The following is a 53666-nucleotide window of genomic DNA, read 5'->3' on the forward strand; positions in this document are numbered from 1 at the left end:
GGGTTGCTCGGTCGAGTGCCGATGTTGCGCGCCTCCCGCCGGGAGGACCGGAAGCGAGTCCCACAGTACTCGTCGTCCCTGATCAGGGGCGGACGTACGGGAATCTTCCGGGAAGCGTCAGCGGGGTGCAGACCAGGCACCCGGTGGGCTTTCGCCCCTGGCCTGCGGTTCCGGAAGGGCCCGCGCTCCCCCAGCAGGGAAGTCCTGAAGAAGGACATCTGTGTCAGCGGGAGTGCGACACGCCCGACCGCGTGGGTCGGAGGAGAGGGGCTGGAACACCGGGTTCCAGAGCGTTTACGAGAGACAGGACTACGAAGTAGCCATGGCGGGACAGAAGATCCGCATCCGGCTCAAGGCCTACGACCACGAGGTCATCGACTCCTCGGCGAAGAAGATCGTCGAGACGGTGACCCGCACTGGTGCGTCGGTCGCGGGCCCGGTGCCGCTGCCCACTGAGAAGAACGTGTACTGCGTCATCAAGTCGCCGCACAAGTACAAGGACTCGCGCGAGCACTTCGAGATGCGCACGCACAAGCGCCTGATCGACATCCTCGACCCGACCCCCAAGACCGTTGACTCTCTGATGCGACTCGACCTCCCGGCCGGCGTCGACATCGAGATCAAGCTCTGAGGCCGGTGATCTGAGAGATGGCTAAGCAGATCAAGGGCATCCTGGGCGAGAAGCTCGGCATGACGCAGGTGTGGGACGAGAACAACCGTGTTGTTCCGGTCACCGTCGTCAAGGCCGGCCCGAACGTCGTCACCCAGGTCCGTACGAACGACACCGACGGCTACGAGTCGGTCCAGATCGCCTTCGGCGAGATCGACCCGCGCAAGGTGAACAAGCCCCTCAAGGGCCACTTCGCCAAGGCCGACGTCACCCCTCGTCGTCACCTCGTCGAGATCCGCACCGCGGACGCCTCCGAGTACACGCTCGGCCAGGAGATCACCGCTGAGGTGTTCGAGGCCGGCGTCAAGGTCGACGTGACCGGCAAGAGCAAGGGCAAGGGCTTCGCCGGTGTCATGAAGCGCCACAACTTCGGTGGCCTCGGCGCCGGGCACGGCACCCAGCGCAAGCACCGCTCGCCCGGTTCCATCGGCGGCTGCGCCACCCCGGGCCGTGTGTTCAAGGGCCTCCGCATGGCGGGTCGTATGGGCAACGAGCGGGTCACCACCCAGAACCTGACCGTCCACGCCGTTGACGCGGAGAAGGGTCTGCTGCTCATCAAGGGCGCGGTTCCCGGTCCGAACGGCGGCCTCGTCCTGGTCCGCACCGCGGCCAAGGGGGCCTGAGGTAACCGATGAGCACTGTTGACATCCTTTCGCCGGCGGGCGACAAGGCCGGTTCCGTCGAGCTCCCCGCGGAGATCTTCGGCGTTGAGAAGGTCAGCATCCCGCTGATCCACCAGGTCGTCGTCGCGCAGCTGGCTGCCGCCCGTCAGGGCACGCACAAGACCAAGACCCGTGGCGAGGTCCGCGGCGGTGGCAAGAAGCCGTACCGCCAGAAGGGCACCGGTCGCGCCCGTCAGGGCTCGACCCGCGCGCCGCAGTTCGCCGGTGGTGGCGTCGTGCACGGTCCCGTGCCGCGCGACTACTCGCAGCGGACCCCGAAGAAGATGAAGGCCGCGGCCCTGCGCCACGCCCTCACCGACCGGGCCCGCCACAACCGCATCCACGTCGTCTCCGGCGTCGTCGAGGGCGAGACGCCGTCGACGAAGGCCGCCAAGACGCTGTTCGGCAAGATCTCGGAGCGCAAGAACCTGCTCCTGGTCGTCGACCGCGCCGACGAGGCCGCGTGGCTGTCCGCCCGCAACCTGCCCCAGGTCCACATCCTGGAGCCGGGCCAGCTGAACACGTACGACGTTCTCGTCTCGGACGACGTGGTCTTCACCAAGGCCGCTTTCGAGTCCTTCGTGTCGGGCCCGAAGGCCAATGACACCGAAGGGAGCGAGGCCTGATGGCTATCCGTCACCCCGCCATTGCCTCGAAGGCCGCCAAGGCCGCCAAGGCCGCTCGCGTCGCCAAGGCGCGTCGCCACGCCGCCGAGGGCAAGAACACCGTCGAGACGCCGCTGAGCAAGTCGTACACGGACCCCCGTGACGTCCTGATCAAGCCGGTTGTCTCCGAGAAGAGCTACGCGCTGCTCGACGAGAACAAGTACACGTTCGTCGTCGACCCGCGGGCCAACAAGACCCAGATCAAGGAGGCCGTCCAGTCGGTCTTCTCGGTCAAGGTCACCGGGGTCAACACGATCAACCGCCAGGGCAAGCGCAAGCGGACCCGCACCGGCTTCGGCCAGCGTGCCGCCACCAAGCGCGCGATCGTGACCCTCGCCGAGGGCGACCGTATCGACATCTTCGGCGGTCCGACCTCCTGACGGAGGTCCGGATCGTCCGATATCGGACGAGGACTGAGAAATGGGTATCCGCAAGTACAAGCCGACGACTCCTGGCCGTCGTGGCGCCAGCGTCGCCGACTTCGTCGAGGTCACGCGGTCCACGCCGGAGAAGTCGCTGGTCCGTCCCCTGCACAGCAAGGGCGGCCGTAACAATTCCGGTCGTGTGACCGTTCGCCACCAGGGTGGCGGACACAAGCGCGCCTTCCGCGTGATCGACTTCCGTCGTCACGACAAGGACGGCGTGCCGGCGAAGGTCGCGCACATCGAGTACGACCCCAACCGCACCGCGCGTATCGCGCTGCTGCACTACGCCGACGGCGAGAAGCGCTACATCCTCGCGCCGCGCGGCCTCACGCAGGGCGACCGCATCGAGAACGGTCCCGGGGCCGACATCAAGCCGGGCAACAACCTGGCCCTCCGCAACATCCCGGTCGGTACCACGATCCACGCGATCGAGCTCCGTCCCGGTGGCGGTGCCAAGTTCGCCCGCTCCGCCGGTGCCTCCGTGCAGCTGCTCGCGAAGGAGGGCTCCATGGCCCACCTCCGCATGCCGTCCGGAGAGATCCGCCTGGTCGACGTGCGCTGCCGCGCCACCGTCGGCGAGGTCGGCAACGCCGAGCAGTCGAACATCAACTGGGGCAAGGCGGGCCGCAAGCGCTGGCTGGGCGTTCGCCCGACCGTGCGTGGTGTGGTCATGAACCCGGTCGACCACCCGCACGGTGGTGGTGAGGGCCGTACCTCCGGTGGCCGCCACCCGGTCTCCCCGTGGGGCAAGAAGGAAGGCCGTACTCGTTCTCCCAAGAAGGCGAGCAACAAGTACATCGTCCGCCGCCGCAAGACGAACAAGAAGCGCTAAGGACGGGTTGAGATGCCTCGTAGCTTGAAGAAGGGACCCTTCGTCGACGACCACCTGATGAAGAAGGTGGACGCTCAGAACGAAGCCGGTACCAAGAACGTCATCAAGACCTGGTCCCGTCGCTCCATGATCGTGCCGGCCATGCTCGGCCACACGCTCGCGGTGCACAACGGCAAGACCCACATCCCGGTGTTCGTCACCGAGTCGATGGTCGGCCACAAGCTCGGCGAGTTCTCGCCGACCCGCACCTTCCGGGGCCACGTCAAGGAAGACCGGAAGTCGAAGCGCCGCTAGTAGCGGATCGCATTCAGACACGTAAGTAACTGAAGGGACAACCATGGAAGCCAGGGCCCAGGCGCGGTACATCCGCGTCACGCCCATGAAGGCCCGCCGCGTGGTGGACCTCATCCGTGGCATGGACGCCACGGAGGCCCAGGCGGTCCTGCGATTCGCTCCGCAGGCCGCTTCCGTGCCGGTCGGCAAGGTGCTCGACAGCGCCATCGCCAACGCCGCGCACAACTACGACCACACCGACGCCGACAGCCTCTACGTTTCCGAGGCGTACGTCGACGAGGGCCCGACCCTGAAGCGGTTCCGTCCGCGCGCCCAGGGCCGTGCCTACCGGATCCGCAAGCGGACCAGCCACATCACTGTGGTCGTCAGCAGCAAGGAAGGAACCCGGTAATGGGCCAGAAGGTAAACCCGCACGGGTTCCGGCTCGGTGTCACCACCGACTTCAAGTCGCGTTGGTACGCCGACAAGCTGTACAAGGACTACGTCAAGGAAGACGTCGCCATCCGTCGGATGATGACGTCCGGCATGGAGCGCGCCGGCATCTCCAAGGTGGAGATCGAGCGCACCCGTGACCGCGTCCGCGTCGACATCCACACCGCGCGTCCGGGCATCGTCATCGGCCGCCGCGGCGCCGAGGCCGACCGCATCCGCGGTGACCTGGAGAAGCTGACCGGCAAGCAGGTCCAGCTGAACATCCTCGAGGTCAAGAACCCGGAGACGGACGCTCAGCTGGTGGCCCAGGCCGTCGCCGAGCAGCTGTCCTCCCGCGTCTCCTTCCGCCGCGCCATGCGCAAGAGCATGCAGTCGGCGATGAAGGCGGGCGCCAAGGGCATCAAGATCCAGTGCGGTGGCCGCCTCGGCGGCGCCGAGATGTCCCGCTCGGAGTTCTACCGCGAGGGCCGTGTGCCCCTGCACACGCTCCGCGCGAACGTGGACTATGGCTTCTTCGAGGCCAAGACGACCTTCGGCCGCATCGGTGTGAAGGTCTGGATCTACAAGGGCGACGTCAAGAACATCGCCGAGGTCCGCGCCGAGAACGCTGCCGCCCGTGCGGGTAACCGCCCGGCCCGCGGTGGCGCCGACCGCCCGGCCCGTGGTGGCCGCGGTGGCGAGCGGCGCGGTCGCAAGCCGCAGCAGGCTGCCGGCGCCGAGGCCCCCAAGGCCGAGGCCCCTGCCGCTCCGGCTGAGAGCACCGGAACGGAGGCCTGACCGACATGCTGATCCCCCGTAGGGTCAAGCACCGCAAGCAGCACCACCCGAAGCGCAGTGGTATGTCCAAGGGTGGAACGCAGGTTGCGTTCGGCGAGTACGGCATCCAGGCGCTGACCCCGGCGTACGTGACGAACCGCCAGATCGAGGCCGCTCGTATCGCCATGACCCGTCACATCAAGCGTGGCGGCAAGGTCTGGATCAACATCTACCCGGACCGCCCGCTCACCAAGAAGCCGGCCGAGACCCGCATGGGTTCCGGTAAGGGTTCTCCCGAGTGGTGGGTGGCCAACGTCAAGCCCGGACGCGTGATGTTCGAGCTGTCGTACCCCAACGAGAAGATCGCCCGTGAGGCGCTGACCCGTGCGGCCCACAAGCTGCCGATGAAGTGCCGGATCGTCAAGCGCGAGGCAGGTGAAGCGTGATGTCGGCCGGTACCAAGGCGTCCGAGCTGCGCGAGCTGGGCAACGAGGAGCTTCTGGCGAAGCTTCGCGAGGCCAAGGAAGAGCTGTTCAACCTCCGCTTCCAGGCGGCGACCGGTCAGCTCGAGAACCACGGCCGTCTGAAGGCGGTCCGTAAGGACATCGCCCGGATCTACACCCTGATGCGTGAGCGCGAGCTCGGCATCGAGACGGTGGAGAGCGCCTGATGAGCGAGAGCAACGTGACTGAGAACAACACCGAGGCGCGCGGATTCCGCAAGACCCGTGAGGGCCTTGTCGTCAGCGACAAGATGGACAAGACCGTCGTCGTCGCCGTCGAGGACCGCGTCAAGCACGCGCTGTACGGCAAGGTCATCCGCCGTACCAACAAGCTCAAGGCGCACGACGAGCAGAACGCCGCGGGTGTCGGCGACCGCGTCCTCCTCATGGAGACCCGGCCGCTGTCCGCGACGAAGCGCTGGCGCGTCGTCGAGATCCTCGAGAAGGCCAAGTAATTCCTGCGGGGCAAACCCCGCAGGACAGTTCCGCCAGGCTCCAACCGGGCTGAGCAATCAGCCCGGTTGGGGAACCGGCAGACAAACAGGAGATAGACGTGATCCAGCAGGAGTCGCGACTGCGTGTCGCCGACAACACTGGTGCGAAGGAGATCCTTTGCATCCGTGTGCTCGGTGGCTCCGGTCGCCGCTACGCGGGCATCGGTGACGTCATCGTCGCCACCGTCAAGGACGCGATCCCCGGTGGCAACGTGAAGAAGGGTGACGTCGTCAAGGCGGTCATCGTTCGCACCGTCAAGGAGCGCCGCCGCCAGGACGGCTCGTACATCCGCTTCGACGAGAACGCCGCCGTCATCCTCAAGGGCGACGGTGACCCTCGCGGCACCCGTATCTTCGGCCCGGTCGGCCGTGAGCTGCGCGAGAAGAAGTTCATGAAGATCATCTCGCTCGCGCCGGAGGTGCTGTAAGCATGAAGATCAAGAAGGGCGACCTGGTCCAGGTCATCACCGGCAAGGACAAGGGCAAGCAGGGCAAGGTCATTGCCGCTTACCCGCGCGACGAGCGTGTCCTGGTCGAGGGTGTCAACCGGGTCAAGAAGCACACCAAGGCCGGTCCCACGGCTCGCGGTTCGCAGGCCGGTGGCATCGTCACGACCGAGGCGCCGATCCACGTCTCCAACGTCCAGCTGGTCGTTGAGAAGGACGGCAAGAAGGTCGTGACCCGCGTCGGTTACCGCTTCGACGAAGAGGGCAACAAGATCCGCGTTGCCAAGCGGACGGGTGAGGACATCTGATGGCTACCACCACCACTCCGCGTCTGAAGACGAAGTACCGCGAGGAGATCGCGGGCAAGCTGCGTGAGCAGTTCTCCTACGAGAACGTCATGCAGGTTCCCGGCCTCGTCAAGATCGTGGTCAACATGGGTGTGGGCGACGCCGCCCGCGACTCCAAGCTGATCGAGGGCGCCATCCGCGACCTCACCACGATCACCGGTCAGAAGCCGGCCGTCACCAAGGCCCGCAAGTCCATCGCGCAGTTCAAGCTGCGTGAGGGTCAGCCGATCGGTGCCCATGTCACGCTCCGTGGCGACCGCATGTGGGAGTTCCTGGACCGCACCCTGTCGCTCGCGCTGCCGCGCATCCGCGACTTCCGTGGTCTGTCCCCCAAGCAGTTCGACGGCCGTGGCAACTACACCTTCGGTCTCACGGAGCAGGTCATGTTCCACGAGATCGACCAGGACAAGATCGACCGCGTCCGGGGTATGGACATCACCGTGGTCACCACGGCGACCAACGACGAAGAGGGCCGTGCTCTTCTCCGTCACCTCGGCTTCCCGTTCAAGGAGGCGTGAGCGAGATGGCGAAGAAGGCTCTGATCGCTAAGGCTGCTCGCAAGCCCAAGTTCGGTGTGCGCGCGTACACCCGCTGCCAGCGCTGCGGTCGTCCGCACTCCGTGTACCGCAAGTTCGGCCTCTGCCGCGTGTGCCTTCGTGAGATGGCTCACCGTGGCGAGCTGCCGGGCGTGACCAAGAGCTCCTGGTAATCCCCCACATAAGGGATTCCGGAAGCTCTCGGTAAGTAAAGGGCAGTGTCAGGTGCCCACCTCTCCATGGCTTAGGCTTGGAGGGTTGGGCGCCTGACGCCCATACGACTTACTACGCCGTAGGTCCACCGCGCCGCACCCGTCCCGTCTCGGATCGGGGAGAGGGATGGCGCACCAGGAAACCCCGGCGAGAGAGGCCGAAGGCCAATTCATGACCATGACTGATCCGATCGCAGACATGCTTACGCGTCTGCGGAACGCGAACTCGGCGTACCACGACACCGTGGCGATGCCGCACTCGAAGATCAAGTCGCACATCGCGGAGATCCTCCAGCAGGAGGGCTTCATCACGGGCTGGCGCGTCGAGGACGCCGAGGTCGGCAAGAACCTCGTCCTCGAGCTGAAGTTCGGCCCGAACCGTGAGCGCTCCATCGCGGGCATCAAGCGGATCTCCAAGCCCGGTCTCCGGGTGTACGCGAAGTCCACCAACCTGCCGAAGGTGCTCGGCGGCCTCGGCGTGGCGATCATCTCCACGTCCCACGGGCTCCTCACCGACAAGCAGGCCGGCAAGAAGGGCGTAGGCGGAGAAGTTCTCGCCTACGTCTGGTAACGGAAGGGAACGGAGGAAACAGCTATGTCGCGCATCGGCAAGCTCCCCATCGCGGTTCCCGCCGGCGTGGACGTCACCATCGATGGCCGCACGGTCTCGGTCAAGGGCCCCAAGGGCGAGCTGACCCACACCGTCGCCGCGCCGATCGAGATCGTCAAGGGTGAGGAAGGCGTCCTGAACGTCACCCGCCCCAACGACGAGCGTCAGAACAAGGCCCTGCACGGCCTGTCCCGCACGCTGGTGGCGAACATGATCACCGGCGTGACCCAGGGTTACGTGAAGAAGCTCGAGATCAGCGGTGTCGGTTACCGAGTGACCGCCAAGGGCTCGAACCTGGAGTTCGCGCTCGGCTACAGCCACCCGATCCTGGTCGAGGCCCCCGAGGGCATCACCTTCAAGGTGGAGACCCCGACCCGTTTCTCGGTCGAGGGCATCGACAAGCAGAAGGTCGGCGAGGTTGCGGCCAACATCCGCAAGCTGCGCAAGCCCGACCCGTACAAGGCCAAGGGCGTCAAGTACGAGGGCGAAGTCATCCGCCGCAAGGTCGGAAAGGCGGGTAAGTAAGCCATGGCATACGGACAGAAGATCCTCAAGGGCGACGCCTACAAGCGCGCCGCGATCAAGCGCCGTCACATCCGGATCCGCAAGCGGATCAACGGTACGGCGGAGCGTCCCCGTCTCGTGGTGACCCGCTCGAACCGCCACATCGTGGCCCAGGTGATCGACGACATCCAGGGGCACACCCTGGCGTCGGCGTCCACCCTGGACACCTCGATCCGCGGTGCCGAGGGTGACAAGTCCGCGCAGGCCAAGCAGGTCGGCGCCCTGGTCGCCGAGCGTGCCAAGGCCGCCGGCGTCGAGGCTGTCGTGTTCGACCGTGGTGGCAACCAGTACGCCGGGCGCATCGCCGCTCTGGCGGACGCCGCCCGCGAAGCCGGCCTGAAGTTCTGAGCCGGTTCCGTAGCTAGCGGAAACAGAGAGAGGTAATTCCAATGGCTGGACCCCAGCGCCGCGGTGGCGGTGCCGGTGGCGGCGAGCGGCGGGACCGGAAGGGCCGTGACGGCGGCGCAGCTGCCGCCGAGAAGACCGCGTACGTTGAGCGCGTTGTCGCGATCAACCGCGTCGCCAAGGTTGTGAAGGGTGGTCGTCGCTTCAGCTTCACCGCGCTGGTCGTGGTGGGCGACGGTGACGGCACCGTGGGTGTCGGATACGGCAAGGCCAAGGAGGTGCCGGCCGCCATCGCCAAGGGCGTTGAGGAGGCCAAGAAGCACTTCTTCAAGGTCCCCCGGATCCAGGGCACCATCCCGCACCCCATCCAGGGTGAGAAGGCTGCCGGCGTCGTGCTGCTCAAGCCCGCGTCCCCGGGTACCGGTGTTATCGCCGGTGGTCCGGTGCGTGCCGTGCTCGAGTGCGCCGGTATCCACGACGTGCTGTCGAAGTCGCTCGGCTCCGACAACGCGATCAACATCGTGCACGCGACCGTGGAGGCCCTGAAGGGCCTGCAGCGTCCCGAGGAGATCGCGGCCCGCCGTGGTCTGCCGCTCGAGGACGTCGCTCCCGCGGCCCTGCTGCGTGCGCGTGCCGGGGCGGGTGCGTAATCATGGCGCAGCTCAAGATCACGCAGGTCAAGTCCTACATCGGCAGCAAGCAGAACCACCGTGACACCCTGCGGTCGCTTGGTCTCAAGGGGATCAACACCGTGGTCGTCAAGGAGGACCGCCCCGAGTTCCGCGGCATGGTGCACACCGTCCGCCACCTCGTGACGGTCGAGGAGGTCGACTGATCATGGCGGAGCAGAACCCGCTGAAGATCCACAACCTCCGTCCCGCCCCGGGCGCCAAGACCGCCAAGACCCGTGTCGGTCGTGGTGAGGCGTCGAAGGGTAAGACGGCCGGTCGTGGTACCAAGGGCACCAAGGCCCGCTACCAGGTTCCGGAGCGCTTCGAGGGCGGCCAGATGCCGCTGCACATGCGCCTCCCGAAGCTGAAGGGCTTCAAGAACCCGTTCAAGACCGAGTACCAGGTCGTGAACCTCGACAAGCTGGCCGCGCTGTACCCCGAGGGTGGCGAGGTCACCGTCGAGGGCCTCGTGGCCAAGGGTGCCGTTCGCAAGAACAGCCTCGTCAAGGTCCTCGGCCAGGGCGAGATCTCCGTGGCGCTGCAGGTGACGGTCGACGCCGTCTCCGGCTCCGCCAAGGAGAAGATCACCGCCGCCGGCGGCACCGTCACCGAGCTCGTCTGAGTTCGCTGACTTGAACGATCCCACCGGGGACGCCCTTTGCGGGTGTCCCCGGTGGTGTTTTTCGAGCGATCACTTGGGCTGAGCGATCACCTGGGCCGCGTTGCGGGACCACGCTTTCGCGTTGGAACGCAACGTGGCCAACTCGCTCTTGCGCTGCTTCATGACCTCCAGCTCGTAGCCCGACTGCACAGAGACCATCACACCCAGGTAGTTGACCTGTTGCTTGCATTCCATGTCCGCAACAGCAGTCGTCTTCTCGAGTTGGCTGACCTTGTCGCCGGACCATCGATCGTCGTTCGCTGCGTCCTCGGGAGACCTGTACTGGTGTCCCTTCTTGGACATACAAGAGGACCAGTCGGCAGTCAACCGGGAAATCCTGGGGTCCTCCCGCGTTTTGAAGATGGCCTCCAGCCGCAGCACCTCGACATGCGCCTCGCTGAGGCCGGTCGGGCTGGCGAGCTCACGCCGGTCGAGTACGACGCCCCCTCCCGTGATCTTCTCCGGGATGTTCGTTCCCTCGGTGATCCGGTCGGCTGCCACGCGGGCACAGCCTCCTTCGGGCACCCCCTTACCCTTGTATCGCCGCAGCTTCCCTTCCATGAGCTCCTGCTGCGTTGTGGAGGCGCGGTCATCCCACGTGCCGCCCTTCGGAGTTGCGGACTCCGGAGGGTTGTAGCCATGCTGCTCCGCTTGGCTCAGGGGAAAGACGATGAACTCGGAATGACGGTGCTGCTGCTGAGCCGACTCCGGTTCGGGCATGGGGTTCTTGGTGTAGCCCAAGTCACTCAGGCACTTATTTATCAGCCTCGCTTCCGCCTGGTGAAGAGTCAGGGCATCATGCTGCGAGGGAAGAAAAGAGTCCAGTGGAGTTTTTATCCGGGTCGCGTCCAGATGCTTCGGTGTAGGCGCCGCCATGGTTTCAGGAAGCTCGCCGGACGCGCAGCCGCTCAGTGCGAGCAGGGCGACCGAGGCGAGAAACATCGTCTTGCGCATTTCCTTTTCCCCCTAAAAGCCGAATGGCCGACGCAGAAGGTCGGCCATTCGATCACTTACTTTTGTTTACGGGCAGCCGTACTTCGAGTAGGAGGACATCTCGTCGTTGAACCTCGCGTATGCGCCTGCGATGTTGCCGCCCCAGCCCTTGGGGAGGTTGAACTTCGGTCCGTGGAAGTCCTTGTCCCAGAAGAGGCTGTAGCCGTCACAGGACGTCCCGGTTCCAGCCGTGTACGACGAAATGGCGTCGTTGATGTTGCCGCTGTGGCTGAACCACTTGGGGCCGTTGCTGAAGTCCTTGTCAGGGGACCCCAGGTCGTAGTAGCCGTCGGCCTTGTGGCGATCATAGAGGCGGTAGACGCACAGATCGGTCTTGTGGCACGTGCCGTCACCACCGTCAGCGGCGGCCGGCGTCGCGAAGCCGACTGCGGAAGTTGCGATTGATGCGAATACAGCCGCCGTGACGGCAAGAATTCGACTCTTCTGCATGAAGAATCATCCCCTGTCTGGAACTCGGCAGTTGCCGAGAAATGAAAGGGGGCCGACAGAAAGCCGGGCATGATTGCAAGCTCTTCAATTAGTCGTCCCCCGTGAAAAGGATCGCCCATAAGGTTCCTGGTCAGGGAACCGAGCGACTCGATGAGTTTAAAGTCGCTCACCTGTTCACGTCAACCGCGTTATCTAGTAGGAGTGCGTTTGGGGTGATCTGTCCCTTTAGGTTGAAAAATAATCCACTTGGGAATGAGGCGGCGGAATTCGTTGAGATATGAAACGGGTGGGGGGGGGCCCCCCCCGGGGGGGCCCCCGACTCGTTGCATTGCCGTCTACAACCACGCCAGCGACGCCGCGCGCTCCAGTACGTTCCGTACGGCCGACTCGTCGCCGGCCGCTCCGCGCGGGACCTCCTGCGGCGGGTACCGTCCGCCGACCAGCAGGCAGAAGTCGACCGGATCCAGGGCGAGTTCGGCGCGTACGGGTTCGGCGTCGGAGCCCAGCACCCATTCCGGGCCGCCGGTCACGGAGAAGAGGACGGGCGGTGCGGTGGGCCCGAGGGCCGCGCCGAGGATGCGCACCGCGAGCCGGATCAGGTGCCGCAGGTGTTCCTCGGGCGGCGGCGGGACGGCCAGGCCCAGGGCGCGGCCGATGTCGTCGGTGTGGATCCAGGTCTCGAAGGCGCGCACGAGGAAGTGGTCGGTGACCGGCAGCCGCAGCCCCATCAGTGTCACCGCACGGGCGGCCGGCTGCGCATCGCGGGCCTCGGGTGCGCTGAGCAGGGCGGCCGCCTGCGCGGACCAGGCAGCGACGGTCTCCCCGGGCGGGCGCCCGCGCTCATGGGCGATCACCTCGGCGGTACGCCGGTTCCAGGCGGCGTCCCAGGGCGTGCCCTCCTCGATCCCGGAGGGCGGCCGGCCGGTGTCGACCCCGAGCTCCGTCGCGAGCGGTTCGTCGGCGGCGAGCAGGTGGGCCACGGTCGCGTGCACGTCCCAGTCGTGCACGACCGGCGTACCCCACCGGCCGTCCGCCTCGGACAGCAGCGCCTTCAGTCCGGAGACGGCAGCGGCGTAGGGGGCGGCATGCGGGGCGACGGCGGGGACGGCGGCACGGTGGCGAAGGGCACGGGACAGGACGGCGGAGGAGGGCCCCTCGAGCGGGGCCGATGCCGGGGGCCGCGCCTCGGACGGCGACCCGTCCGACGCAGACGCGGCCGGCGCCGGCCCTTCCAGCATCCGTACCACTGCCCTCAGCCGTTCCGCCTCCCTGGCGCATGTCTCGCAGGTGGCGAGGTGGGGTGGGATCGTCTTCTCGTCGGCCGGTTCCAGGGCGCCGAAGGCCCAGGCGGCCAGGAGTTCCCGTACGACGTCGTGATCGGTGGTCACCGTGTGCCTCCTTCCACTGCTGCCATCATGCGCCCCTTTCGAGGGCCGGGTCCGGCGGGTCGGCCAGGGATTCGGCCAGGGTGCGCAGGGCGGTGCGCAGGCGGGTCTTGGCGGTGCCCTCGGGGATGCCGAGTTCCACGGCCGCCTGCCGGTAGGTGCGGCCGGCGAAGTAGGCCAGGTGCACCACCTCCCGTTGCGGCTGCGGGAGTTCGGCGAGGGCGGAGTGCAGCAGCAAGGAGCGTTCCCGGTCCACGACCGTCTCGTCGGGGCCGGGACCGGGCTCCGGGATGGCGTGCAGCGCGGAGTCGTCGGCGCGGGCGTCCTTGCGGTGCCGGGCCTCGCTGCGCACCCAGTCCACGGCCCGCCGGTGGGCGAGCAGGGACAGCCAGGTGCGCAGTGAGCCGCGGTGCGGGTCGAAGGCGTACGGCCTGCTCCACAGCTGGGCGAAGACCTCCTGCGCCACGTCCTCCGCGGCGGCCGCGCTGCGCGTCACCCGCACGGCGACGCGCCGCACCAGCCCGCCGTACGCCGTGTACACCTCGGCCAGCGCGGACTCGTCGCCGTACACCAGCCGCCGGTGCAGTTCCGCGTCGGTCCCGACGCCCGCCTGCTCCACCGGCACCACCCCCGGTGCCCTTCCTAGCGTCCGCGGCGGGCCCGCGCCAGTGGTTCAGCCGGACAGCACGTCCAGCAGGCGGTCGACGTCGGCGGGCGTGTTGTACAGGTGGAAGGCGGCGCGCAGGTTGCCCGCGCGGTCGGAGACCTCGACGCCGGCGCGGCTCAGCTCGGGCTGGCGCTGTCCGAGGCCGGGCACGGAGACGATCGCCGAGCCGGGCGCCGGGACGGGTTCGTGGCCGAGCGTTGCCAGGCCCGCACGGAAGCGGTCGGCGAGCGACAGGTCATGCGCGTGTACGGCGGCCACGCCGAGTTCCTCGACCAGGGCCAGGGAGTGCCGGGCGCCGGTGTAGGCGAGGAGAGCGGGGCTCTCGTCGAACCGGCGGGCGGAGTGGGCGAGTTCCTTGACCGGGCCGTAGGTGCTGTCCCAGGGGTGTTCGCCGGCCGCCCAGCCCGCGAAGACGGGAGTGAGTCCGCCGAAGTCCTCCGGTACGACGAGGAAGGCCACGCCGCGCGGGCAGACGACCCACTTGTAGGCGACGGAGGAGACGTAGTCGAAGTTGTCCGCGGCGAGCGGCAGCCAGCCGACGGCCTGGGACACGTCGATGAAGGTGCGCGCCCCGTGCGCGCGGGCCGCCTCGCGGATCGCCGGCAGGTCGGCGATCCGGCCGTCCGCCGACTGCACGGCGCTCACGGCGACGAGCGCGGTGTCCGGGCGGACCGATTCGGCGAGCCGCTCCAGGGGCACGCTGCGCACCTTCAGGTCCCGGCGGACGTGGAAGGGGTTCACTAGGGAGCTGAAGTCGGCCTCGGCGGTGAGCACCTCGGCGCCCTCGGGCAGCGCGGCGGCGATCAGCCCGCTGTGCACGGCGACGGAGGCCCCGGCCGCGACCCGGCTCGCCGGCACCCCGACGATCCGGGCGAAGGCGGCCCGGCAGGCCTCCACGTCGGCGAACATGTCCTGCGGCACGCCTTCGGCCAGGGACAGTGCGGCGGCGTGCAGCGCCGCCACCGTGCGGGCCGGCAGCAGGCCGGTGCTCGCGGTGTTGAGGTAGGTGTTCTTCGGGGCGAACTCGGCGCGGACGAGGCTCTCGAAGGTCTCCATGGGGTCCACTCTGCGGTCCCGGGAAGCCCACGTCCATTGCGTATTTCTACGTGGTTTCCCTAAGGACCGCTTATGGACCGGCCCTCACCTGCGGCTTCAGTGCTGCGGCACCGCGCACCCGTCCGGACCGCACGCCTCGGCGCCCGCGTCGTCGATCAGCTTCAGCGGCGACCGCTCGCCCCACGCCTGGGTGAGTGCCTGGCCGAACACCTCGGCGGGCTGCGCGCCGGAGACGCCGTACTTCCGGTCGAGGACGAAGAACGGCACCCCGGTGGCACCGAGCTGCGCGGCCTCCCGCTCGTCGGCCCGGACCTCGTCGGCGTAGGCGCCCGGATCGGCGAGCACCTTGCGGACGCCGGCCTCGTCGAGCCCGGCGGCGACGCCGATCTCCACCAGCCGCTCGTCGTCGTTGAAGACGGACCGCTCCTCGGCGAAGTTCGCCTCGTACATCAGCTGGACGAGCTCGCCCTGCCGGCCGTGCTCCTTGGCGAAGTGGAGCAGCCGGTGCATGTCGAAGGTGCTGCCGTGGTCCCGCCCGCGGGTCCGGTACTCCAGCCCCTCGGCGGCGGCCTGCGCCCCCAGGTTGTCCTCCCCGGCCTGCGCCTGGACCTCGCTCATGCCGTACTTCTTCGTGAGCATCGTCAGCACGGGCTGCACGTCGTCCTTGGCCCGCCCGGGGTCCAGCTCGAACGACCGGTGCACGACCTCGACCTCGTCGCGGTGCGGGAACTCCGCCAGCGCCTTCTCGAAGCGGGCCTTGCCCACGTAGCACCAGGGGCAGGCGATGTCGCTCCAGATCTCGACGCGCATGGGTTCTCGCTCTCTCAGGCTCGTACCGGGTACGGAGACTCCCTCCGCCGGTGCGTGAACGTTCAAGCGACCGGTTTCATTCCCGTACGCCGGCTCAGCTGCCGTCCCGCAGATCCCGCGGCCAGCTCGGCCGGAACTCGATGTGGTCGTACGTCACCACGCATCCCTCCCCCAGCGGCGACTGGGTCATGAAGCCGACCAGGGCCGCTCCCGTCTCCTTCTCGCCGCCCAGCGTGAACAGCCGCACGAAGGTCCAGCGCTCACCGTCGCGGGAGGCGTGGAAGGCGAAGGAGCGACCGGTGCGGCTCACCCGCAGCCACACCGACGTCCCGTCCACCGTGAAGGAGTTGGCGTCGTCGGAGTGGCCCCGGGTCACCACCGTGCAGACGGTCGGCACATCCGGCGAGTACTCCAGACACAACTTGGCCCAGGCCCGCTCCCCGACATGGACGTAGAGCACCCCGGCGTCGAAGGCCGCGTTGAACCCGACGGCGACCCGGGCGATCAGCTGGAAGTCACCCTCCGGCGCCCCGAGCAGCCGCGGCGCGTCGGAGGCGGGGTCGAGCGCCTCACCGGTAGGCGACACGAACCGGTCCTGCCGGGCCCCGGCCCATCCGGTGAGGACGCCGTCCTCGTAGGACCAGTGCCCGTCGGGGCCATAGGTGCGCAGTGCAAACGGGAGTTCGGGGAGTTCGAAGTCCATCCCGCCAGTGTTCCAGCCGGGCCGGGAGCCCTGCCCACCGGGCGGTGGAACGGAGCTTGACGAACCGTCACGCCCGCCTCCCGGCGTCGGCCTCGGCCTCGGCCTGGTGGGGACCGGGTCCAAGCAAGATCGCGAAGTCAGACTGGGTCATTAGGCCATAAATGGACACATCTCACACGGCTCGATACGGTCGAATTACACGCGCTACAGCTGCAGCAGTGATCAGCGAGCAGAGAAGTCGGCGCCAGAGGCCGGAATTCACCGGCCCGAATAGTACCCAGCGCATCGCGCAGCTGTGCAAGTACCGGTCCCGGTCCGCAACCTCACAACTGACGCTCCGACCGGGGCAGGTCACCGTCGGCACGTACCAGTCTCGAAGGAAGAAGACAGCTATGCGCCCGAAGCAAACCATCGCACTGGTGGCGAGCCCCCTCGTCGTGGCCGCGGCCCTGGCGCTCCCGACCACGGCCATGTCGCAGAACTCGGACGCCTCGGTGGCGTCCGCCCCACAGGCCCCGAACCAGCCCACGCCCACTCCCACAGATCGGCGCCCCCCCGGCGAGCAGCCTCCCACTCCTACTCCGAAGCCGACGAGGACACTTACACCGACCCAGGAGGGCAATCGGGACGGACGGGTGGCCGGGAGGATTGACGGCGAAGACTGCAATTACAAACAGTCCTTTGCGCCGAAGAAGAAGAACTCGAGGTACATGGCGGCCTACAACGCAGCTTACGAGCGGAACTACAACGCGACCTGCATCGAGGAGGAGGAGTAGAGCTTGTCGCGGAGCCCCGCGTCGGATGTCCGGGGTCTGCGAAGGCAGGCCCCGCCACGTCGACTGCGGGGCCTGCCGCGCGAGCGAGGCTCTCCCGCGGTGAACTCGCCGTCCACCACTGCTTCTCACCCCACCCGGTGCCGTGCGTACGCCGGTCCGGGCCGGTCGGGTCAGACCTCCGTCCGCCCGTTGAACCGCCGCGGCAGCCCCAGCGGGTTGTCGTCGCGCAACTCCGGCGGGAGCAGCGCCTCGGGCGTGGTCTGGTACGTCACCGGGCGCAGCCAGCGTTCGATGGCGGTGCCGCCCACCGAGGTGGAGGTGGACGTCGTCGCCGGGTAGGGGCCGCCATGGTGCTGGGCGGGGGCGACTGCAACACCCGTCGGCCAGCCGTTGACCAGCACGCGTCCGGCGAGCGGCGTCAGCTCCGCAAGCAGCTCGGGCCCACGCCCCTCCCCCGCGGCCTCCTCCGTCGAGAGGTGAACCGTCGCCGTGAGATTCCCCGGCAGCCGCGAAAGCACGGCCTTGGCCTCGGCCTCGTCCTCGTAGCGGGCGACGACGGTCACCGGCCCGAAGCACTCCTCCAGGAGCAGGTCGTACTCCCCCTCCTGCGCGAGCTTCTCCGCCGGAACCGTGAGGAAGCCCGCGCTCACCGTGTGCTCGCCGCCCGCGCCCGGCGTCACGGGCGACTCCACGTCGGGGAGTTCCGCACGCTCCGCGACACCGGCGACGAAGTTGTCCCGCATACGGTGGTCGAGCAGCACGCCCGCCTCGGTGTCGCTGACCGCCTCCGTCAGCGACTTCACCAGCCGGTCCCCGGCCGCACCCTGCGGCGCCAGCACGAGACCCGGCTTCACGCAGAACTGTCCGACGCCCAGCGTCATGGAACCGGCGAGCCCGCCGCCGATCTGCTCGGCGCGCTCCGCTGCCGCGGCCTCGGTGACGAGCACCGGGTTCAGGGAGCCCAGCTCACCGTGGAACGGGATCGGCACCGGACGCGCGGCGGCCGCGTCGAACAGGGCCCGGCCCCCTCGTACGGAACCGGTGAAGCCCGCCGCGGCGACCAGCGGGTGCTTGATCAGCTCGATGCCCGCCTCGAAGCCGTGGACGAGACCCACGACCCCCTCGGGGATGCCGTGCTCCGCGGCGGACCGGCGCAGCACGGCCGCGACCAGCTCGGACAGCGCGGGGTGGTCGGGGTGGGCCTTGACGACCACCGGGCAGCCCGCGGCGAGCGCGCTCGCGGTGTCGCCGCCGGCGACGGAGAAGGCGAAGGGGAAGTTGGAGGCGGAGTAGACGGCGACGACGCCGAGCGGGACCTTGTAGCGGCGCAGGTCCGGGATGGGCGGGGTGGCGGTGTCGTCGGGGTGGTTGATGACGACGTCGAGGAAGGCGCCCTCGTCGACGATGTCGGCGAAGGCCCGCAGCTGGTAGCAGGTGCGGGCGAGTTCGCCGGTCAGCCGGACCGGGCCGAGCGCGGTCTCGGCGTCGGCGGCCTCGACGAGCTGGTCCTTGGCGTCCTGGAGCCGGTCGGCGGCGGTGCGCAGGAAGGCCGCGCGGACCGCGCGGTCGGCGAGGTCGCCGCGGACGGCATGGGCGGCGCGGACGGCGGCGTCCACCTCCTGGGCTGTGGCCTCCACCGCAACCTGTTCACGCTGCTTCCCGGTTCGGGGGTCGACACTCCAGACTGGTGCTGCTGCCACCGCGGGTCCCTCCACACATGTAATGCCGCAGTTCTTGGTCATCCACCAGGGTCGTTCGATATACTGAACATTGTCTCTGATGGTGAATATGCTGTTGGAGACTATTTCCCGTCGAACGAAGGGGTCAAGGGCGATGTCGGCAGGCGAGACGGGGGGCGGAGCGCAGGTCAAGTCCGCGGTACGGACGGTTGAGCTGCTCGAATACTTCGCCGGACGCCCAGGTATGCACTCGCTCGCGGCGGTCCAGGAGGCCGTGGGCTATCCCAAGTCGAGCCTGTACATGCTGCTGCGCACGCTCGTCGACCTCGGCTGGGTGGAGACCGACGCGACGGGCACGCGGTACGGGATCGGCGTACGGGCGCTGCTGGTGGGGACGTCGTACATCGACGGCGACGAGGTGGTCGCGGTGGCCCGGCCCACGCTGGACCGGCTGTCGGACGACACGACGGAGACGATCCACCTCGCGCGCCTGGACGGGACGAACGTCGTCTACCTGGCCACCCGGCAGTCGCAGCACTACCTGCGCCCCTTCACCCGCGTCGGCCGCCGCCTCCCCGCGCACTCCACCTCCCTCGGCAAGGCGCTGCTGAGCACGTACACGGACGAGCAGGTCCGCAAGATGCTGCCGGAGACCCTCCCCGCCCTCACCGAGAACACCATCACCGACCGGGAGAAGCTGATCGAGGAGCTGCACCAGGTACGGGAGCAGGGGTACGCCGTGGACCGCGAGGAGAACACGCTGGGCCTGCGCTGCTTCGGCGTGGCCATTCCCTACCGCACGCCGGCCCGGGACGCGATCAGCTGCTCGATCCCGGTGGCCCGCCTCACCCCGGCACACGAGCAGATGGTGAAGGACGCCCTGTTCGACGCCCGCGACCGGCTGACGCTCGCCACTCGTAGGCTCTGAGCCTCGCAGGCTCGCCAGTCTGATTAGCGGTCCGTAGCGATTCTGTGGCAGAGTGTCACGTGCACGCTCGGCGCCCAGGCGACGTCGGGCACCCTCCTCGGCCTATAGCTGTGCAGGCTGGTCGAGCAGCGTCCGGAGGGACGTGCCACACGGGCTGACGGCACCGGCCGCTCAGCACCAGGGCACGAAGACGATTGGCTCACACCCTGAGCAGCACTGAGGGTCACTAAGCCAATCAGAGACGCTCTGACTCCATGGATGTGGAGGAGTCTGGCCCCACCGCTCACGCGGCGGGGCCAGAACTGCGTCGCGGACCGCCGTACGCCCGGGCGGCGGCGGACAACGAGGGCTCGCTGCGGGTGTTGCACAAGTGGGGGTTCCGGGTGACCGCGCAGGCGAGGGGCTTCGCCAACGCGCGCGGCGAGGAGATCAACGAGCTGGTCCTGGCGTTGGAGGGCTGAGCGGGCCTCCCCCATGCGGCGGAGACGGATCACCGTCGCGCAGGAGGTGGGCCCCTGCCGTCGCGCGGGAGCGTGGACGCATGACGCAGACACTCGCTTCTGAGCAGGTGACGCCCACCGTCGGGGCCGACCGGTCCCGTCGGTTGCTGCGCGCCGTCGCGATCGTCTCCTGTGTGCCGTATCTCGCGCTCAAGGTCGCCTGGATCGCCGGGAGTCACATCGGGATCCCTCAGGGCAGCCCGCTGCTGGAGCACCGGGGGAGCATGGCCGTCGCCAACGCCATCACCGTCCTCCTGGACGGTGCGGTGATCGTGCTCGCCCTGGTGCTGACCCGGCCGTGGGGGCTGCGGGTCCCGGCGTGGCTGCTGGCCTTCCCGGTGTGGGTGGCCACCGGCCTGCTCGCGCCGATCATGGCGGGCTTCCCGATCCAGCTCCTGGCCGACGTGCTTGCCGGCACCCCGGGAAGCGCCCCGGGCGACAGCGAGCCGTTCCTCGACGCCTGGGTCTTCGGGGTCGTCTACTCGGGGTTCATCGTGCAGGGATTCGCCCTCGGCGCCCTGTTCGTGCCGTACACCCGGGACCGCTGGGGCCGGCTGTGGCAGGGGCGGGTCTGGGAGCTTCCGGCCGGCGTCATCGGGGCGGCCCAGCGGGCGGTCGCGGCCGCGGCCGCCGTACTCGCTCCGCTGCCCTTCGCGGTGCACCTCCTGTGGGCGTGCGGCGGCACCGCCGGGCTGGACGAGGCCCGGGTCGCCGACCGGACGAGTGGCTTCCACGTGATGGAGGCGCTGTCCGCCGCCTTCCTCGCCATGGCTGTCACCGGCGGCTTCCTGCTCGCCTTCCGGCGCGGCCGGGCCCTGCCCGTCAAGCTGCCCCTCGCACTCGCCTGGGTCGGCTCCGCCGCCACGGTCTGCTGGGCCGCCTGGTTGTCGCTGGCGCCTCTCACCGACGTGGCCGACGAGCCGACACCGCTGATGAACCTCGCCTACGCTGGCCAGATGATCGTCGGCATCCTCGTCGCCTGCCTCGGCGTCCACTTCCTCGCGGAGCGGTCCGCGGGCCGGAAACGCCGTACGGCATGAGCCGGTTCATCCGGTTCCTGTTCGGCAGGCGGGCGCGTCGCCGCTGGCTCCATCTGATCATCGGCGGCGCGCTCGCCATGCCGTACGTCTTCGTGGGCCAGCTCGTCGTCGGTCCCGCCACCGACTCCCGGTACGTCTTCAACGACCTGCCCCTGCAACTCCTCTCCTTCGCCGTCGGGTTACCCCTCGCCGCGGTGACCTCCGTGCTGTTCCCGCTGACCCGGCCCCTGGAGGCCGGCGCCGTGCGGTGGCTGTGCGGGATCGACGGGGACCGGCTCGCCGACGGGCCGGCCCGGACGCGGGACGCGAAGGGGCGTACGGCGGCCTGGTTCACGCTGCATCTCGGGCTCGGCGGGATCATCTCCGGGATGTCGCTGGCGGTGCCGCCGTTCGCCGGCTTCCTCGTCGCGCTGCCGCTGATCGTGTGGCTGGACGGTACGGAGTTCGTCGAGTTGCCCGAAGTCCTCGAACAGACCTGGGTGGTGGCGCTCGCGCCGGTCGCGGGCACGGCGACGCTGCTCGCGCTCGCCGGCTGCGCGGCCGTCTGTGGCGCGCTCCTCGCCCGCTGGGCGCCCGCGCTGCTCGGCCCCACGCCCGAGGACCGGCTCGCGGCGGCCGAGGCCCGCGCCGCCGACCTCGCCGTACGCAACCGGCTCGCGCGCGAGTTGCACGATTCGGTCGGCCACGCGCTCAGCGCCGTCACCCTCCAGGCGAGCGCGGCCCGCCGAGTCCTCGACACCGACCCGGAGTTCGTCCGCGAGGCCCTGGCCGCGATCGAGGACACGACCCGGCGCACGGTCGGTGAACTCGACGCCGTGCTCGGCGTGTTGCGGGACGGCGACGCCCCCGGTACGGCCCCGGCGCCCACCCTCGCCGCCGACCTCGACTGCCTCCTGCGCCGCACCCGCGCAAGTGGGCTGCGGGTGACCGCCACGGTCGACGCCGACCCCGCGGCCCTGCCGCCCGTCCTCTCCCGCGAGGCCTACCGCATCGTGCAGGAGGGGCTGAGCAACGCCCTCAAGCACGCCGGTGACGGGGCGGCCGTACGGCTGCGGATCGAAGTGACCGACGGGCACCTGGAGATCACCGTCGAGAATCCCGTCGCCTCCACCCCCGAGCTCCGCCCCGGTGGCGGTCACGGCCTGCGGGGCATCGCCGACCGGGCGCGGCTGCTGGGCGGGACGACGCGGGCCGGCGCCGTGCAGGGGATGTGGCGGCTGTACGTACGACTTCCCACGAAGGGACCCGCATGACGACCCGCCCGCCCATCCGCGTCGTCCTCGCCGACGACGAGCGCATGGTGCGCACTGCCCTGCGCGCCATCCTCTCCGCCGAGCCGGACCTGGAGGTGGTCGGTGAGGCGGCGACCGGGGCCGAGGCCGTGTCCGTCGTGCGGGAGCGGCGGCCCGACGTGGTCCTCATGGACGTGCGCATGCCGGAGATCGACGGCATCCGGGCCACCGAGCAGATCCTGGCCACGCTCGACGAACCGCCGCGTGTTGTCGTCGTGACCACCTTCGAGAACGACTCCTATGTGTACGACGCCCTGCGCGCCGGAGCCGCCGGGTTCCTGCTGAAGCGGGCCGACGCCGACGCGCTCGTCCAGGCCGTACGGCTCGTCTCGCACAGCGACACCCTGCTGTTCCCGTCGGCCGTGCGCACGCTCGCGGCCGAGCACGCGCGCGCGTACCCCGCTCCACCGCCCTGGGTGGCGCGGCTCACCGGCCGCGAGAGCGATGTGCTGCGACTGATGGCGCAGGGCCTGACCAACGCGGAGATCGCGCGGCGCATGGAGGTCGGTCCGGCCACCGTGAAGTCGCATGTGGCTGCGATCCTGGCGAAGACCGGCACCCGGGACCGCACACAGGCGGTCATCGCCGCCTACGAGGCGGGCTTCATGAACGCTCGATGAGAAAACGGGGCGCAAGGGAACGATTACCCCCCTCCTGATCGTCCCTGGGAGTGGGATGAACAAGACGATCAGGCGGGCGTCCGTCTTCGTGCTGCTGCTGGTGTTCGCTCTGCTGGTCAGGGCGACCTGGGTGCAGTTCTACGACGGCCAGGCGCTCGCGGACGACAAGAACAACCGGCGGAACGCGATCGAGCTGTACAGCGAGCCGCTCGGCAACATCGTCGTGGGCGGCGAGGCGGTCACCGGCTCGGTGCCGATGAAGAGCGGCGACCTCGCCTACCGGCGGACGTACACGGACGGCCCGCTGTACGCGGCGGTGACCGGCTACAGCTCGCAGGCGTTCGGGGCCACACAGCTGGAGGGCATCTACCGGGACCTGCTCGACGGAACCGACAACCGTCTCAAGAGCGTGCTGAACACGGTCACCAACAAGCGGTCGGACCCGGGCAACGTGATCACGACGATCGACCCGGATGTGCAGAAGGCGGCGTACGACGCGCTCGGCGACAAGAAGGGCGCGGCCGTCGCGATCGACCCCACGACCGGGAAGATCCTGGCGGTCGTCTCCACTCCGTCGTACGACCCGTCGCGGATCACCACGGGTGACTCGGCCGCCTGGGAGCAGCTGACCAAGGACTCCGAGAAGCCGATGACGAACCGCGCGCTGCGCCAGCCGCTGCCGCCGGGTTCGACGTTCAAGCTGGTCGTGGCGGCGGCCGCGCTGGAGGACGGCCTGTACTCGTCGGTGGACGAGAAGACGGACAGCCCGGACCCGTATCCGCTGCCGCAGTCGAGCGACAGGCTGACGAACGAGAACCCGTCCGCCCCGTGTGAGAACGCCTCGATCCGGGTGGCTCTTCAGTACTCGTGCAACAACGTCTTCGGGAGCATGGCCGTCGACCTGGGCCAGGACAAGGTCCGGGCGATGGCGGAGAAGTTCGGCTTCAACGACGACGAGCAGGATGTGCCGGTGCGCGCGTACGAGAGCGTGTACCCGTCGGACATGGACGACGCGCAGACGGCCCTGTCGGGCATCGGCCAGTTCGATGTCACCGCGACGCCGCTGCAGATGGCGATGGTCTCAGCGGCCATAGCCAACGACGGCAAGCTGGTCTCGCCGCATATGGTGTCGCAGATCACCGACAGCAGCGGTGATGTGCTGCAGGACTACGACGACAACGCCTCGACGGAGGAGATCGTGAGCTCCTCGACCGCCGAGCAGCTCCAGTCGGCGATGCAGACGGTGGTCGAGGAGGGCACGGGGACGAACGCGCAGATACCCGGGGCCACGGTGGGCGGCAAGACCGGCACGGCCCAGCACGGCGAGAACAACAGCAAGACGCCGTACGCCTGGTTCACGTCCTACGGGAAGGCCGACGGCAAGGAGGTCGCCGTCGCGGTCGTGGTGGAGCAGTCGGACGCGGCGCGTTCGGAGGTCAGCGGCAACGGGCTGGCGGCGCCGGTGGCCCAGGCGGTCATGGATGCGGCGTTGAAGTAAGGGGGTGGGGGCAACCCGCGCCAGAAGGTTCCCCCCACCGGTTACTTCACGCCCAGAATCTGTTCGATCGGGTCGATCGCGAAGTACACCAGGAACAGCACCGAGGTCCCCCACAGCAGCCAGTGGACCTCCTTCGCCTTGCCCAGCACCGTCTTGATCAGGACGTAGGCGACGAAGCCCGCGCCGATGCCGTTGGTGATGGAGTACGTGAACGGCATCACCGCGATGGTGAGGAACGCCGGGATGGCGATCTCGTACCTGTCCCAGTCGATCTGCTTGACCTGGGTCATCATCAGGAAGCCGACGGCGACCAGGGCCGGGGCGGCCGCCTGGAGCGGGACGATGGTGAGCAGCGGGGTGAAGAACAGGGCGAGGGCGAACAGGCCGCCGGTGACCAGGTTGGAGAAGCCGGTGCGCGAGCCCTCGCCGACGCCGGCCGCCGACTCGATGTAGGAGGTCGCCGAGGACGACGAGGCGGCGCCGCCCGCGACGGCCGCGGCGCCGTCGATCAGCAGGACGCGGCCGAGATTCGGGACCTTGCCGTCCTTGTCCAGCAGCCCGGCCTCCGTGCTGATGCCGACGACCGTGCCCATGGTGTCGAAGAAGTCGGACAGGATCAGCGTGAAGACCAGCAGGACGACGGTGATGACGCCGACGCCGGGCTCGCCGAACGCGCCGAACAGGCTGAAGTCGCCAATCAGTCCGAAGTCGGGGGCGTCGATGACCTGGTCGGGCAGCTCGGGCGTGGTCAGGCCCCAGGTCTTGATGTCGGCGATCGAGTTGATGACGATCGCGACGACGGTCATGGTGACGATGCTGATGAGGATGGCGCCCTTGACCTTGCGGGCGAGCAGTCCGATGGTCAGCAGCACGCCGAGGCAGAAGACGAGAATCGGCCACCCGGTGAGCGTGCCGGTGCCGCCGAGCTGAACCGGCACCGTGGTGTTCGCGGCGTCCGGGATGCGGCTGACGAAGCCGGCGTCGACAAAGCCGATGAAGGCGATGAACAGGCCGATACCGACGCTGATCGCCTGCTTGAGCGCCTGCGGGATGGCGTGCATGACGGCCTCGCGCAGCCCGGTGACGACAAGTACGCAGATCAGCAGGCCTTCGAGGACGATCAGGCCCATCGCGTCGTCCCAGCTCATCAGCGGGGCGATCTGGAAGGCGACGACCGCGTTGAGGCCGAGTCCGGCGGCCAGGGCGAGGGGCAGATTGCCGCCGATGCCCATGATGACCGTCATGACCGCGGCCACCAGGGCGGTGGCGGTGGTGAGTTGCACCGCGTCGAGCTGCTCGCCGTACTTGTCCCTGGCACTGCCCAGGATGATCGGATTCAGGACAAGGATGTAGGCCATGGTGAAGAACGTGGCGAAGCCGCCGCGTATCTCCCGGCCGAAGGTGGACCCTCGCTCGGAAATCCTGAAGAACCCGTCGATGCTGTTCGCCGCCGGTGGCGGGGCACTTGGCCGGTCGGTCACCTTCTGCGTTTCGGACATGGCGGACACTCCTTGGCGCCTGAATGATCTGTGTGCGGATGCTGGCTGGATTGTTCCCTCGTTGAACCTGTTTCAGGTTTTCTCCGTGTTACGGAATCGGGTTCGGCCTGCCATACCGCGTTCGAAGCCCCGTACGAATCACATGAGTATCGCTGATACAGTTCCGGATCTCATCCCGGCGTACGGCAGTTCGATGCCGGGCCAACGCTTCGAGGAGAGACCGCCCGTGGGGACAGTCGTCGACGACGCCGCCTCCGTGGAGTTCCATGCCTTCTTCGAGCGCCACTACGCCGAACTGGCCCGTCTGGCCCATCTGTTGACGGGTGAGGCGGACGCGGCCGACGATCTCGCGGCGGATGCGCTGCTGGCGCTGTGGCACCGCTGGGACCGGGTGCGCGCGGCCGACCATCCGGTGGCGTACGCGCGCGGAGTGGTCGCCAATCTCGCCCGCACCCGCATCCGCAGCGCGGTGCGCGAGCGGCGCCGGATCGCCCTGTTCTGGTCCCAGCGCGAGGAGAAGACCGAGAACCCGGACATAGCGGGCTCGGTGGATGTACAGGCGGCGCTGCGCAGGCTGCCGTTCCGCAAGCGGGCCTGTGTGGTGCTGCGGCACGCCTTCGACCTGTCGGAGAAGGACACCGCGCTCGCCCTGGGTGTGTCGGTGGGTACGGTGAAGAGCCAGACCTCGAAGGGAATGGCCGAGCTGCAACGATTGCTCGGCACACAACAGGCTCCGCAGAAGGTGCACGCGGCGATGGCGCGCACCGGTGAGGCCGGAGGAAGGGACCGATGACGATGCAGCGGGACGTGCACGGCGAGCTGCGCGCCCGGCTGCACGAGGCGGCCGAGGCGCACGAGCCCGACCGCGCGCGCATCCTGGCCCGGATCGAGCGCGGTATGACCGAGGAGGTCCGCGGCGGCAGCGGCCACCGGGCGACCCTCCCGCCGGCGTTCGGCTGGCTGCGGGTCGCGGGTGCGACGGCCGCGGTCGCGGGGGTGCTCGCGGTCGGCGGGTACGCGGTCGCGTCCGCGGTGAAGGAGGAGGCTCCCCCGCAACGGAAGGTCGCCGTGTCGGCGACGCCCACGCCGTCGCCGGAGGCGACGAGCCGGCCGCCCGCGTTCCCGGTGGACCCGGAGCCCAGCCGCCCGGTGGAGTCCCGGAAGGAGGAGCCCAGCTCGCCCCCGGCGCAGTCGCCGTCCGCCTCGGCGTCCGCACCGGCACAGCTGCCCGCCGACGCCGGCGTCGAGGACGGTCCGCTGTGGTCGGACGGCTCGGTGGACCCGCACAGCAACGACTTCTGGGCGCAGAGCAACATCACCGTCAAGACCAGCGAGCAACTGACCGAGCTGACCGTGCAGTTGAGGATCGCGCAGACCGGCGGAGTCTCCTCGACCGGCGCCTGGCGGTCACTGCCGGAGGACGACTTCACGCTGACGGTCGGCGAGCAGGACGGCTTCCTGGTGTACACCTGGGTGCTCAAAGAGGGCCGTACGGTCCCGGCGGGCGAGTGGGTGTTCGCCGGGCAGTACGACCACGAGCGCGGCGGCCGGGACGCCAAGGACGACGGCTACGCGGCGACCGCGCGGGCGGGCTCCGAAGAGCTGTCCGTGGCGGGCGACTTCGCTGCCCAGGACGACGACTCGTCCGAGGGCGACTCGTAAAAAATTTCTGGAGACACGGCAACCCATTCCTCACCGGTGACGACCACAAGGCGCAAGAGTCACCACCCACTTGAGGAATCGGTACATGACTGCACCAGCAGAACAGCGCGTGAGGCACCGCCGCCGGGTCACCAGGCGGCGTGCCGTGATCGGCTCCGTGGCCGCGCTCGGCATCACCGGAGCGGCGTTCGCCACCACGTCGCTGCTGTCCACCGCCGGCGCCGCGTCCAGCTGGCCGACCGCCAAGGGCAACAAGGCGGTGAGCAGCACCATCTCGGTGTCGGGCACGTACGACGGCGGCTACCAGCGTTTCTACGGCAGCGGCGAACTGGGCGGCACCGGCCAGGAGGAGGGCCAGGACCCGATCTTCCAGCTGAAGGACGGCGCGGTCCTGAAGAACGTCATCCTGGGCTCCCCCGCCGCCGACGGCATCCACTGCCAGGGCAGCTGCACACTGCAGAACGTGTGGTGGGAGGACGTCGGCGAGGACGCCGCCACGTTCAAGGGCAAGTCGGCGTCGTCCGTCTACACCGTGTACGGCGGCGGTGCGAAGAACGCCAGCGACAAGGTCTTCCAGTTCAACGGCGCGGGCAAGCTGGTCGTGACGAAGTTCCAGGTGTCGGACTTCGGCAAGCTGGTGCGCACCTGCGGCAACTGCTCCACGCAGTACAAGAACCGCTCGATCATCATCAACGACGTCGATGTGACGGCGCCGGGCAAGTCGATCGTCGGCATCAACTCCAACTTCGGCGACACGGCCGCCCTGCGCAAGGTGCGCATCCACGGCGACAGCAGCAAGAAGATGAAGGTGTGCACCCGCTTCCAGGGCAACAACACCGGTGCGGAGCCCAAGGAGCTCGGCAGCGGCCCGGACGGCACACACTGCCGCTACACGGCCTCCGACGTCACCTACAAGTGAGTCGCTGAGAGCTGCCGGCCCGAGCCCCCCTCGGGCCGGCCTGTCGGACCGAGCCCCCCTCGTCCGGCACACGGAACGCCCCCGCCGGTGACGACCGGCGGGGGCGTTCCCCTGTGTTTCCCCGGCTACTTCATCGTCGCGCCGATGCTCGTGGATCCGGTGGTCAGGAAGGTGGTCGACGGCAGCGAGCCGTCCGCACCGCGGGCGCCGTACGCGGTCTTCGCGTCCGTGGTGGCGAACGCCGGTGTGGCGACACCCGCGTCCCAGTTGTTGGCCGCCGAGACGGTGGCACCGCCGAGCTTCGCCTTCGCGTCGCCGTTGCCGACGGCGAGGTTGCGTGCGAGACGCGCCTTTCCGGTGGCGAAGTAGAAGCCGTCCTCGGTGTTGGCGTAGGCGGTGTTGCGGTACAGCACGATGGCGCCGGTGTTGGAGTTCTCGGTGAAGCCGTGCAGGGTGTTGTCCCAGGCGGCGTTGTTCTGCACCTTGTGGGCGACGGAGGCTCCGCCACCGCCCAGCTTGAAGCCGTTGCCGTTGCCCTCGAACGCGGGGTCGGACCAGCGGTTCTTGCCGTTGCCGAACGCCCAGGAGTTCTTGATGGTGACCGGCGAGGAGAACTGCCACAGGTCGAGGCCGTCGTCCGAATTGTTGTAGAGGCGGGCGCGGTCGAGGACGTTGCCGGTGCCGGAGCCGAACTTGACGGCGATGCCGTCGGCGTTCTGGCCGTGTCCGGCGGGGTCGTAGTTGCCGTGACTGTCCAGGTTCTGCACGAGGTTGTTCACGGTGCCGTCGCCGCGCAGGGTGAAGCCGGAGTCGCCGTTGTTCGCGGTGACGAGGTTGCGGAAGATGCCGCCGGTGGAGGAGGTGACGACGAAGCCCTGGGCCGGGGAGTTCTGGAAGGTGAGGTTCTCGACGGTCCAGTAGCTGCCGTAGATCCCGGCGAGCCAGGAGCCGTCGGGCAGCTTGGAGCCGTCGATCCTCACCTTCTCGCTGCCGTACGCCTTCAGCGTGATCCGGCTCGAACTCGTCCCGCTGGCCGTGGACTTGAGGCTCGCGGTGGGGGTGTACGTGCCGCCGCGCACCTGGATGGTCGTACCGGCGACGGCGCTCTTGACGGCCGACTCCAGTTCGGGGGTGGTGGAGACGGTGACCGTCGTCGAGGCGGCCTGGGCGCCGCCGTCGGACAGGCCGAGGTACACGCCGCCCGCCCCCGCGGCGACGGCCACTGCCGCGGCGATCGAGAGGGTGCGCGTCCTGCGGTGGCGTCCGGTGCTCTGACGCACTGGGGCGTTCCTTTCCTAGGGGGATGGAGCGAAACGGGCCGGAGGGGCCGCCCCGGCCCGTTTCTGAGATCCGGTCGTCGCAGCGGCCGGAAAGGTTGCCGGGGCCGCGCGAAAAGGACCGAAACTTTCGGTCCCCTTCCGCCCCGGCAGCACCGATTGACGCAGCGTCCTCGGCAGATGACACTCCGAAGGCACGTCATCCAACAAAAATCCCCACACTCACACAGGATGTGCCATGCGCCGCCCCACCGTCCGCACGTTCCTCCCGCTTCCCTTCCTCGCCCTCCTCTTCACCCTGTTGACCGCCCCGCCGGGCAGCACGCAATCAGGAGCACCACCTGTGAAGGACACCCAGTACGCCGGTTACCTCTTCGCCTACTTCACCGGCGAGGGCACCGCCGACGGTGAGCAGATCCGCTACGCCCTCAGCCGCGGCAACGACCCGCTGCACTGGCGGGAGCTGAACGCGGGCAAGCCGGTCCTGACCTCCACCATCGGCGAGAAGGGCCTGCGCGATCCGTTCGTGATCCGCTCCCCCAAGGGCGACAAGTTCTACATGATCGCGACCGACCTGCGCATGTACCGCAACTCCAGCGGTAGTTGGGACCACGTGCAGCGGCACGGCAGCAAGTCCATCATGGTGTGGGAGTCCACCGACCTGGTGCACTGGACCGACCAGCGCCTGGTGAAGGTGTCCCCCGACAACGCGGGCAACACCTGGGCGCCGGAGGCCTACTGGGACGAGACGCTCGGCGAGTACGTCGTCTTCTGGGCGTCGAAGCTGTACGCCGACGACGATCCGGACCACACCGGCTCGACGTACAACAAGATGCTGTACGCGACGACGAAGGACTTCCGCACCTTCAGCGAGCCGAAGGTGTGGAACGACCCCGGCTACTCGGTCATCGACTCGACGGTCGTCGAGCACAAGGGGACGTACTACCGCTACACCAAGGACGAACGGGACCCGAGCTCGTCCAGCCCCTGCTCGAAGTTCATCACCGCGGAGAAGTCGACGACGCTCACCTCGACGACGTACGACTTCGTCGCCGACTGCATCGGCAGCGGCTCGATGGACCGCGGCGAGGGGCCGACGGTCTTCAAGTCCAACACCGAGGAGAAGTGGTACCTGTTCATCGACGAGTACGGCGGCCGGGGCTACCTCCCCTTCGAGACGACCGACCTCGACTCCGGGCAGTGGACGCCCTCGCAGAACTACCAGCTGCCGGCAAGTCCCCGGCACGGCACGGTGATTCCGGTGACGCAGGCGGAGTACGACCGGCTGCTGGCGGCGTATCCCGCGAGCCCCACCTCGGTCGTGGACGCGACGGTGAAGGACCAGAAGGGGTACGGGATCGTCACCGAGAGCGCCTCGAAGGTTGTGCTCCCGATGCAGCCGGACGCCGACCTGACCCGCCTCGCCCCGAAGCTCTGGGTCGGTGAGGGCGCTACGGTCAGCCCGCGCTCCGGCACCCGGCGCGACTTCCGCAAGCCGCAGACGTACACGGTGACGGCCGCGGACGGAACCAAGCGCACCTGGACGGTCGAGGCCGTGCGGACCCGCAGCCCGATTCTGCCCGGTCTGTACGCCGACCCGGACATCCGCTACATGGACGGCCGCTACTGGATCTATCCGACCACGGACGGCTTCCGCGGCTGGAGCGGCACACAGTTCAAGGCCTTCTCGTCCAAGGACCTGGTCCACTGGAAGGACCACGGCGTGATCCTGGACCTGGGTCCGGACGTGAGCTGGGCCGACAAGTACGCCTGGGCCCCGGCGATCGCCGAACGCGACGGCAAGTACTACTTCTACTTCTGCGCCGAGCAACAGATCGGCGTGGCGGTGGCCGACTCCCCGGCCGGCCCGTTCAAGGACGCGCTGGGCAAGCCCCTGGTCGCGAAGGGCGGGGCGTGGAGCGGCCAGATGATCGACCCGGCCGTCTTCACGGACGACGACGGGACGTCGTATCTCTACTGGGGCAACGGCCGCGGATACGTGGTGCCGCTGAACGACGACATGGTGTCGTTCGACCCGGCCCAGGTGAAGGACATCACCCCGGCGAACTTCCGTGAGGGTGCCTTCGTGGTGAAGCGCCAGGGCACCTACTACTACATGTGGTCCGAGGACGACACCCGCAGCGAGAACTACCACGTCGCCTACGCCACCGGCCCGACTCCGCTCGGCCCGTGGACCAAGCGGGGCACCATCCTGCAGAAGCGCCCCGAATACGGCATCCTCGGCACCGGCCACCACTCGGTGGTGAACGTCCCCGGCACCGACGACTGGTACATCGTCTACCACCGCTTCGCCCTGAACGGCCCCGGCAGGCCGGGCGGGGACGGCACCCACCGGGAGACCACCGTCGACCGCCTTCGGTTCGCGGCCGACGGGACGATCGAGCCGGTGGTGCCGACCCTGGGGTCGATCAGGCCCGTGCGGGACTGACCGCCGGACCGGGTTGCTGCTGAGGGCCTGGTTCCAGGACGGCGTCGAGCCAGCGGAGGACCTCGTCCTGCATACGGTCGACGAAGACGTGACCGAGATCCGGCCAGGTCCTCAGCAGCAACGCCTCCTCGGCATGGCAGGAGCGCCAGACGGCCCGCAGCCTGTCGTACGCCATGCGGACGCCGGCGGCGGGAAACAGCGGATCCAGTGCGCCGTTGAAGAAGAGCATCGGCCTGGGGGCAGCGATGCTCGCCACGTCGGGGATGTCGAGATGCCGGACGAGCCCGGGGTGGAGCATGTAGTACGCCGACTGCCCGCGCAGGGTGTTGTTGCCGGGCACCATCATTTCCTTCAGGCCGGTCATCCAGCCGACGCTCGCCGCGGCGGCGATGTGGTCGCTGAGCGCGGCGGTCTGCCAGGCGCGGTAGGCGCCCATGGAGAATCCGACGGCGGCGATCCGGCGCCGGTCGACCCGGTCGAGGCCGGCGAGGAAGGCGGCGGCTCGTGCGTCCTCCCTGGCCATGAGCCCGGCGAGCGACGAGCCCAGGTTGTAGAGGTTGCTCGCGAGGGCCTGCTGCTGGTCGTAGGTGATCGGCCCCCGGTCGCTCCAGCCGAGGGCGTCCAGGGCGAGGACGACGTACCCGCGCCGGGCGAGCTCGTCACCGACGAAGCGTCCGCTGAAGTACCGGTCGGCCCAGGCCTGGGCGGAGGCGAGCCGGGTGTCGTCGTACCAGGGCCGGACGAGTTTCTCCTTGCCGATGTCGAACTTCGCTCCGTGGTCGTGCAGGAGCAGGACGGCGGGGAAGGGTCCGGGGCCGTGCGGGGTGAGCAGGGCGCCGCGGACGCGTTCGTAGCGGGTGAGGGAGAGGGTCACCAACTCCCGTGTGAAGCTGTCGGCTTGGGCGCCTCGGCCGAACTCCGGGTCGTACGCGGTCCGCTCTTCCCGGTCGACGACGAGCAACTCCTCGACCTTGGCGCGGGCGGCGCGGCGCCAAGCGCGGAAGTCGCGGATCGGGGACCGTCCCCAGGCCAGCGGGAAGGTCAGCTCATCCTTCAGCGCGGGGTGGAAGTCGGGCAGCGGCCCGTCCACCACGGTTGCTTGCGCCTCGCTCATCGCTCCCCCGGCGAACAGCGCCGCCCCGGCTCCCACCACGAACGTCCGGCGTCCCACCGGCTCATGGCCGCTCATAGGCCCTCCCCGCGCCGGCATGGTGGACGACGTACCGCTCGACCGCCGACTCCGACGGCAACGACCGGTAGTCGTAGACGTCGGCAGGGTCCCAGCCCACATCGGTCGTGAGGCCGAGACCGGTCGCCACCGCGTTCAGGCGGGCGGGGCCGCCGTTGAACCAGGAGCCGGTGTCGTGGAAGCGGTCGCCTCCGTAGTCCGCGACGGCGAGGGCGGGGGCGCCCTGCCGGTAGCGGAAGACATTGCGCTCGGAGAAGATTGCGGACTCCACGCCGACGCCGAGCGCGTACAGGGTGTCGGCAGTCCGGCCCCGGTAGACGTTGTTGAGGACGTGCACCTGCCCGAAGCGGACGCGCGGGGCGCGCTGCGTGATGTCGGTGAAGAGGTTCCGGAGGAACGTCACCTTCAGGTGGCCCCGGTCGCGGTCGCCGCGCCCGTCGCCGGATCCGATGAGGATCGCCTTGTCGTGATCCTCGAAGCGGCTGTCGGAGACGGTGATGAAGTCGGAGCCGTCCTCGATGTCCAGCAGCCCGTCGTGCCGTTGGACGTGCTCGCCGTGGAAGCCGAGGGGTGCCTCGCGGTCGGGGAAGCGGCCGTCGGTGAAGGTGCAGTGATCGATCCAGATGTGCTTGCCGGTGATCACGGTCATGGCGTCGAAACGGGCGTTCCAGCTGCCCCGCGTGCCGTCGCCCGGTGACCAGGTGGTGAAGTGGTCGACGGGCGCTTCGAGGTGCAGGTTCCGCACGACGATGTTCGTGCCGGTGTTGACCGTCAGGAAGACCCCGAGGAGCCGGGCGCCGTCGCCGGCGCCGACGAGCGTGGTGTTGCTCGGCACGGTCAGCTGGATCTGCGCCTTCTCCCTCACCGACCCCGTCTGGCGGAGCTGACGCTGCTGCTTGCAGTAGTCGTGGCGTGTGTCGGACCACTCCGCGCCGTCCTCACCGAAGCAGGACATGTACCGGGCGAGGTCGTAGCCGGGCGCGTAGTCCTGCTCGCCGAGCAGCGAACCGTCGGCCGCCTCATGCCCGTTGATGTCGCCGACGACCCGGATCACCTTGGGTGCGGTGGGGTCGCCATGGTTGGCCAGGGCCTCCTGGAGCTCGGCGCGGGTACGCACTGTCCAGGTCGTGCCGCCCGCGCCGCCGGTGGTGCCGGGGCCGGTGGCGGCCCAGCCGACGGGGTCGCGCTCGGAGGCGGAGGCGGAGGCCGGTGTCGGCCAGCACAGACACAGACAGGCGATGAGGGCTACGGCGGCCCTACGCACAGGGGCACCAGTCGCCGAAATACGTCCGCTTGGTGTGCAACTCGGCCTCGAAAGCGGCGAGTTGAGGCCGGTTCTCCGGCACCGAGATCACCGCGCCCGGACCGCTGTTGCGGTACTCCCGGAACCGCATGGTCTGCCAGGGATACGCCTCGCGCATGTCGGTGTACGGCGCCACCGGATCGATCCCCGGCCCGATCCGGGTGTCGCGCACGACGAGGGAGGGCCAGGCGGTGGTCTCGTACGACGGCACCCAGGGCCGGGCCAGCTTGTACGCCCCGTCCTCGGCGCCGGAGGTGATGCGGGAGCGGACGGCGAGGATGCCGTAGGGGTTGGCGCGGGCCGTGGACGGCGCGAAGACCATGCCCTTCGGCGTGAAGTCCACGTCCCGTTGCAGCGTGTGGAAGTGGCACTCCTCGAAGACGGCCGTGGCCCGCCCGAAGACGAAGTCGACGTCGCCCTCGATGTAGCAGCGGTGGAAGTACTGCCGGTCGAAGGCGTCCAGCGCGGTCGTGTCGACGAAGAGGGTGTCCTGGTGGGCGAGGAAGCGGACGTTCTCGAAGGACGACCGGTCGCCGGTGATGTACGCCGCCACCGCCTGTGTGCCGGTGATCTCGGGGTGGTCGGCGCGCAGCCAGTCGTTGGCGAGGGTCAGGTCGCGGACGGTCAGTCCGGGTGCGGCCGAGGTGAAGGTGGCGGAACCCGCTGTGCCGTAGGTGCCCGAACCGTCGGGCTTCTGGGTGCCGTTGGCGTTGTCGTAGACGATGACGGCGTCGCGCGGGTCATGGGTGGCGCCACGCAACGTCAACTCTTCCTTGCCTGCCGGGAGTTTCACCATCTCCCGATACGTCCCCGGGTGCACGACGATCGTCCAGCCGGGCCCGTCCACCGCGTCCACGGCCGCCTGAACGGAGTCGCCGGGTCGGACGTGCAGCACCCGGCGGGCGGCGGCGATGGCGGGCGTGACACCGACGGCGACCAGTCCCCCGGCGATCCCGGTGGTTCCCGTGAGGAGGGTGCGCCTGCGCATCTCAGCGGCCCTCCTTCCATGGCGTCCAGTCGCCGAGGTATGTCTCTCGGGTAGCCGACTCGGCCTGCTCCGAGGTGAGTTGGGGACGGTTCTCGGGGACGGTGACGACCGCGCCGGCACCGGTGTTGCGGTACTCGGCGAAGCGCTGGTTCTGCCACGGGAAGGCGTCCGACATGTTGGCGTAGGGCGCGACCGCGTCGATGCCGGGGCCCAGCCAGGTCTCCCGGACGGTGAGCGACGGGTGGGCGGTGCGGTCGGAGCTGGGCACCCAGGGGCGGGCCAGCTTGTAGTAGGTGTCCGGGGCTTCGCTGGTGATACGGCTGCGTACCACCAGATAACCCCGTGGGTTGGCGCCCGCCGTGGAGGGCGCGAAGACGAAGCCGTACGAGGCTCCCCCGAGGTCCGTCCGGTTGAGCGTGCGGAAGTGGCAGTGCTCGTACACGGCCGTGGCCCGCCCGAAGACGAAGTCGACGTCGCCCTCGGCGTAGCAGTGCGAGAAGTACTGGCGGGCGAAGATGCCGAGGGCCATGGAGTCGGCGTACAGGGTGTCCTGGTGGCCGAGGAACCGGCAGTGGTGGAAGGCGGACCGGTCGCCCTGCACCTTGATGGCGACGGCCTGGGTGCCGCTGATGTCGGGGTGGTCGGCGCGCAGCCAGTCGTTGGCGAAGGTGATGTGGCGGGCGGTGAAGCCGTCGGCCTGGACGAGGGTGGTGGCGGATCCGGTGGTGCCGTAGGTGCCGCCGCCGGGCTTGGGGGTGCCGGCGGCGTTGTCGTAGACGATGACGACGTCGCGCGGGTCCCCACTGGCCCCGAGCCAGGTCATCTCCGTACGGGTCACGTCGACGGCGACCGTCTCCCGGTACGTCCCCGGGGCGATGACCAGCGTCCAGCCGCTCCCGCCGGCGGCGGTCACGGCGGCCTGGACGGAGGTGAAGTCGCCCTGGCCGGAGGGGTCGACGTACAGGGTCTGCGCGGTCAGGCGGTCGGCCGGTGAGCCGTAGCGACCGAAGGGACACGGCCTGGCTCCGGCGGCCCGCGCGGGTACCGGGGCGAGGGCGAGCGTGGCGCCGGCGCCGGCGCTCGCCAGCAGGAAAACCCTTCTGGACAGGGGCGGTTGACGAAGGTGGGGTGAAGGCATGCGGGTGCTCCTACGATGTGCGGCTCGTACAAGGGGTGGGGAGGCGGGCCGGAGCTCGCGAGCCCCGGCCCTCTCGGCTCGACTCAGCCAGGCGTCAGCACAGGCGCCCAGCACCGGCGCGGCTGCCGACGATCCCCGGGACCGCCCTGGGGTGGTCGACCTTCGTCCGCAGGGTCGGCGTCCACCCGGCGCCCGACTGGAGGGTCTCTTCAGGGATCTCCGCGTTGTGGACGGCGATCAGGTCGGTCAGCTTGCCGTTGACGTAGTTGTTCTCGGCGGTGAGCGGGGACTCGTTCCACTTCTTCAGCACCTTGCCGACGCCGGTACCGGGCGGCAGCGAGAAGGCGTTGTCGCTGGCGTACAGCTGCGAGGAGATGCCGACGCCGAAGACGTAGTAGTCGGACTTCTGTTCCTCGTTGACCACGTAGTGGTTGTTGTAGACGTCGACCTGTCCGAACCGCACACGCGGAGAGCGCTGGAGGATCCCCTCGAAGCGGTTGTGGTGCATGGTGACCTTGAGCTTGCCGGAGTCGAGACTGGCGGTGCTGTCGCTGTTCCCGATCAGCATGTTCTTGTCGTGGTCCTGGAAGCGGTTCCAGGACACGGTCACGTGGTTGGAGCCGCGCACGATGTCCGTCAGCCCGTCGTGCTGCTGGAAGACCTTGCCGAAGTAGACCGGCCGCTCGCTGTCGGGGTGACGCCCGTCGGTGAACGTGTTGTGATCGATCCACACGTGATCGGTGCCGTAGACGACCACCGCGTCGTACTCGGAGTTCCAGTTGCCGGTCTTGTTGTCGTCGGTCGGGTCCCACTTCGGGAAGCAGTCGAGAGGGGCCTCGATGGTGAGGTTGCGCAGAATGACGTTCGAGACGCCCTTGATCTGAAGGCTGCCGCCGAGGATGCCGGAGTTCTTGCCGACGCCGACGATGGTGGTGTTGCTGGGAACGTTGGCCTTGATCTCCGAGTCCTGGTTGGCGGCGGACGCGGCCCGCGCCTCCTCCTGCGGACCGCTGGCGGGCCTGTCGTTGCCCCAGACCGCCGGGTCGTAGTCCTTGAGGTACTGCTGGAGGTCGTAACCCCCGGTTGCGAAGGCCTCACAGCCCTGGGAGACGGCGTCGATCATGCCCTTGACCCTGATGATCTTGGGCGCGCTGCCGCCATCGACGAGCGCCTGCTTGAACTCCGCCCAGGTGGTGACGGTGTAGACGTGCTCGGCATCGGCGGCTGAGCCACCAGTCGTCCCCGCCCCTTCCGAACCCCAGCCGTCGCCCGCGACGAGGACCTCACGACCGAGGTCACGGGACCCGGCCTGAGCTCCGGTCCCGGAGACACCGAGGACGAGCGCGGTGCAGCCGATCAGAACGGCAGCGCGCTTTATGGCATGCCCATGCCATCTCTGTGCGTTCATTGTGCGGCTCTCTTCTCTGCGATCGAAGGGTTTTGTTACGCGGCGGCCTGCGGCCAGGTGATCCAGGACTCCGGGATCTCCTCGTCGAGCCGGCGCACGTCCTGCGGGCCGAGCACACTCGCACGCAGCAGTTCCCGCGCCACGAGACGCGCCACGGCGATAGCGCCCGGCGGATTGAAGTGCGTGTTGTCCTGCTCGGTGGCGGTCCAGTTGAAGTACGTCTTCGTGCCCTCCACCCCGAGCCGCTGCCACAGGGCGAGCGACAGCGCCTGGATGTCGAGCAACGCCACGCGCTCCTCCTGGGCGAGCGCACGCATCGCCGCCGGATAGTCGCCGTGGGTCGGCACGGCGTTGCCGCTCGCGTCGAACCGGCGCCGCTCGACGGCGGTGGCAAGCACCGGCCTCGCACCACGCGCCCGGGCGCCGTCGACGTACAGACGCAGATACTCCTGGTACGTCGACCAGGGCTCGGTGTACCGAGTGGGGTCGGCGACCTTCTCGTCGTTGTGCGCGAACTGGATCAGCAGGAAATCGCCGGGCCGAATGGCGCCGAGGATGACATCGAGCCGCCCTTCATCGACAAAACTCTTCGAACTGCGCCCGTTGACCGCGTGATTCGAAACGGTCCGGTCCTTGTGCAGAAAGAAGGGAAGAGCCATTCCCCACCCGGTCTCGGGCATGGCGTCGGCGTATTTCTGAGCGGCGGTGGAGTCACCGGCGATGTAGAGAGTTCGGGTGCGGCGGGGGCCGGTTGCCGTCGCCGGACCGGCAGCGGCCACCGAGACCGGCACAGCGGCAAGGGCAGCGACGGCAACCTGTCTACGCGTGAGTGACACGACCATGTGCCTTTCAACACGGGGATGGTGAACGCCCTCAGGGGCGCGGGGCTGTATCAATATGCGGCTCCGCCGCGTGGGCGCGACCAGCCGGGGACGGCCCGCAGCCCGAAAACCACAGACCGCCCCACAACGAACCGGCGTTTAACCGTTCTGCTGCTTCCACTCGGCCTGAGCCTCATTCAGCTGATCGGCCAACGTGTCCAAGAATTCCTTGGCACTCATGTCACCGAGCAGCACCTTCTGGAAGTTCGGCTCATTGTCCGCCTTGGAAATCGTGTTCCAGTCCGGCAGGTAGTACGGCAACTGCACGATGGTCGTAGACCCGTCACTCAGCGCCTCCGCAGCCAACTTCGTCGGCTCCGCCTCGGAAATCCACGCGTCCTTCGCCGCATCGGTGTGCGCCGGCACCTGCCCCGCCGACTCGTTGAACTTCGAGTTCGCCTCGGGCGAGGTCGCGAACTCGATGAACTTCCACGCGGCTTCCTTGTTCTTGGAGCTCTTGAACACGCCGAGCCCGTCCACCGGGTTGGACACCTGCACCCGCTTGCCGCCGGGCCCGATCGGCTGCGGGATGCCCCGGAACTTGTCCGGGCCGAGCGCCTTCACGTGGTCCTGGTACGAGCCCAGGTTGTGGTTCAGCATGCCGATGGTGCCGGAGTCCCACTGCGCGACCATCTTGGTGAAGTCGTTGTTGAGGTCGGCGGCCGGGGTGACCTTCTTGTACAGCGCCGCGTACTTCTCCAGCGCCGCCACGTTCTTCGCGTCGTTGACCGTGGTCTTCTCGCCGCTCGCGTCCCAGAAGGACGTGATCCCGGACTGCCCGTACATGGCGTCCAGCGCCTGGGCGATCGACCCCGCCCCGCCCCGGATGGTGTACCCGAACTCGTTCTTGCCCGTGTCGGTGAGCTCCTCGGCGGCCTTGTAGAAGGCGTCCCAGGTGGTCGGGTCCTCCAGTCCCGCCTTCTTGAACAGGTCGGTGCGGTAGTACAGGACACCGTTGTTCGCGGAGGTCGGGATCGAGTACAGCGCGTCGTCGCCACCGCCGGCCGCCTTCAGCGACTCGACCATGTCCTCGTTGAGCTTGCCGTTCAGCGACGACCTGGCGAGCCGCTCGTCCAGTGGCTCCAGCGCGCCCTGCGCGGCGAACCCGGCGAGCATGGCCGCGCCGACGCCGCCGACGTCCGGCAGGCCGCCGCCCTGGATGGCGGTGTCGACCTTGGACTGGTACTCGGTGGAGGCGATCCCGACGTACTCGACCTTGATGTCCGGGTTCGCCTTCTCGAAGTCGGCGATGATCTCCTTCCAGATGTCGGTGCGGACACCGCCATTGTTGTCCCAGAAGACGATCTTTCCCTTGCCGTCGCCCTCGCCCCCCTTGTCGCCGGCCGCACCGCTGCCGTCGTCGCCGCAGGCGGTGACGGTCAGCGCGAGCACGGCGCCCAGGGCGACGGCGGCCGGCATACGACGCCTGCCGGTGCTGCTTCTGCGATTGCTGATCTTCATTGGTCGGCTCTCTTCTTCTGGATCCAACTTCAGATGTGAAGGTGTGTGGGGGTCAGTGGTGATCGGCGGGGCTGTGCAGCCCGGTGCCGATCTGCTTCTGCGGTCCTGCGAAGCGCTTGACCAGCGCCGGGACGGCTGATGCCGGGTCCAGCCGGTAGTCGTAGAAGGCACGCGGATCGAAGGCCGCGCCCCACTCGTCGTGCCGCCCGGTCGTGCCCTTGAGGATCGACCCGCGCTGCACCAGCTCGGCCGTGCTGTCGGCCTGGTAGGGGTGCTGGACGTCCTCGTAGTAGGAGTTCTCGATGACCATCCTGGTCCGGCCGCGCGACCAGTTCCCGTACGTCCACACGGGGTCGCCCGGATCCGCCTGCGCGGTCAGGTAGTTGTTGTAGAGGTGCGCATAGGCGGCGTTGTCGACGGAGGGGTTGCGCTGCTTGGTGTTGGCGAACAGGTTGTGGTCGATCGTGATCTGCGTCCTGACGTCGGTCGTCCAGCCGAGCCCGAACGTCTTGTTGTTGTTCTCGAACCGGTTGTAGGAGACGGTCACGTACTCGCTGTCCTTGCGGACGTCGAGCTGCCCGTCGCAGATGTTCGAGAAGCGGTTGTGGTCGACCCACACGTGGTGGACGGTGTCCATCTGGATGCCGTCGAAGTCGGTGTCCTTGCAGTCCCAGTTGCCCTCGATCGCCGAGTCGCGGATCGTCAGGTTGCGGATGATCACGTTGTGGGTGCCGGGGCTGAGATGGAACTCGCCCTGCACCAGCTCACCGCTCGTCCCGACGCCGACGATCGTCTTGTCCGAGGCGACCTCGATGCTCGCGCCGAACGGCTGGGCGGTGATCGTGCCCTTGACCCGGATGACGTACGGCTCGGGCGCCGCCGCGTACCGCGTCAGCGAGGCCTGGTCGGTGACGGTGACGACCTTGCCGCCCGCACCGCCGGTCGTGCCCCCGGCCAGGGAGGCAAAGCCGTGGGGGCGGTCGGTGAAGCGGTCGGCCGTGACCGGAGCGGTCGGGGCGGCGTCCGCCTCGACCGCGCCCAGTCCCAGCGCGGCGACCAGGCCCATGACGGCGGCCAGAGCTCTGCCCGCTCCTGGCAAGCGCTTGCTTCGGAAGTGCGTCATTGCGGCTCCCCACAGGCGTGCGGTGACTTCACATGGCGGTGATGCGGAAGTGCGTGAACAGGCCCGCGCCGGCATGCCCCGGCCCGTCCTCGGGTGCGAGGGCGAACAGGCCGAGCAGGGCGCCGACCCACCGCCAGGAGGTGGCGGCGAAGACCTGCCCGGAGGAACGCGGGCCGTCGCCGACGTCGTGGAAGAAGCGGCAGCGCGCCCCGGATCCGATCTCGATCCGCAGGAGCGCCCGCCCCTCGGGCGCCGGTCGCGGATGATCGGCGTCCCGCTCCTGCTCGGCCACCCCCTCGGCGAACCGGTGCACGAGCTGGACGGTCCCGTCGGCCGCCCGCTGCAACCCGATCCAGCTGAACGCGTCCCCGAGCACCGCGAGCCCGGCCCGTGCCCCCGGTTCCTCGCTGTCGAGCCGCAGTTCCACCTCGACGACGGCCGGCCTTCCGGGCAGCCGCTGGGTGAGGATGCTCGGCAGTCTGCGCAGGTCGTGCGCGTCGGCCGAGCGGACGCAGGTCAGCCGTAGCCCGTCGCCGGAGTGCTGGGTGGCCCAGCCGTCGCCGGGGTTGGCCGTCCACTGCCACTGGCGGCCGTACCGCCCGCCGGGGAAGTCGTCGTCGGTGGCGGGCGCGGCCGGCGGCTGCGGCGGCAGATCGGGCCGTTCGTGTACGGCGACGGGTGCGCCGTCGTCGCCGAGCACCGGCCAGCCGTCGGCTCCCCAGCGCATCGGCTGGAGATGCACCACCCGGCCGTAGGCGCCGCGCTGCTGGAAGTGCACGAACCAGTCCTCGCCGGACGGGGTGCGCACCCAGCCGCCCTGGTGCGGTCCGTTGACGTCGGTGTCCTTCTGCTCGAGGACGATCTTCTCCTCGTACGGCCCGAAGAAGCCGCGTGAGCGGAAGGCGCCCTGCCAGCCGGTCTCCACTCCCCCGGCGGGCGCCAGGATCCAGAACCAGCCGTCGTGCCGGTAGAGCTTGGGCCCTTCGAGGGTGAACCAGCCGGGGATGCGGTCGGCGTCGACGATCACCTTGCCCTCGTCGAGGAGGGAGGTCGCGTCGGGGTGCATACGGTGGCCGGTGAGGCGGTTCTTGATCCCGGAGCGGGACCTGGCCCAGGCGTGTACGAGGTAGGCCTCGCCCGTTTCGTCGTCCCACAGGGGGCAGGGATCGATCAGACCCTTGCCCGCCTTCAGGAGGTGCGGGCGGGTCCAGGGGCCGCGTATCTCCGGGGCGTTGATCTGGTAGATGCCCTGGTCGGGGTCGCCCCAGAAGATCCAGAAGCGGTCGTCGTGATGGCGCAGGGACGGTGCCCAGACGCCGCAGTCGTGCCGGGGCGTGGCGAACGCGTCCGCCGGTTCCAGGCGGTCCAGGGCGTGTCCGACCAGCGTCCAGTTGACCAGGTCGCGGGAGTGCAGCAGGGGAAGGCCGGGGACGCGGCCGAAGCTGGAGGCGGTGAGGTAGAAGTCGTCGCCGACGCGGATGACGTCCGGGTCGGACCAGTCGGCGTCGAGGATCGGGTTGCGGTAGGTGAGGTCGGTCTGCTGCGCGGTCACTGGGTCACCGCCTTCCGGGCCAGGGCCGCGGCCTCGTCCCGGCCGAGCCGGCCGTCGGCGACGACGGTGACGATCCGGCGGACGACGGTGTCGCCGGGCGGGATCGGCAGCCGCTCGTCGTGGGCGAGCGAGGAGCCGACGCCGGGGTATTCGGCGGTGCGGACGAACCAGGGGTCCCGGCGGGTGGCCTCGGTGGCGCCGGCGAAGACCAGCGTCCAGCTCCTGCCGGCCAGCGCCAACCAGTCGGCGCGGGTGCCGTGTACCTCCGCCTCACCCTCCGTACCGGCCGTGAAGACGGCGGGTGCGTCCGCCTCCTTGCAGGCGCGCCAGAAGAAGCCGCCGTAGGCCGCTCCGGGGCGCCCGTTGGTGGCGGGACTGCCGATCGACAGCGGGCCGGAGGTGATGTTGGTGAGGGCGAAGGTGAAGTCCAGCGCCCAGGCGGTATCGGTGAGTTCGGTCGCGGCGACCGTACGGCGCTCGCGCAGCACCTCGGCTCCCGCGGCCACCCAGCGCAGTTCCTCGACGAATCCGTCGGGATCACGGAGCTGGAAGGCGACGTGCCGCTGGGCGCCGTGGTTGTCGAGCTCGGTCGGACCCTGGTCGCGGACGTAGGTGCGCCCGCCCCAGAAGTTGTGCCCCTCGACGTCGGGAACGGCGACACCGACGCCGAGGTGGTGCAGGTGGTCGGCGGGGCTCAGCTCGGTGACCGCCGTGCCGGCCAGGGTGGTGACGGGGTGCAGGTACGGGCGCGGGGAGAGCCGGTCCGGGAGTTCGGGCCGGGTGACGTACCGGCCGACCGGGCGACCCGCGACGCGCAGGACCGGGGAGTCATGGGGCGTCATCGGGTGCTCACCTCCTTACGGTCGTTCCGCATTGCGTCCCCGGGCGCCCACGGGGCGCCCAGCTCCGAGTAGAGGGCCAGGGTGTCGGCGGCGGCCGCGACCAGTCCGTCGACGCCGGGCACCACCCGACGGTGCTCGCCGGGCAGGAGATGCCAGGCGGAGTCGGGCAGCGGGGCCGGGTCAGGGGCCTGCCGGATCGCCTCCACGACCCGCATGAAGGCGCCCGTCGTGTCCGGCGGGACCAGCAGGTCGGCGCCGGTGGTGAGGTGCTCGACCAGGTTCTCCAGGAGGTCGGTGCGGCCGTGATCGAACTCCTCGGGGCCGTGGTCCGCCCGCTGGAGCAGGACGCGGTCCTGCTTGTACCAGAAAGTGATCCGGCCCTGGCTGCCGTGCACCAGCACGTACGGCTCGTCGGGCCGCTCGGCGCACAGGGTGGCGGCAACGGTGACCGGGCGGCCCTCGATGGTGGTGACGCGGACGCAGGAGGTGTCGTCGGCCTCGATGGCGTTGGCCCGCCACAGCTCGGTCTCGATGGCGGTGACGTCCTCGGCGCGGGTGGCACCGCTGAGGGCGAGCGCGGTGGCCACGGCGTGCGCGAGCGGGTTGGTGAGCGCCCCGTCGATCACGTCGACGCCGTTCATCCTGCGCCGGCCCGCCCACGGTGCCCGCCGGTAGTACGCCTCGTCGCGCGCCCAGGCGCCGGCCCCGCCGACGCCGGCCACCTCGCCGATCGCGCCGTCGGCGATCAGCTCACGGATCGCGGGCACGGCGTGCGAGCCCAGCGACTGGAAGCCGATCTGACAGGCGACGCCCGCCTCGGCGACCCCGTCGGCCATCCGGCGGAACTCGGCGTACGACGGCGCCGGCGGCTTCTCCAGCAGGAGGTGGACGCCTCTGCGCGCGGCCGTCAGCGCAAGGTCGGTGTGCGTGGGGATCGGCGTGCAGATGACGGCGACGCGGGCGCCGGTGGAGTCGAGCAGCGCGCCGAAGTCGGCGGACTGCGCCGGGAGTTCGCCGCCGAGCTCCTCCTCGGTGAGCGGGGTCAGCTCACAGATGCCTGCCAGTCGTACGAGACCCCGCTCCTGGAGCCGGCGGATGTTCTGCACATGCCAGCGGCCGTGCCCTCGGGCGCCCGCGAGTACCACGGGCAGTGGTGTGGTCATGGGATCCTCCCCGCGCCCGCTCCGCGTGCCACCTCTCCGGCGATCCGGATGATCCTCCGACGCACCCTCATCACCCCTTCACCGCCCCCGCACTGAACCCGGTGATCAGCCACTTCTGGATGAAGGCGAACACGAGCACCACCGGGACGGCGGCGATGATGCCGCCCGCCGCGAGGGCGCCCAGGTCGACGCTGTCCGCGCTCATCAGGGTGTTCAGGCCGACCGGGATGGTCTGCTTCTGCTGGTTGTTGAGGAACATCAGGGCGAACAGGAAGTGGTTCCAGGAGTGCACGAAGGCGAAGGAACCGACCGCGATCAGCCCGGGGCGCAGCAGCGGCAGTACGACGACCCGGAAGGCGGTCATGCGGTTGCAGCCGTCGACCCAGGCCGCCTCCTCCAGGGAGTACGGCACGTTCTTGATGAAGTTGCTGATGAGGATCATCGACAACGGCAGCTGGAAGACCGTCTCGGCCAGGATGACGCTGCCGAGCGAGTTGATCATCTGCAGTTCGGCGAAGATCTCGAACAGCGGGACCAGCAGCAGCGCGCCCGGCACGAACTGGGAGCAGAGCAGGGCGAGCATGAAGGCCCGCTTGATGCGGAAGTCGAACCGGGCGAGCGCGTAACCGCCTGCCAGGGCGACGACGGTCGTCAGGAAGAGGGTGGCGAGGCCGACGAGCACGCTGTTCTGGAAGTAGGTACCGAAGCTTCGCTCCGTCCAGACCTTCTCGAAGTGGTCGAAGGTCATCGGCCAGGGGACCAGGGAGGTCGAGCCGGCCGGGCGCAGGGCGAAGAGCAGGATCCAGTAGAAGGGGATGAGGGTGAAGAGCAGGTAGATCGACAGCGGCAGATAGATCTGCCAGCGCGGGGCCTCGTCCCAGGCGCGGCGCTTCTTCGCCGGACGCTGCGGCTCGCGCACCGTGCGCCGGGGCGCGGGCGCGACCATGGTGGCCTCCTTGGTGGTGCTCACTTGTCCTCACCTCCGAACTTGCTCAGCCGCAGATAGACGATCGAGCAGAAGAGCAGGATCACGAACGCGACCGTGGTCAGGGCCGACGCGTAGCCGAAGTTGTGGGCGTCGACGCTGGTGTTGGCGATGTACAGCGGGAGTGTCGTGGTCTCGCCGGCCGGTCCGCCGCCGGTGAGGGTGTACAGCAGGTCGACGTTGTTGAACTCCCACACCGCACGCAGCAGCGTCGACAGGACGATGGCGTCCTTCAGGTGCGGCAGGGTGATGTGCCAGAACTGCTTGAGTCGGCTCGCCCCGTCGACCTCGGCGGCCTCGTACAGGTCCTTCGAGACGGACTGGAGGTCGGCGAGGATGAGGATCGCGAAGAACGGCACGCCGCGCCACAGGTCGGCGACGATCGCCGCCGGGAACACGGTGGAGGTGTCCGACAGCCAGCTGGTGCCGTAGGAGCCGATGCCCATGTCGGCGAGGTAACGGGTGATGCCGGTCTGGGAGTTGTAGAGCAGCACCCAGATCGCGGAGGTCAGAACGCCGGAGACGGCCCACGGGGAGAAGACCATCGCCCGGCCGAGGGCCCGGCCCACGAACGTCTGGTTGACGATGAGGGCCAGCGCGAGACCGAACAGCAGCTGGAGTCCGACCTCGACGACGACCCACTTGGCGCTGAAGATCAGCGTGTCCCAGAAGAGCGGGTCCTCGGTGAAGGCGTGGACGAAGTTGTCGAAGCCCGCGAAACCGTTCCGCCATGGCTTGGTGGGGTTGTAGTCCTGCAGGCTGTAGTAGAAGACGCTGAGCACCGGGTAGGCGATGAAGCCCAGCATCAGCAGGGCCGCCGGGGCGATCAGCAGATACGGCAGCCTGCGTGGCGTGGCGGAGGCACGGCGCCGCCTCGGTGGCGCGGGCGGTTTCGCCACGGCTGCGGCTTGGGCCATGACTGTTCTCCGTTCTCGTACGTCGTGCGGGAAGCGCTTTCTCGAAGTGCAGGGTGATGCAAGGTCGTGCTGCTGCGGGTCAGCCGGCGTACGGGTCCTGCACCTTTCCCGGCCGCGCCAGGAACTCGAAGTCGCAGCCGGTGTTCGCCTGGGTGATCTGTTCGTTGTAGAGGGCGCCGTAGCCCCGCTCGTAGCGCACGGGCGGCGGCGTCCATTCCGCCCTCCGACGCTCCAACTCCTCGTCGTCCACGTTGAGTTGGAGGGTCCGCGCCTCGACGTCGAGGGTGATGCTGTCCCCGGTCCGGACGAGCGCCAGCGGTCCGCCGATGTACGACTCGGGCGCCACGTGCAGCACACACGCGCCGTAACTCGTGCCGCTCATCCGGGCGTCGGAGATCCGCACCATGTCCCGTACGCCCTGCTTCAGCAGGTGGTCGGGGAGCGGCAGCATGCCGTACTCGGGCATGCCCGGGCCGCCCTTGGGTCCGGCATTGCGCAGCACCAGCACGCTGTCGGCGGTGATGTTCAGCGACGGGTCGTTGATGGTCCGCTGCATCGTCCTGTAGTCGTCGAAGACGACCGCGGGGCCGGTGTGCTTGAGCAGATGCGGCTCGGCGGCGATGTGCTTGATGACGGCGCCGTCCGGGCAGAGGTTGCCGCGCAGGACGGCGACCCCGCCCTCGCTCGCGACCGGGTTGTCGCGGGACCGGATGACGTCGTCGTCGTGCACCTGGGCGCCGGCGATCTGCTCGCGCATCGTGTCGTACGACACCGTCGGCCGGTCCAGGTGGAGCAGGTCCGGGATCCGGGACAGGAAGCCGGGCAGGCCGCCGGCGAAGTGGAAGTCCTCCATGAGGTACGTCTGTCCGCCCGGCCGTACGTTGGCCAGCACCGGGACGGTGCGGGCGATCCGGTCGAAGTCGTCCAGCGTGAGCCGGACCCCGGCCCGGCCGGCCATGGCGATGAGGTGGATGACGGCGTTGGTGGAGCCACCGAGGCCGAGGACGGTCGTCACCGCGTCCTCGACGGCCTCCCGGGTGAGGATCTCGCTCAGCTTCCGGTCGCGGTGGACCAGTTCGACGGCGATCAGGCCGGCCTTGGCGGCCATCCGGTCGTGCCCGGAGTCGACGGCCGGGATGCTGGACGCGCCCGGCACGGTCACGCCGAGCGCCTCGGCGGCGGCGGTCAGTGTGGACGCCGTACCCATCGTCATGCAGTGACCGGGCGAGCGTGCCAGGCCGCTTTCCAGTTCCTGCATCTCGCAGTCGCCGATGAGTCCGGCGCGCTTGTCGTCCCAGTACTTCCACATGTCGGTGCCGGAGCCGAGGACTTCGTTACGCCAGTGGCCCGGCAGCATGGGCCCGGCGGGCACGAAGACCGTCGGCAGGTCGACGGAGGCCGCGCCCATGAGCAGCGCGGGCGTGGACTTGTCGCAGCCGCCCATGAGCACGGCCCCGTCGACCGGGTACGACCGCAGCAGCTCCTCGGTCTCCATCGCGAGCAGGTTGCGGTAGAGCATCGGGGTCGGCTTCTGGAAGGTCTCGCTGAGCGTGGAGACCGGGAACTCCAGCGGGAAGCCGCCCGCCTGCCACACGCCCCGCTTCACGGCCTGGGCGCGGTCGCGCAGATGGACGTGGCAGGGGTTGATGTCGGACCAGGTGTTGAGGATCGCGATGACGGGCTTGCCCAGGTGTTCCTCGGGCAGATAGCCGAGCTGGCGGGTGCGGGCCCGGTGACTGAAGGAGCGCAGTCCGTCGGTCCCGTACCACTGATGACTTCTGAGCTCCTCGGGGCGCTTGATGTCGGTCATATGGACCATCCGGCGGCGATGGCGGCGACCTCGGCGCGCTCGCTCTCGGGCAGCGGCCTGCTGGGCGGGCGGACCTCGCGGCGGCACAGCCCGAGCGAGGCGAGGGCCTCCTTGACGACCGTGACGTTGTTGGCGGAGCCGTTGGCGGCGCGCAGCTCCTCGAAGCGGCGGATCTGCTCCCAGACCTTCATGGCGGCCGGGTAGTCGCCGGATCGAAGCGCTTCGATCATGTTCAGCGAAACGGACGGGGCGACGTTCACGAGTCCCGAGGTGAAGCCGGTGGCGCCCGCGGAGAAGTAGGAGGGGGCGTACGGCTCGGCGAGGCCGGCCACCCACACGAACCGCTCCAGGCCGGCGTCGCGGGCGAAGGCGGCGAACCGGGCGGCGTCCGGGACGGCGTACTTGACGCCGATCACGTTCGGACAGGCGTCGGCCAGCTCGGCGAGGCGGGCGCCGGTGAGCTGGCCGTTGCGGATGTACGGGACGACGCCCAGCTCGGGCACGGCCTCGGCGATGGCCCGGTGGTAGTCGACCCAGCCGCTCTGCGAGACGTACGGGTGGACGGGCTGGTGGACCATCACCATCCGGGCGCCGAGTTCACGGGCGTGTCGGGCGGAGGCGACGGCGGTCGGTACGTCGTGGCCGACGCCGACCAGGATCACGGCGCGTTCGCCGGCCTCGTCGATGGTCAGCTCGGTGACCAGCTGCCGTTCCTGGGGGGTGAGGGCGTAGAACTCGCCGGTGTTCCCGTTGGGGGTGAGGGTCCTGATCCCACCGTCGAGCAGACGACGCAGCAGGGCCCGGTGGGCGTCCTGGTCGACGGAGCCGTCCTCGGCGAACGGGGTCACCGGGATCGCCACCACGTCGGCCAGGGCCGCCCGCTGGGTCTCGAACGTCGTTGTCATGCCTGACCGTCCTCTCCCTGGGCCTCGGTCCCCGCGTCCGGGAAGGCCCGCTCGACGAACGACGCGATGTGCGCGTGGAGGGCGCGCGCGGCGCCGTCGGCGTCTCCGTCCAGAGCGAGCCGCAGGATCTCGCGGTGCTCCTGTGCCTCCCGGTCCCAGGAGGGGTCGGCGGCCCAGGCCACGGCGGAGACAAGGGCCGCCTGGTCGCGGACCTCGTCCAGCATCCGGCCGAGCAGCGGGTTGCCGCACGGCATGTACAGGGCGCGGTGGAACTCCCGGTTGGCCAGCGAGCGTTCGGCGGTGTCCGTGGCGTCGTCGGCCCTGGTCAGCGCCGACCGTGCGGCGTCCAGGGAGGCCCCGCGCCGTACGGAGCGCCGCAGTGCCTCCGGCTCGAGCAGCAGCCGGACGTCGTAGACCTCGCGCGCCATGTCCGCGTCCACCATGCGCACGGTGACGCCCTTGTACTGGCTCATCACCACCAGTCCGGTCCCGGCCAGGGTCTTGAGCGCCTCGCGCACCGGGGTCTTCGACACCCCGAACTGTGCGGCGAGTTCGGTCTCCACCAAGGCCTGACCGGGCGTCAACTGCCCGGTGAGGATGCGGCGTTTGATCTCCTCCAGCACGTACTGCGTGCGGGAGGGGATCGGCGTGGGCACAGAGGTCATGCGCGCCTCTCGGATCTCGCGTATGGGATCTCGCGTATCGCGTCTCATATATGACGTACGAAGTACGACGCGTTGAAGGTAGGAGCGCCCCTGTGTTTCGTCAATGCTTCTGACAAAGGAAGTTGGGGTTGCGTTCAGGCGCGCCGGAGGTCGCCCTCGCGTGCGGTGGCGGTGGGCCCGCCGAAGGCCGTCGCGGCACGGGCGGTCGCCGATTCGAGGGTGAGGGTGGGTCCGACGTGCGTGACGAGCAGCTCCCGGGCGCCTGCCGCGCGGGCGGTCGCTCCGGCGTCCTCGGGCGTCAGATGCACCTGTTCGCCTTCGCGATGCGCGTCGATGTCGGCCTCGCACAGGAACAGGTCGGCATCCCGGGCGAGTTCGGTGAGGGCGGCGCAGGGCCCGCTGTCGCCGGAGTACACCAGCACGCTCCCCGCGCACTCGGCGCGCAGCCCGTACGCCTCGGTGTCATGGACGACGGCCCGGGCGGTCAGGAGCAGCTCGCCGTGCCGGGCCGTATGGCCGTCGTACAGCGGCCGGAAGTCGAGAATGCCACGCAGGAACGCCACGTCCGGCCGGCCGAAGAACCCCGCGAGGCGCCCGGGGCAGTCCTCCGGGGCGTACACCGGGATGGGCGTCGGCGGGGTGAGACCGCCGAAGGCGAACGCGTAGACCGCGGACAGGAGATCGGCGCTGTGGTCGGCATGCAGATGGGAGATCCAGATCGCCGTCAGCCGTGCGGGATCGGTGTGCCGCTGCAATTCCGCGAAGGTTCCGGGCCCGGCGTCCACCCACACCTCGGCGCCTGAGCCGCGCAGCAGATACCCGGAACACGGACGATCCGGCTGCGGGTGCGGGGAGGCGGTGCCGAGGACGGTGAGGGTGAGGGCCATGCGGGGAGCGTACGTTCAGTCTCCCGCGCCCCGCGCGCGTCACGGCTTCCAGTCCGGATCCCTCCCGCTCAGCCCCACCGCCCGGTCCAGCAGCGGTGCGGCGGCCGGGACGGGTACGACGGGGCCGAAGATGCCGCCGCCGCGGTCGTCCTCGTCGGCCGCCGCGCGCAGGAGGTCGTACGACACCTGGAGCGCGGCGGGGTCGGGGGCGTACTCCTGGCCGGTGGCCCGCGCGAGGTCCCAGCCGTGGATCACCAGCTCGTCGACGGCGACGGCGCCCGCGACGGCGCCGGGCAGGTCCACGCCGCCCGCGCGGGTCATGCCGGTCCAGGCGGCCGGGTCGCGCCATGCGTCGGCGAGCTCGTCCAGGACCTTGGGCAGCTCCTCGCGCCAACCGGGCCCGATGTCCGGGACGGCCGCGTCCGGGCTGGTGTCGGTGGTGACGCCGAGGTCCTTGCGGCCGGCGTCGCGGAAGGCCACGGAGAGCCCCGTCAGGTGCCCCAGCAGGTTGCGCACCGCCAGCTCCGGGCACGGCGTGCTGTCGGACAGTTGCTCCTCGCGCACACCGCCCGCGAGGCGGGCGATGATCCGGGTCTGCGGTCCGAGGTCGAGGGTGGTCATGTCGGTCATCAGCTGTCTCCTCAGAGGTGCGTCCAAGGAGGTAGACCGAGGCCCGCCCCGAAACTCATCGCGTGCGCGCACGCCCTTCTACGGCACCTCCCCGATCCCCTCCCCCGCTCCTCAGACCGACGAGAGCGCCGCCCGCACGGACGCCAGGTCGCCGTCCGACGCCAGCCCGGCGTGGTAGAGCCGCAGTTCCGTGGCACCGAGGTCACGCGCGCGTGCGGCGTCCGCGGCCAGGGTGCCGGGGCGGCCGCCCATCCCGGAGACCACGGTGAAGTTGGCGGCGAGCACGGCACCCTCGCGCCGCTGCTCGGCGAACGGCGTCAGCAGGCCCGCGCCGCCCGTGCAGGGCACGACCACACCGTCGGCGACGGACAGAATGTGCGCGGGGTCCACGCCCGCGTTGGCGCCGCAGTGGTACGACACCGGGTCGGCGTGCAGGAGAACCTGGAAGCCGTCCGGCGCCGCGGCGCGGACCGCGGTGACGGCCGCCTCCTGGAGCGTACGGGCGGTTTCGTCCCGCCACGCGCGCGTGCCGGCCGCTTTCGTCTCCCCGAGGAGTTTCCCGACCCCCGGCCAGCTCCCGTCGGACGGCGCCCCCTGCCACACCGGCTCGAGCGCGGTGCGTACGGCGTCGGCCAGCTCGTCGGCGTCCAGGCCGTGTGCGCCGTAGCCGGCCCGGCAGTCGGGGCAGAAGCACAGCGACATCAGGTACTGACCGGCGTCCCCGAGGCCGACCCCGGCGGTCTTGTCGTGGGCGTGCAGATGCGCCAGCCCGTACCAGCCGAGGGACTCCAGCTCCGTGCCGCGCGCGCCGGGGCGCACGGCGGCCTCCGCAGCCAGATCCACGAGGTACGCGCGCGTGGCGGGCTGCGCGATGCACGGGGCCCAGGGGTAGCGGTCGCCGTAGGCGTTGACGACCGAGGTGTCCGGGTGCTCGGCGCCCAAGCGGGAGTTGTGCGCGAGCACCACCCAGGTGTGCACCTCGAGACCGGCGTCCGCGAGGGCGGCGGCCGCCTCACCGAAGGCGTCACCGGGCGCCCAGTCCCCGGCCGGGTAGGGGCGCAGGGTCCGGCCCGCCCAGCGGGCGTCCGGGGGGTAGAGCACGGCGGCGTGCTCGGCGGTGACGATGCGGTGGCGCGGGTGGCGGGGGGTCAGGGCGCGGGTGGAGTGGTAGGCGGCGGCGAGCGTCACCTGCTCCACGCCGAGGGCGGCGATCCTCCCGGATGCCTCCGGGTCTCCGTTGACGTCCCAGGGGTAGACGAATGCCGACGTCTTCACACGTCCTCCTTGAGCAGCGCGTACCCACGCTCGATCACCTGAGCGAGCTGCTTGACATGATCCTCGCTCGGCTCGTGCAGCGGGGGCCGTACCTCCCCCACGTCGAGCCCGCGCAGCCGTACGCCGGCCTTCACGAGGGAGACGGCGTAGCCGCGGCTCTGGGCGCGCAGTTCGACGAACGGCCGGTAGAAGCCGTCGAGCAGGCGGCGCACGGTGG

Annotated in this window: 60 protein-coding genes and 1 pseudogene (1 of these 61 only partly in view); 31 read left to right on the top strand and 30 right to left on the bottom strand. The window is 69.3% G+C overall.

Features of this window, described 5'->3' with window-relative positions:
• Positions 1-322: 322 nt before the first annotated feature.
• The 21 genes from rpsJ to rplO all read left to right on the top strand — a co-directional run bounded on the left by rpsJ (position 323) and on the right by rplO (position 10085).
• Complete coding sequence (gene rpsJ, locus ACFVJQ_RS00555; RefSeq protein WP_003948644.1) at positions 323-631, top strand: 30S ribosomal protein S10; 309 nt, start codon at positions 323-325, stop codon at positions 629-631.
• A gap of 17 nt (positions 632-648) precedes the next feature.
• Positions 649-1293 carry a 50S ribosomal protein L3 gene (gene rplC / locus ACFVJQ_RS00560; protein ID WP_324789186.1) on the top strand — a complete coding sequence of 215 codons (645 nt, stop codon included), beginning with the start codon at positions 649-651 and terminating at the stop codon, positions 1291-1293.
• Positions 1294-1301: 8 nt separating this feature from the next.
• Entirely contained in the window at positions 1302-1958 is a 657-nt protein-coding gene (gene rplD / locus ACFVJQ_RS00565; protein WP_385512421.1) for a 50S ribosomal protein L4, read from the top strand.
• Positions 1958-2377, top strand: a complete 420-nt coding sequence (gene rplW, locus ACFVJQ_RS00570; protein ID WP_385512419.1) for a 50S ribosomal protein L23 — start codon at positions 1958-1960, stop codon at positions 2375-2377. The genes rplD and rplW overlap by 1 nt, the downstream gene beginning before the upstream one ends.
• Before the next feature lie 40 nt (positions 2378-2417).
• Positions 2418-3254 carry a 50S ribosomal protein L2 gene (rplB, locus tag ACFVJQ_RS00575; protein WP_385512417.1) on the top strand — a complete coding sequence of 279 codons (837 nt, stop codon included), beginning with the start codon at positions 2418-2420 and terminating at the stop codon, positions 3252-3254.
• A gap of 12 nt (positions 3255-3266) precedes the next feature.
• Entirely contained in the window at positions 3267-3548 is a 282-nt protein-coding gene (gene rpsS / locus ACFVJQ_RS00580; protein ID WP_030233885.1) for a 30S ribosomal protein S19, read from the top strand.
• Between the two features lie 43 nt (positions 3549-3591).
• A complete protein-coding gene (gene rplV, locus ACFVJQ_RS00585) occupies positions 3592-3939 on the top strand; it encodes a 50S ribosomal protein L22 (RefSeq protein ID WP_030174537.1) in 348 nt (115 codons plus the stop codon).
• Entirely contained in the window at positions 3939-4757 is an 819-nt protein-coding gene (rpsC, locus tag ACFVJQ_RS00590; RefSeq protein ID WP_055706471.1) for a 30S ribosomal protein S3, read from the top strand. The genes rplV and rpsC overlap by 1 nt, the downstream gene beginning before the upstream one ends.
• Positions 4758-4762: 5 nt before the next feature.
• A complete protein-coding gene (gene rplP / locus ACFVJQ_RS00595; RefSeq protein ID WP_093613754.1) occupies positions 4763-5182 on the top strand; it encodes a 50S ribosomal protein L16 in 420 nt (139 codons plus the stop codon).
• On the top strand, positions 5182-5406 hold the full coding sequence (gene rpmC / locus ACFVJQ_RS00600; RefSeq protein WP_003974259.1) for a 50S ribosomal protein L29: 225 nt from the start codon (positions 5182-5184) through the stop codon (positions 5404-5406). Before rplP ends, rpmC begins: the two co-directional genes overlap by 1 nt.
• The gene (gene rpsQ, locus ACFVJQ_RS00605) at positions 5406-5693 is read left to right on the top strand and encodes a 30S ribosomal protein S17 (protein ID WP_282795992.1); all 288 of its coding nucleotides are present in this window, start codon (positions 5406-5408) and stop codon (positions 5691-5693) included. Before rpmC ends, rpsQ begins: the two co-directional genes overlap by 1 nt.
• A 98-nt stretch (positions 5694-5791) precedes the next feature.
• A complete protein-coding gene (gene rplN, locus ACFVJQ_RS00610; RefSeq protein ID WP_129799272.1) occupies positions 5792-6160 on the top strand; it encodes a 50S ribosomal protein L14 in 369 nt (122 codons plus the stop codon).
• 2 nt (positions 6161-6162) lie between these two features.
• Positions 6163-6486 carry a 50S ribosomal protein L24 gene (gene rplX, locus ACFVJQ_RS00615; protein ID WP_129799271.1) on the top strand — a complete coding sequence of 108 codons (324 nt, stop codon included), beginning with the start codon at positions 6163-6165 and terminating at the stop codon, positions 6484-6486.
• Complete coding sequence (rplE, locus tag ACFVJQ_RS00620; RefSeq protein WP_004927250.1) at positions 6486-7043, top strand: 50S ribosomal protein L5; 558 nt, start codon at positions 6486-6488, stop codon at positions 7041-7043. The genes rplX and rplE overlap by 1 nt, the downstream gene beginning before the upstream one ends.
• A gap of 5 nt (positions 7044-7048) precedes the next feature.
• Complete coding sequence (locus tag ACFVJQ_RS00625) at positions 7049-7234, top strand: type Z 30S ribosomal protein S14 (RefSeq protein ID WP_003956452.1); 186 nt, start codon at positions 7049-7051, stop codon at positions 7232-7234.
• Positions 7235-7445: 211 nt separating this feature from the next.
• Positions 7446-7844, top strand: a complete 399-nt coding sequence (gene rpsH, locus ACFVJQ_RS00630; protein ID WP_129799270.1) for a 30S ribosomal protein S8 — start codon at positions 7446-7448, stop codon at positions 7842-7844.
• Positions 7845-7868: 24 nt separating this feature from the next.
• Positions 7869-8408, top strand: a complete 540-nt coding sequence (gene rplF, locus ACFVJQ_RS00635; RefSeq protein ID WP_385512415.1) for a 50S ribosomal protein L6 — start codon at positions 7869-7871, stop codon at positions 8406-8408.
• A gap of 3 nt (positions 8409-8411) precedes the next feature.
• Positions 8412-8795, top strand: a complete 384-nt coding sequence (gene rplR, locus ACFVJQ_RS00640) for a 50S ribosomal protein L18 (RefSeq protein WP_129799268.1) — start codon at positions 8412-8414, stop codon at positions 8793-8795.
• Positions 8796-8836: 41 nt separating this feature from the next.
• Positions 8837-9442, top strand: a complete 606-nt coding sequence (rpsE, locus tag ACFVJQ_RS00645; protein ID WP_009190144.1) for a 30S ribosomal protein S5 — start codon at positions 8837-8839, stop codon at positions 9440-9442.
• Between the two features lie 2 nt (positions 9443-9444).
• A complete protein-coding gene (gene rpmD, locus ACFVJQ_RS00650) occupies positions 9445-9627 on the top strand; it encodes a 50S ribosomal protein L30 (RefSeq protein WP_003998814.1) in 183 nt (60 codons plus the stop codon).
• A gap of 2 nt (positions 9628-9629) precedes the next feature.
• Positions 9630-10085, top strand: a complete 456-nt coding sequence (gene rplO, locus ACFVJQ_RS00655) for a 50S ribosomal protein L15 (RefSeq protein ID WP_014674382.1) — start codon at positions 9630-9632, stop codon at positions 10083-10085.
• A gap of 69 nt (positions 10086-10154) precedes the next feature.
• Here the strand turns inward: rplO and ACFVJQ_RS00660 are convergent, their stop codons facing one another.
• The 8 genes from ACFVJQ_RS00660 to ACFVJQ_RS00695 form a co-directional block, all read right to left on the bottom strand.
• A complete protein-coding gene (locus tag ACFVJQ_RS00660) occupies positions 10155-11078 on the bottom strand; it encodes a hypothetical protein (RefSeq protein WP_385779851.1) in 924 nt (307 codons plus the stop codon).
• A gap of 66 nt (positions 11079-11144) precedes the next feature.
• Positions 11145-11567, bottom strand: coding sequence for a hypothetical protein (locus ACFVJQ_RS00665; RefSeq protein WP_385512411.1), 423 nt, complete (start codon positions 11565-11567; stop codon positions 11145-11147).
• 335 nt (positions 11568-11902) lie between these two features.
• Positions 11903-12955 (bottom strand): maleylpyruvate isomerase family mycothiol-dependent enzyme, encoded by a 1053-nt coding sequence (locus ACFVJQ_RS00670; RefSeq protein WP_385779855.1) that lies wholly within the window; start codon positions 12953-12955, stop codon positions 11903-11905.
• Positions 12956-12980: 25 nt separating this feature from the next.
• Positions 12981-13580 (bottom strand): RNA polymerase sigma factor, encoded by a 600-nt coding sequence (locus tag ACFVJQ_RS00675; RefSeq protein ID WP_385509107.1) that lies wholly within the window; start codon positions 13578-13580, stop codon positions 12981-12983.
• A 45-nt stretch (positions 13581-13625) separates the two neighbouring features.
• A complete protein-coding gene (locus tag ACFVJQ_RS00680; RefSeq protein ID WP_385779858.1) occupies positions 13626-14675 on the bottom strand; it encodes an aminotransferase class V-fold PLP-dependent enzyme in 1050 nt (349 codons plus the stop codon).
• Positions 14676-14771: 96 nt separating this feature from the next.
• Positions 14772-15485 carry a DsbA family oxidoreductase gene (locus ACFVJQ_RS00685; protein WP_385779861.1) on the bottom strand — a complete coding sequence of 238 codons (714 nt, stop codon included), beginning with the start codon at positions 15483-15485 and terminating at the stop codon, positions 14772-14774.
• Positions 15486-15579: 94 nt separating this feature from the next.
• Positions 15580-16188 (bottom strand): DUF1349 domain-containing protein, encoded by a 609-nt coding sequence (locus ACFVJQ_RS00690; RefSeq protein ID WP_385509110.1) that lies wholly within the window; start codon positions 16186-16188, stop codon positions 15580-15582.
• Between the two features lie 946 nt (positions 16189-17134).
• Positions 17135-18664 carry an aldehyde dehydrogenase (NADP(+)) gene (locus tag ACFVJQ_RS00695; RefSeq protein ID WP_385509112.1) on the bottom strand — a complete coding sequence of 510 codons (1530 nt, stop codon included), beginning with the start codon at positions 18662-18664 and terminating at the stop codon, positions 17135-17137.
• A gap of 133 nt (positions 18665-18797) precedes the next feature.
• On the opposite strand from ACFVJQ_RS00695, the gene ACFVJQ_RS00700 reads away from it, so the two are divergent.
• The 6 genes and pseudogenes from ACFVJQ_RS00700 to ACFVJQ_RS00725 all read left to right on the top strand — a co-directional run bounded on the left by ACFVJQ_RS00700 (position 18798) and on the right by ACFVJQ_RS00725 (position 24521).
• Entirely contained in the window at positions 18798-19571 is a 774-nt protein-coding gene (locus ACFVJQ_RS00700) for an IclR family transcriptional regulator (RefSeq protein ID WP_129797205.1), read from the top strand.
• A 314-nt stretch (positions 19572-19885) separates the two neighbouring features.
• A pseudogene (locus ACFVJQ_RS00705) lies at positions 19886-20032 on the top strand (GNAT family N-acetyltransferase); the annotation flags it as partial.
• Positions 20033-20112: 80 nt separating this feature from the next.
• Positions 20113-21111, top strand: coding sequence for a hypothetical protein (locus tag ACFVJQ_RS00710; protein ID WP_385509113.1), 999 nt, complete (start codon positions 20113-20115; stop codon positions 21109-21111).
• The gene (locus tag ACFVJQ_RS00715; protein ID WP_385509114.1) at positions 21108-22364 is read left to right on the top strand and encodes a sensor histidine kinase; all 1257 of its coding nucleotides are present in this window, start codon (positions 21108-21110) and stop codon (positions 22362-22364) included. The genes ACFVJQ_RS00710 and ACFVJQ_RS00715 overlap by 4 nt, the downstream gene beginning before the upstream one ends.
• Positions 22361-23023 (top strand): response regulator, encoded by a 663-nt coding sequence (locus tag ACFVJQ_RS00720; protein WP_385509115.1) that lies wholly within the window; start codon positions 22361-22363, stop codon positions 23021-23023. The genes ACFVJQ_RS00715 and ACFVJQ_RS00720 overlap by 4 nt, the downstream gene beginning before the upstream one ends.
• Positions 23024-23078: 55 nt before the next feature.
• The gene (locus tag ACFVJQ_RS00725) at positions 23079-24521 is read left to right on the top strand and encodes a peptidoglycan D,D-transpeptidase FtsI family protein (RefSeq protein WP_385779866.1); all 1443 of its coding nucleotides are present in this window, start codon (positions 23079-23081) and stop codon (positions 24519-24521) included.
• Positions 24522-24562: 41 nt separating this feature from the next.
• On the opposite strand, the gene ACFVJQ_RS00730 is transcribed toward ACFVJQ_RS00725, so the two are convergent.
• Positions 24563-26020, bottom strand: a complete 1458-nt coding sequence (locus ACFVJQ_RS00730) for an NCS2 family permease (protein ID WP_385779869.1) — start codon at positions 26018-26020, stop codon at positions 24563-24565.
• Between the two features lie 226 nt (positions 26021-26246).
• Between ACFVJQ_RS00730 and ACFVJQ_RS00735 the strand changes: the two genes are divergently transcribed.
• The 3 genes from ACFVJQ_RS00735 to ACFVJQ_RS00745 all read left to right on the top strand — a co-directional run bounded on the left by ACFVJQ_RS00735 (position 26247) and on the right by ACFVJQ_RS00745 (position 28601).
• Positions 26247-26813 (top strand): SigE family RNA polymerase sigma factor, encoded by a 567-nt coding sequence (locus ACFVJQ_RS00735; RefSeq protein ID WP_385779871.1) that lies wholly within the window; start codon positions 26247-26249, stop codon positions 26811-26813.
• Positions 26810-27682 carry a hypothetical protein gene (locus ACFVJQ_RS00740; protein ID WP_385509119.1) on the top strand — a complete coding sequence of 291 codons (873 nt, stop codon included), beginning with the start codon at positions 26810-26812 and terminating at the stop codon, positions 27680-27682. Before ACFVJQ_RS00735 ends, ACFVJQ_RS00740 begins: the two co-directional genes overlap by 4 nt.
• 85 nt (positions 27683-27767) lie before the next feature.
• Complete coding sequence (locus ACFVJQ_RS00745; protein WP_385509120.1) at positions 27768-28601, top strand: pectate lyase; 834 nt, start codon at positions 27768-27770, stop codon at positions 28599-28601.
• A gap of 125 nt (positions 28602-28726) precedes the next feature.
• Here ACFVJQ_RS00745 and ACFVJQ_RS00750 read toward each other — a convergent pair whose 3' ends face one another.
• Complete coding sequence (locus ACFVJQ_RS00750) at positions 28727-29881, bottom strand: right-handed parallel beta-helix repeat-containing protein (RefSeq protein WP_385779874.1); 1155 nt, start codon at positions 29879-29881, stop codon at positions 28727-28729.
• A 235-nt stretch (positions 29882-30116) separates the two neighbouring features.
• Between ACFVJQ_RS00750 and ACFVJQ_RS00755 the strand changes: the two genes are divergently transcribed.
• The gene (locus ACFVJQ_RS00755) at positions 30117-32327 is read left to right on the top strand and encodes a family 43 glycosylhydrolase (RefSeq protein WP_385509122.1); all 2211 of its coding nucleotides are present in this window, start codon (positions 30117-30119) and stop codon (positions 32325-32327) included.
• Here ACFVJQ_RS00755 and ACFVJQ_RS00760 read toward each other — a convergent pair.
• The 20 genes from ACFVJQ_RS00760 to ACFVJQ_RS00855 all read right to left on the bottom strand — a co-directional run.
• Positions 32308-33516, bottom strand: a complete 1209-nt coding sequence (locus ACFVJQ_RS00760) for a dienelactone hydrolase family protein (RefSeq protein ID WP_385779877.1) — start codon at positions 33514-33516, stop codon at positions 32308-32310. The two genes, ACFVJQ_RS00755 and ACFVJQ_RS00760, sit on opposite strands and share 20 nt — an antisense overlap.
• Complete coding sequence (locus tag ACFVJQ_RS00765) at positions 33503-34780, bottom strand: polysaccharide lyase family 1 protein (protein ID WP_385779879.1); 1278 nt, start codon at positions 34778-34780, stop codon at positions 33503-33505. The genes ACFVJQ_RS00760 and ACFVJQ_RS00765 overlap by 14 nt, the downstream gene beginning before the upstream one ends.
• Entirely contained in the window at positions 34773-35807 is a 1035-nt protein-coding gene (locus tag ACFVJQ_RS00770; protein ID WP_385779882.1) for a pectinesterase family protein, read from the bottom strand. The genes ACFVJQ_RS00765 and ACFVJQ_RS00770 overlap by 8 nt, the downstream gene beginning before the upstream one ends.
• Position 35808: 1 nt before the next feature.
• Positions 35809-36945, bottom strand: coding sequence for a pectinesterase family protein (locus ACFVJQ_RS00775; protein ID WP_385779884.1), 1137 nt, complete (start codon positions 36943-36945; stop codon positions 35809-35811).
• A 94-nt stretch (positions 36946-37039) separates the two neighbouring features.
• Positions 37040-38353, bottom strand: coding sequence for a polysaccharide lyase family 1 protein (locus ACFVJQ_RS00780; protein ID WP_385509127.1), 1314 nt, complete (start codon positions 38351-38353; stop codon positions 37040-37042).
• A 35-nt stretch (positions 38354-38388) separates the two neighbouring features.
• The gene (locus ACFVJQ_RS00785; protein ID WP_385509448.1) at positions 38389-39189 is read right to left on the bottom strand and encodes a rhamnogalacturonan acetylesterase; all 801 of its coding nucleotides are present in this window, start codon (positions 39187-39189) and stop codon (positions 38389-38391) included.
• Positions 39190-39333: 144 nt separating this feature from the next.
• Positions 39334-40695 (bottom strand): ABC transporter substrate-binding protein, encoded by a 1362-nt coding sequence (locus ACFVJQ_RS00790; protein WP_385509128.1) that lies wholly within the window; start codon positions 40693-40695, stop codon positions 39334-39336.
• 52 nt (positions 40696-40747) lie between these two features.
• Entirely contained in the window at positions 40748-41818 is a 1071-nt protein-coding gene (locus tag ACFVJQ_RS00795) for a polysaccharide lyase family 1 protein (protein WP_385779892.1), read from the bottom strand.
• A 28-nt stretch (positions 41819-41846) separates the two neighbouring features.
• Complete coding sequence (locus ACFVJQ_RS00800) at positions 41847-43370, bottom strand: family 43 glycosylhydrolase (RefSeq protein WP_385779894.1); 1524 nt, start codon at positions 43368-43370, stop codon at positions 41847-41849.
• A complete protein-coding gene (locus ACFVJQ_RS00805) occupies positions 43367-44212 on the bottom strand; it encodes a PmoA family protein (protein WP_385779896.1) in 846 nt (281 codons plus the stop codon). Before ACFVJQ_RS00805 ends, ACFVJQ_RS00800 begins: the two co-directional genes overlap by 4 nt.
• Entirely contained in the window at positions 44209-45375 is a 1167-nt protein-coding gene (locus ACFVJQ_RS00810) for a Gfo/Idh/MocA family protein (protein ID WP_385779898.1), read from the bottom strand. The genes ACFVJQ_RS00805 and ACFVJQ_RS00810 overlap by 4 nt, the downstream gene beginning before the upstream one ends.
• A gap of 70 nt (positions 45376-45445) precedes the next feature.
• Positions 45446-46321 carry a carbohydrate ABC transporter permease gene (locus ACFVJQ_RS00815; RefSeq protein ID WP_129797524.1) on the bottom strand — a complete coding sequence of 292 codons (876 nt, stop codon included), beginning with the start codon at positions 46319-46321 and terminating at the stop codon, positions 45446-45448.
• A gap of 20 nt (positions 46322-46341) precedes the next feature.
• Entirely contained in the window at positions 46342-47277 is a 936-nt protein-coding gene (locus ACFVJQ_RS00820) for a carbohydrate ABC transporter permease (RefSeq protein ID WP_224736891.1), read from the bottom strand.
• 79 nt (positions 47278-47356) lie between these two features.
• Positions 47357-49087 (bottom strand): L-arabinonate dehydratase, encoded by a 1731-nt coding sequence (gene araD / locus ACFVJQ_RS00825; RefSeq protein WP_385779901.1) that lies wholly within the window; start codon positions 49085-49087, stop codon positions 47357-47359.
• Entirely contained in the window at positions 49084-49992 is a 909-nt protein-coding gene (locus tag ACFVJQ_RS00830; protein WP_385779904.1) for a dihydrodipicolinate synthase family protein, read from the bottom strand. The genes araD and ACFVJQ_RS00830 overlap by 4 nt, the downstream gene beginning before the upstream one ends.
• A complete protein-coding gene (locus tag ACFVJQ_RS00835; RefSeq protein WP_385779908.1) occupies positions 49989-50657 on the bottom strand; it encodes a GntR family transcriptional regulator in 669 nt (222 codons plus the stop codon). The genes ACFVJQ_RS00830 and ACFVJQ_RS00835 overlap by 4 nt, the downstream gene beginning before the upstream one ends.
• Before the next feature lie 134 nt (positions 50658-50791).
• Positions 50792-51544 (bottom strand): MBL fold metallo-hydrolase, encoded by a 753-nt coding sequence (locus ACFVJQ_RS00840; RefSeq protein WP_385509137.1) that lies wholly within the window; start codon positions 51542-51544, stop codon positions 50792-50794.
• A gap of 39 nt (positions 51545-51583) precedes the next feature.
• Positions 51584-52174, bottom strand: a complete 591-nt coding sequence (locus ACFVJQ_RS00845) for a TIGR03086 family metal-binding protein (RefSeq protein ID WP_385779911.1) — start codon at positions 52172-52174, stop codon at positions 51584-51586.
• A 111-nt stretch (positions 52175-52285) separates the two neighbouring features.
• On the bottom strand, positions 52286-53449 hold the full coding sequence (locus tag ACFVJQ_RS00850; protein WP_385779914.1) for a hypothetical protein: 1164 nt from the start codon (positions 53447-53449) through the stop codon (positions 52286-52288).
• On the bottom strand, positions 53446-53666 hold the final stretch of the coding sequence (locus tag ACFVJQ_RS00855; protein WP_385779917.1) for a 5-dehydro-4-deoxyglucarate dehydratase. 721 nt of this gene lie beyond the right edge of the window; the window shows 221 of its 942 coding nt (coding positions 722-942); its start codon lies beyond the right edge, outside the window; the stop codon is at positions 53446-53448. The genes ACFVJQ_RS00850 and ACFVJQ_RS00855 overlap by 4 nt, the downstream gene beginning before the upstream one ends.

This window comes from Streptomyces sp. NPDC127197 (genome assembly GCF_042672405.1).
Classification (GTDB): domain Bacteria; phylum Actinomycetota; class Actinomycetes; order Streptomycetales; family Streptomycetaceae; genus Streptomyces; species Streptomyces flavusporus.

Excerpts from the sequence above, each read along its gene's own strand:
- rpsJ (WP_003948644.1), top strand. The coding sequence starts at position 323 with ATGGCGGGACAGAAGATCCGCATCCGGCTCAAGGCCTACGACCACGAG.
- rplC (WP_324789186.1), top strand. The coding sequence starts at position 649 with ATGGCTAAGCAGATCAAGGGCATCCTGGGCGAGAAGCTCGGCATGACG.
- rplD (WP_385512421.1), top strand. The coding sequence starts at position 1,302 with ATGAGCACTGTTGACATCCTTTCGCCGGCGGGCGACAAGGCCGGTTCC.
- rplW (WP_385512419.1), top strand. The coding sequence starts at position 1,958 with ATGGCTATCCGTCACCCCGCCATTGCCTCGAAGGCCGCCAAGGCCGCC.
- rplB (WP_385512417.1), top strand. The coding sequence starts at position 2,418 with ATGGGTATCCGCAAGTACAAGCCGACGACTCCTGGCCGTCGTGGCGCC.
- rpsS (WP_030233885.1), top strand. The coding sequence starts at position 3,267 with ATGCCTCGTAGCTTGAAGAAGGGACCCTTCGTCGACGACCACCTGATG.
- rplV (WP_030174537.1), top strand. The coding sequence starts at position 3,592 with ATGGAAGCCAGGGCCCAGGCGCGGTACATCCGCGTCACGCCCATGAAG.
- rpsC (WP_055706471.1), top strand. The coding sequence starts at position 3,939 with ATGGGCCAGAAGGTAAACCCGCACGGGTTCCGGCTCGGTGTCACCACC.
- rplP (WP_093613754.1), top strand. The coding sequence starts at position 4,763 with ATGCTGATCCCCCGTAGGGTCAAGCACCGCAAGCAGCACCACCCGAAG.
- rpmC (WP_003974259.1), top strand. The coding sequence starts at position 5,182 with ATGTCGGCCGGTACCAAGGCGTCCGAGCTGCGCGAGCTGGGCAACGAG.
- rpsQ (WP_282795992.1), top strand. The coding sequence starts at position 5,406 with ATGAGCGAGAGCAACGTGACTGAGAACAACACCGAGGCGCGCGGATTC.
- rplX (WP_129799271.1), top strand. The coding sequence starts at position 6,163 with ATGAAGATCAAGAAGGGCGACCTGGTCCAGGTCATCACCGGCAAGGAC.
- rplE (WP_004927250.1), top strand. The coding sequence starts at position 6,486 with ATGGCTACCACCACCACTCCGCGTCTGAAGACGAAGTACCGCGAGGAG.
- ACFVJQ_RS00625 (WP_003956452.1), top strand. The coding sequence starts at position 7,049 with ATGGCGAAGAAGGCTCTGATCGCTAAGGCTGCTCGCAAGCCCAAGTTC.
- rpsH (WP_129799270.1), top strand. The coding sequence starts at position 7,446 with ATGACCATGACTGATCCGATCGCAGACATGCTTACGCGTCTGCGGAAC.
- rplF (WP_385512415.1), top strand. The coding sequence starts at position 7,869 with ATGTCGCGCATCGGCAAGCTCCCCATCGCGGTTCCCGCCGGCGTGGAC.
- rplR (WP_129799268.1), top strand. The coding sequence starts at position 8,412 with ATGGCATACGGACAGAAGATCCTCAAGGGCGACGCCTACAAGCGCGCC.
- rpsE (WP_009190144.1), top strand. The coding sequence starts at position 8,837 with ATGGCTGGACCCCAGCGCCGCGGTGGCGGTGCCGGTGGCGGCGAGCGG.
- rpmD (WP_003998814.1), top strand. The coding sequence starts at position 9,445 with ATGGCGCAGCTCAAGATCACGCAGGTCAAGTCCTACATCGGCAGCAAG.
- rplO (WP_014674382.1), top strand. The coding sequence starts at position 9,630 with ATGGCGGAGCAGAACCCGCTGAAGATCCACAACCTCCGTCCCGCCCCG.
- ACFVJQ_RS00660 (WP_385779851.1), bottom strand. The coding sequence starts at position 11,078 with ATGCGCAAGACGATGTTTCTCGCCTCGGTCGCCCTGCTCGCACTGAGC.
- ACFVJQ_RS00665 (WP_385512411.1), bottom strand. The coding sequence starts at position 11,567 with ATGCAGAAGAGTCGAATTCTTGCCGTCACGGCGGCTGTATTCGCATCA.
- ACFVJQ_RS00680 (WP_385779858.1), bottom strand. The coding sequence starts at position 14,675 with ATGGAGACCTTCGAGAGCCTCGTCCGCGCCGAGTTCGCCCCGAAGAAC.
- ACFVJQ_RS00685 (WP_385779861.1), bottom strand. The coding sequence starts at position 15,485 with ATGCGCGTCGAGATCTGGAGCGACATCGCCTGCCCCTGGTGCTACGTG.
- ACFVJQ_RS00690 (WP_385509110.1), bottom strand. The coding sequence starts at position 16,188 with ATGGACTTCGAACTCCCCGAACTCCCGTTTGCACTGCGCACCTATGGC.
- ACFVJQ_RS00700 (WP_129797205.1), top strand. The coding sequence starts at position 18,798 with ATGTCGGCAGGCGAGACGGGGGGCGGAGCGCAGGTCAAGTCCGCGGTA.
- ACFVJQ_RS00710 (WP_385509113.1), top strand. The coding sequence starts at position 20,113 with ATGACGCAGACACTCGCTTCTGAGCAGGTGACGCCCACCGTCGGGGCC.
- ACFVJQ_RS00715 (WP_385509114.1), top strand. The coding sequence starts at position 21,108 with ATGAGCCGGTTCATCCGGTTCCTGTTCGGCAGGCGGGCGCGTCGCCGC.
- ACFVJQ_RS00720 (WP_385509115.1), top strand. The coding sequence starts at position 22,361 with ATGACGACCCGCCCGCCCATCCGCGTCGTCCTCGCCGACGACGAGCGC.
- ACFVJQ_RS00725 (WP_385779866.1), top strand. The coding sequence starts at position 23,079 with ATGAACAAGACGATCAGGCGGGCGTCCGTCTTCGTGCTGCTGCTGGTG.
- ACFVJQ_RS00730 (WP_385779869.1), bottom strand. The coding sequence starts at position 26,020 with ATGTCCGAAACGCAGAAGGTGACCGACCGGCCAAGTGCCCCGCCACCG.
- ACFVJQ_RS00740 (WP_385509119.1), top strand. The coding sequence starts at position 26,810 with ATGACGATGCAGCGGGACGTGCACGGCGAGCTGCGCGCCCGGCTGCAC.
- ACFVJQ_RS00745 (WP_385509120.1), top strand. The coding sequence starts at position 27,768 with ATGACTGCACCAGCAGAACAGCGCGTGAGGCACCGCCGCCGGGTCACC.
- ACFVJQ_RS00755 (WP_385509122.1), top strand. The coding sequence starts at position 30,117 with ATGCGCCGCCCCACCGTCCGCACGTTCCTCCCGCTTCCCTTCCTCGCC.
- ACFVJQ_RS00760 (WP_385779877.1), bottom strand. The coding sequence starts at position 33,516 with ATGAGCGGCCATGAGCCGGTGGGACGCCGGACGTTCGTGGTGGGAGCC.
- ACFVJQ_RS00770 (WP_385779882.1), bottom strand. The coding sequence starts at position 35,807 with ATGCGCAGGCGCACCCTCCTCACGGGAACCACCGGGATCGCCGGGGGA.
- ACFVJQ_RS00775 (WP_385779884.1), bottom strand. The coding sequence starts at position 36,945 with ATGCCTTCACCCCACCTTCGTCAACCGCCCCTGTCCAGAAGGGTTTTC.
- ACFVJQ_RS00780 (WP_385509127.1), bottom strand. The coding sequence starts at position 38,353 with ATGAACGCACAGAGATGGCATGGGCATGCCATAAAGCGCGCTGCCGTT.
- ACFVJQ_RS00790 (WP_385509128.1), bottom strand. The coding sequence starts at position 40,695 with ATGAAGATCAGCAATCGCAGAAGCAGCACCGGCAGGCGTCGTATGCCG.
- ACFVJQ_RS00795 (WP_385779892.1), bottom strand. The coding sequence starts at position 41,818 with ATGACGCACTTCCGAAGCAAGCGCTTGCCAGGAGCGGGCAGAGCTCTG.
- ACFVJQ_RS00805 (WP_385779896.1), bottom strand. The coding sequence starts at position 44,212 with ATGACGCCCCATGACTCCCCGGTCCTGCGCGTCGCGGGTCGCCCGGTC.
- ACFVJQ_RS00810 (WP_385779898.1), bottom strand. The coding sequence starts at position 45,375 with ATGACCACACCACTGCCCGTGGTACTCGCGGGCGCCCGAGGGCACGGC.
- ACFVJQ_RS00815 (WP_129797524.1), bottom strand. The coding sequence starts at position 46,321 with ATGGTCGCGCCCGCGCCCCGGCGCACGGTGCGCGAGCCGCAGCGTCCG.
- ACFVJQ_RS00820 (WP_224736891.1), bottom strand. The coding sequence starts at position 47,277 with ATGGCCCAAGCCGCAGCCGTGGCGAAACCGCCCGCGCCACCGAGGCGG.
- araD (WP_385779901.1), bottom strand. The coding sequence starts at position 49,087 with ATGACCGACATCAAGCGCCCCGAGGAGCTCAGAAGTCATCAGTGGTAC.
- ACFVJQ_RS00830 (WP_385779904.1), bottom strand. The coding sequence starts at position 49,992 with ATGACAACGACGTTCGAGACCCAGCGGGCGGCCCTGGCCGACGTGGTG.
- ACFVJQ_RS00835 (WP_385779908.1), bottom strand. The coding sequence starts at position 50,657 with ATGACCTCTGTGCCCACGCCGATCCCCTCCCGCACGCAGTACGTGCTG.
- ACFVJQ_RS00840 (WP_385509137.1), bottom strand. The coding sequence starts at position 51,544 with ATGGCCCTCACCCTCACCGTCCTCGGCACCGCCTCCCCGCACCCGCAG.
- ACFVJQ_RS00845 (WP_385779911.1), bottom strand. The coding sequence starts at position 52,174 with ATGACCGACATGACCACCCTCGACCTCGGACCGCAGACCCGGATCATC.